Source organism: Pseudomonas sp. TE3911 (assembly GCF_054062775.1).
Genome location: NZ_JBSSFP010000001.1, coordinates 4348758 through 4406428 on the forward strand (window position 1 = coordinate 4348758; position 57671 = coordinate 4406428).

Genomic DNA, 57671 nt, shown 5'->3' on the forward strand with positions numbered 1-57671 from the left:
CGGTGGTAGCGGCTCACGTCTTTGGCCGCTTTCCCGCAAACAGTTCCCAAAACAATTCCTGGCCCTGACCGGTGAGCACACGCTGTTCCAGCAAACCCTGGAACGCCTGGTGTTCGAAGGCATGGACTCCCCGATCGTGGTCTGCAACAAGGACCATCGCTTCATCGTCAACGAGCAACTGGCCAACCGTAAACTGGAATGCCAACGCATCCTGATGGAACCGTTCGGTCGCAACACCGCGCCGGCCGTGGCCCTGACCGCGATGATGCTGGTCAACGAAGGCCGTGACGAGCTGATGCTGGTGCTGCCCGCCGACCACGTGATCGACGACCAGAAAGCCCTGCAACGCGCCCTGGCCCTGGCCACCGTGGCTGCCGAACGTGGCGAGATGGTGCTCTTCGGTGTACCGGCGACTCGTCCGGAAACCGGCTACGGCTACATCAAGTCCACCAACGATTCGCTGCTGCCCGAAGGCGTTAGCCGCGTGCAGCAGTTCGTGGAAAAACCCGATGAAAAACGCGCCGTCGAGTTCGTCAAAAGCGGCGGTTATTTCTGGAACAGCGGCATGTTCCTGTTCCGCGCCAGCCGCTTCCTGGAAGAGCTGAAAAAGCACGATCCGGACATCTACGACACCTGCGTGCTGACCCTTGAACGCAGCCAGCAAGACGCCGACACCGTGTCCTTCGACGAAGCCACCTTCGCCTGCTGCCCGGACAACTCCATCGACTACGCCGTGATGGAAAAAACCCAACGCGCCTGCGTCGTACCGCTGAGCGCCGGTTGGAGCGACGTGGGTTGCTGGGCTTCGCTGTGGGCGGTCAACGATAAAGACGCCAACGGCAACGTCACCAAGGGCGACGTGGTGATCCAGGACAGCAAGAACTGCATGATCCACGGCAACGGCAAACTGGTGTCGGTGATCGGCCTGGAAAACATCGTCGTGGTGGAAACCAAGGACGCGATGATGATTGCCCACAAGGACAAGGTCCAGGGCGTCAAGCAGATGGTCAACACCCTCAACGAACAGGGCCGCAGCGAAACCCAGAACCACTGCGAAGTCTATCGTCCGTGGGGCTCCTACGACTCGGTGGACATGGGCGGACGCTTCCAGGTCAAGCACATCTCGGTCAAGCCGGGCGCCTGCCTGTCGCTGCAGATGCACCACCACCGCGCCGAACACTGGATCGTGGTGAGCGGCACTGCCGAAGTCACCTGTGACGAGAACGTGTTCCTGCTCTGCGAGAACCAGTCCACCTACATCCCGATCGCCTCGGTGCACCGCCTGCGCAACCCGGGCAAGATCCCGTTGGAGATCATCGAAGTGCAATCGGGCAGCTACCTGGGCGAAGACGATATCGAGCGTTTTGAAGATATCTACGGTCGCTCGACGCCGGTTGAACGTGGCGTGTCGGTGAAAACTATCGCGCAGTAAAACAGTCGTACAAGAAGCCCTCACCCAGCCCATTGCGTCCCCTATCCGCAGTGGGTTGGGTGGGGGCTTTTTGTTTGGGATTTGCGCTGGCTGTGAGGGCCTCATCGGGGGCAAGCCCCCTCCCACCTTCGACCGTATTTCAAAGGCTGTACGCGGATAAATGTGGCCGGGGGCTTGCCCCTCCCACCTTCGACCGCACTCCAAAGGCTGTACGCGGATAAATGTGGCCGGGGGCTTGCCCCTCCCACCTTCGACCGCACTCCAAAGGCTATACGCGGATAAATGTGGCCGGGGGCTTGCCCCTCCTACATTCGACCGCACTCCAAAGGCTGTACGTGGATAAATGTGGGAGGGGGCTTGCCCCCGATGAGGCCGGCACGCCCACCACAGCACTCAAGGTAGCCAATCCCACCTACGCTTAAGTTAGGATGCTCGTTCCCTATTCGAGGTGGTCTCCATGTTCTTCGGCGTTCTCCTGATCATCACCTGGCTGATCCTCCTGCTACGCTACCCGGCCAAGGCCCTTCCGGTTTCCCTTGCTGCCTTAGCAGGCCTGGGTTGCGTGGCCGTCTGGGTGGTCTGGCTGGACAGCCGCGAAGCCTCGCAACTGGCCCGCCTTGAACTGCGCATCACCTACGCCCCGCAGGACTGCCCCGCCGACCGCCCGCTGAAACTGACGCTGAACAACGGCAACGACGTGCCGCTGACCGAACTGCGCTGGCGCGTCGCCGCCTATGCGCCGGGCGACACGGTCAACCTGGCCGATAACGTCTATGCTGCCCCGCGCTATCGAGGCCCCGGCGAATTGCAGGCCGGCGCGACGTGGGACGATTGTCTTCCCACCCCACCGCTGCGCCCCGGTTACCGCCCGCAAACCCTGGAATTTCGTGCCGAGCACCTGCAAGGCAGCTTCTCGGACTGACAAAGGACTGATCCATGCCCAACGTACTCATCACCGGATGTTCCAGCGGCATCGGTCGCGCCCTGGCCGATACCTTCAAGGCTGCTGGCTTCGACGTATGGGCCAGCGCCCGCCGCCAGGACGACGTCGACGCCCTTAGCGCCGCCGGTTTCAACGCCCTGCAACTGGACGTTAACGACAGCGCCGCCCTGCAACACCTGGCCGAGCAATGGGGGGAGTTGGACGTGTTGATCAACAATGCCGGCTACGGCGCCATGGGCCCGCTGCTCGATGGCGGCACAGAAGCGATGCAGCGGCAATTCGAGACCAATGTGTTTTCCATCGTCGGCGTGACCCAGGCGTTCTTTCCCGCACTGCGTCGCAGCAAAGGCCTGGTGGTAAATATCGGCAGCGTTTCCGGCGTATTGGTCACCCCGTTTGCCGGCGCCTACTGCGCCTCCAAGGCAGCAGTGCATGCTTTGAGCGATGCTTTGCGCATGGAGCTGGCACCCTTTGGCATCCGAGTGATGGAAGTGCAACCCGGTGCCATCGATACAAGCTTTGCAAAAAACGCCGGCGCCCAGGCCGAGCTGTTGATCAACGAAAAATCGCCGTGGTGGCCGTTGCGCGAAGGTATCCGTGCACGCAGCCAGGCCTCTCAGGACAAGCCCACCCCGGCCAGGGTGTTTGCGGCGGATGTGGTCAAGGCGGTGCAACAACCACAGCCGCCGCGCCTGTTGCGCTCGGGCAACGGCAGCCGGGCGTTGCCGTTGATGGCGGCGTTGTTGCCCAAGGGGTTGCTTGAGACCGTATTGAAAAAGCGCTTCGGCTTGGCCGGAAAGCTTTAACCCTTCATAAAATCAATAAACGCCCGCACTTTCAGGGGCAGGTGCCGCGTGTCCGGATACACCCCATAAACCCCCTGTGGGGCGAAACGATGGTCTGCCAGCAAGCGGATCAATCGCCCAGCCTCCAGGTCATCCTGTACCAGCCATTGCGGCAGGACTGCCACTCCATGGCCGCGCACGGCAAACGCCTGGAGCACTGCTGCGCTGTCGGCCACCAGTGCAGCGGGCCCGGTGCGGAACTGATGCTCGCCACCCGAAGGGTCGGTCACGCTCAGTTCCGTCAAACGGCCATGGCCCAGCTTGGGCATGTGTTCCAGCTCATCCAGCGTTTGCGCCCCGGCAAGCGCTGGCGCCGCTACCGCAAACACCTCGAACGTCGACAACTGCACCGCGCGATGATTGGAATCCAGCAGCCGCCCCAATCTTATTGCCACATCAAAGCGCTCGGAGATCAAATCCGCGTGAGTGGAGGATGTGGATAAGTGAATGTTCAAGTCCGGGTGCTGGCTGCGGAAAGCTTCCACCGCCGGGGCAACCACGGCCAGCGCATATTCCACTGTGGTGGTGATGCGCAGGGTGCCCTTGAGCTGGGCATGCTCCGAGCGGGCTTCTTCCACGGCCAATTGCGCTTCTTCGAGCACGCGTGTGCAACGCAGGTAGAAGCGTTCGCCGGCATCGGTCAGCGCCAGCTGACGGGTGTTGCGGGTCAGCAAGGTGACGCCGAGTTCAGCTTCCAGGCGCTTGAGGTTGAAACTGACCACGGCGCGGGTCTGGCCCAGTAGATCGGCCGCTGCCGTGAGCGAGCCGGCCTCGACCACGGCCTTGAACGTATCGAATCGGTCCAGGCTTACCATCAGCCGGGCCCTCCTTTGTCAAAATATTTTTGACAAAGTAGCAGCCAAAGCGGCGTATCCCAAACCCGCCGTGACGCCTACCCTGCCGGCCTCTCTTGCAGGATCGCGCCCATGACCTACCCCTCGAAAGTCACCTGGATCTTTTTACTGGGCTTTGCCCTCGACCTGGTGAACATGTTCGTCGCCACGGTCGCCTACCCGGATATCGCCCGCGAATTGCACGCCTCGGTCACACAATTGGCGTGGGTGGGCAACGCCTACATGCTCGGCCTCACCGTGATTATCCCGTTCAGCGTATGGCTGGCAGCCATGATGGGTGAGCGCGGCTTGATGGTCGTCAGCTTGCTGCTGTTTGCCGGGGCGTCGGTAATGGTGGGGCAGGCGAGTTCGATTGAAGCGCTGATCGGTTGGCGTTTATTGCAAGGGTTGGGCGGCGGCCTGTTGATTCCCGTGGGACAGGCGATGGCTTATCGGCATTTTCCTCCCGCAGAGCGCAGCCAACTCACGGCCAGGGTGATGTCGGTGGCGCTGTTGGTTCCCGCACTGTCACCGGCGTTGGGCGGCTTGATTGTCGACAGCCTCTCCTGGCGCTGGATCTTCTATGCCAACCTGCCGCTGGCATTGATCACCTTGCTGCTCGCACAGCTGTGGATAAAACCCGACACCCCCACGCGTGTACGTCCCAAGCTGGAGGTGAGCCGTATTTTCAAACAGGTCAGCAGCCCTATGCTGCGAATCGCCATGCTGGTCTATTTGTTCATTCCCGGCGTATTCATCGGCACCAGCCTGATCGCCATCCTCTACCTTCACGACCTTGGATACGACGCCACCCAAACCGGCGCGCTGATGCTGCCTTGGGCAATGGCCTCGGCACTGGCGATTTTCCTCGGCAAAAAACTGTTCAATCGCTGCGGGCCAAAACCGTTGCTGATGGCGGGCATGGCGCTGCAATGCAGTGGCATTCTGGTGTTGAACGAACCGGCCCTGATTATTCCGGCCTACGCCTTGATGGGCCTGGGCGGCAGCTTGTGCAGCAGCACGGCACAGACGCTGGCGTTTCTCGACATCCCCGCCGAACGCATGGGCAACGCCAGCGCTTTGTGGAATATCAATCGGCAAATCAGCTTTTGCCTGGGCGCAGCCGCACTCAGTGCGCTGTTGTCGGCCTTGGATTCTTACGCCTTAACCTTCACGATTGCAGCAGCCTTGACCCTGCTGCCTCTTTTTGCAGTGCTGCGCCTGGATGCGTCCAGGGTCCGCACATTGCTCCACCCTGCCAGTGAGTCTCCCTGATGATCGATTACAGCGATTTTTTTGAAGAAGTGATCCAGACCCACGTCGAGATCGAGCAATGGTTTGCCGGGGTTGCGCCAGAAGGCACCCTGCAAAACCTGCTTGCGCGCTTCTCGCCCGAGTTCAGCATGATCGCCCCCGCCACCGGCACACGCGTCAATGCCGCCGGGGTCAACGCTCTGTTCACTCGCCTGGGCGGAATGCGCCCGGGATTGAAAATCACCTTGAGTGAAATGACCGGGATTGACCGACATGCGCGCGGGGCCACGGTGACTTATCGGGAGCTTCAGGTGGATGACAGCGGTACTAGGACCGATCGCCGCGCGACCGTGGTGTTTGAGAAGCAGGCGAGTGGCGCGCTGTTGTGGCGGCATTTGCATGAAACATTTATCAAGGCCTGACTCGGTCAAATGTGGGAGGGGGCTTGCTCCCGATTGCGGAGTATCAGTCACTTGATACGTTGACTGATTCACCGCAATCGGAAGCAAGCCCCCTCCCACATTTCAGTTCGGCGTTTGGTTAACGATCACGGTGCAGGTGATGCCCGCCGCCAACAAAACGCCTTCCGGCACTTCATCAATGTGAATTCGCACCGGCACGCGCTGGGCCAGACGCACCCAGTTGAAGGTCGGGTTCACATCGGCGATCAGCTCGCGGCTCTCGGGGTTGTCACGGTCGTAGATGCCTCGGGAGATGCTTTCTACGTGACCCTTCAACGTCTCGCCGCTCATCAACTGCATATCGGCTTTGTCACCGACGTTCACATGGGGCAGCTTGGTTTCTTCGAAGAAGCCATAGACCCAGAACGAGTTCATATCCACCACGGCCAGCTTGGCTTCACCGATGCGCGCGTAGTCGCCACGATGCACGTTGAGGTTAGTGACGTAGCCATCCACCGCCGCCACGACGACCTGGGTGCGTTTCAAGTTGAGTTCGGCCGCTTCGAGTTGTGCCAGCGCGTGCCGGTAATCCGCCAGGGCCGAGTCGGCGATGTTGCTGGCGTCGTCGCGGTTTTCCTTGGAGATCACCAAGGCGTCGAGGTCGGCACGGCGGTAGGCGTTGACCTTGCGCATCTCCCAGGTGGCTTTGCGCGAGGCCACCAACGATTGCGCTTGCTTGACCGCAATGCGGTAGTGCTCGGGGTCGATCTGCATCAGCAGGTCGCCCTTTTTGACCAATTGGTTATCGCGCACGGGCACGTCGACCACTTCGCCGGTAACGTCCGCCGCGACGTTGATGATGTCGGCGCGTACCCGGCCGTCGCGGGTCCATGGCGTTTCCATGTAGTGCACCCACAACGTGCGGCCAATCCAGATCGCCAAAGCCAATACCAGCAGGGTCGCAAGCAGGCTGAAAAACTTTTTCATCGGGGCATTCTCAACGGTAGACGGTCAGCGCCAGGGCGCCGAACAGGCAAACGAACAGGCTCAGGCGCAGCAACGCCGGGTGCCAGAAAAAACGGTACAGGTCGAAGCCGGCCAAGAAGCGGTCCAGCGCCCACGCCAGGCCTGCAGCGATCAGGAACATCAAGGTCATCGTCGGCATGTAGAGGCCGTGGAACGCGATTTCACGGGGCATGGGGGGATCCTTTAAGGGCCGCCAGCGGCGATTGCGGGTCGAGCAACGAGGTGCGGATAAAGTGCAGGTAGCTCTTCACCCGGCGCAGCGCCGAGGTGTCGAAGTGTGGGGCGAAGGGTTCGTCGGTGGCCTGCACGCGGCTGATCGCGTGGTCGACGGCGATCAGGCCGCGCTCCAGATTGCTCGCGCTGGGTTGCAGGAACAGCCGCACCAGCGAGCGGCCCATCACGCGGATCGCCTGGCGCCACGGCTGGGACTCGGCATACGCCGGGTGCACTGGCAGGATCGCTTGTTCCTTGCGCAACTCGATGATCGCGTGACCGACTTCCAGCACAACAAACATCCAACGCAGCAAATCACGTTGTACCTGCGGCTGACCGACGGCGAGGCCATAGGCTTGGTGCAACAGGTCACGGGTGCGGCTTTCAAAACTCGACGCCAAACCCTTGAGCTTGCCGCTGATCGCGTACACCACCTGCTCGCGCAAATCCTGCTCCAGGCGGCGCCACAGCCAGCGGCTGTTGGGCGGCAGGATGATCGCGCCGGCGGCCGCACACACCAGCATGCCGATGATCATGGCGATGTAGTCGTTGATGAAGGTATAGGGGTTGTAAACCGTGAGGTTGTCCGGCACCGAGCCCGTGCTGAAGAAAATCAGCAGGCCCACGCCAACGCCTGCGTACTGCGGGCGTGAGGCGAGGAAAGCACCGAGGATGATCACCGGCGCGAGCATCACGCACAGCAGCGGGAAGCCGTCGATCCACGGGAACACGAAGAACATTTCGACAAAGCCCACCAACGCGCCGATCAAGGTGCCGCAGGCCATCTGGAACGCCATGCGTTTCGGGTTGGGCGTGGCGGCTGACAGGCCGACGGTGGCGGCGGCAATCAGGGTCATGGTGGCGCCGCTGGGCCAGGCGGTCGCCACCCAATAACTGCCGAGCACGATCAGGATAAACGACGCACGAATCCCCGAAGCGGCGCAGGCCAGCCAGTTGGTTTTCGGTGTGTACGCTTCGTCCCAGTCTTCCCGCGCATGGCTGTGGTCGGCCAGTGAGGCATGGGTTTGCGCGTAGTTGTGCAGGTCGTCGACGAAGCGGTAAAGCAACTCGTAGGCGGTATGGAAATCCAGTTGCTCGGCCTCAGTGGGCTCACCTTCCTGGAAGGCCGTGCGCAGGCTGCGTACCTTGGCCGGCAGGCCGTCTTTGTAGGCCGACAGTTGGTTGACGAGGCGTGCCGCATCGGGGCTGGTTAATGCGCGCCCGGAGAACCCATCGAGCACTTCGGCAAGGTCCTGCAGGCCGGGCTTGATCGCCGCCGCCACGTGATCCGCAGCATCCGTGCGCAGCCGTTCGAGCAACTGGTGCAAGGCATTGAAGCGCGTGGTGATGCTCATGAATTCGCTGTTGAGGCGACTGAGCCGGCCATTGCGCCGGCGCATATGCGGGTCTTCGAACACGGTAACGCTGCGCAGCCCTTCCAGGCCCACGGCTTCGGCGATGAAGCGCACGTTGCTGGCCTCGAAGCCTTCACGCTGGCTGCGCCCGCGCAAGCCATCGGTGACGAACTGCGCGAACACCCCGAAGCGCTGATACAAGGCATTGCGCATGGCGGCGCTGGAGGTCTGCGGCAGAATCGCAGCGCTCACCAGGGTGGAGCAGATAATTCCCAGGGAGATTTCCAGTACTCGCCAAACGGCCGCCATAAAGGCGCCATCCGGATGGGCCAGCGCCGGTAGGCCAACCATCGCCGCCGTATAACCGGCCAGCACAAACCCATAGGCGCGGAAGTTACGGTTGCGCGTCGCACCGGCGGTGCAGATGCCGACCCAGATCGCCAAGGCGCCCAGAAACAGTTCGGTGTTTTGCGCAAACAAGGCGATCAACAACACCATCACCGCCGAGCCCGTCAGGGTGCCGAGGAAGCGGTAAAAGCTCTTGGCGAACACCTGGCCGCTCTGCGGCTGCATCACGATAAACACGGTGATCATCGCGGTGCGCGGTTGCGGCAACTCCAGGCGCATGGCCAGCCACAGAGTGAGGAACGCGGCGATCAACACCTTGAAGATGTACACCCAGGTCACGCCGTCGCTGCGTGCCCAGTCGAAAAAACCACGGCGCCACTCAAGGGAATGCAGCCAGCGCAGCGGTGCAGGCAAGGGAGTCATTACAACCTACTCAGTGATCGAATACGGCGAGGGCCGCCGGGGTTTTGCTCGGGAGGGTCTTGGCGTCCTGCGGTGCGTCCTTGCCTGCTTCGAGGCCACCGCCCAGTGCGGTCACCAGCTCGGCGTGTGCGCTCAAACGCGCGGCCTGGACCTGCTGCTCGATCTGTTGCTGGCGAAACAACAGGGTCTGGGCGTTGAGCACATTGAGGTAATCGGTGAGGCCACGCTGGTAGGCGATCATCGCGATGTCATAGGTTTTCTGCGCCGAGGCCACCGATTGCGCGGCGAAGCCTTGTTGCTTGTCCATGGATTCTCGGCGGATCAACTGGTCGCTGATGCCCTTGAGCGCATTGATCAGGGTCTGGTTGTAACGAGCAACGGCGATGTCGTAACCGGCGCTGGCTTCACCCAACTCGGCACGCAAGCGGCCGCCGTCGAAGATCGGCAAGGTGATCGCCGGACCGACGTTGTAGTTGAATTTCTTGCCCGCCAGAAACTCCAGCATGCCGCCACCGGTGGCCATGTAGCCGAGGCTGCCGACCAGATCCACGTTGGGATAAAAACCCGCGTGAGCCACATCGATGCCACGGGCCTGGGCCGCCACTTGCCAACGGCTGGCGACCACATCCGGGCGCTGGCCGAGCAACTGCGCAGGCAGGGTGGACGGCAGTTTCAGTGGCGCGGCAAGGGACAGGCTCGGCCGTTGCAACTGCGCGCCCTCCCCCGGGCCTTTACCCGCCAAGGCCGCCAGTTGGTTACGGCTCAGGGCGATTTCTTCGTCGAGGGCGTCCAGTTGGCGGTGGGTTTCCGGCAGCGGGGTTTCGGCCTGGCTTACATCGAAGTGGGTGCCGATCCCGGCATCAAGGCGTTTGTTGGCCAGGTCGAGGATCTGCTGTTGCTGGGCCAACGTAGCGGCGACGATATCGCGGTTGGCGTAGTGCAACGACAGCTGGATATAGGCGCGCACCACGTTGTTCTGCAATTCCAACTGGGCCTGGCGCGCCTCGGCAGCGCTCATGTGCGCCAGGTCGACGGCACGCTCGGTGGCGTTGCTTTCGCGGCCCCACAAATCGAGGGCGTAGCTCAGGCCCAAGGATGAGTTGTTATCCCAGGTGTTGGCGCCGCTCAGTTCGCCGGGGCCGTAGAACTGATCCTTGGGCCAGTTGTGGCGCTTGAGGGTGGTGTCGCTGTTGATCTGCAACGACTCGGCCGACTCGGCAACCCCGGCCATCGCCCGCGCTTCTCGCACCCGCGCGGCGGCGATGGCCATGCTCGGGCTGCTGTGCGTGGCGAGTTCGACCCAACGGTTAAGTTGCGGGTCGCCGTAGGCTTGCCACCATTGTGCGGTGGGCCAATGGGCGTCCTGGGCGGCGCTCTGGATCGCTTCGTCGGTGGCCAGGGTATTGGCGTTCAACGCGTGGCCTTGGGGGGCGATTCCTCCGGTTCCGATGCAGCCGCTGATTGCTAACGATAAGGCCCAAACACTGAGAGTCTTCAGCTCTCTGCTGATGCGACGCGGCACGGCAAGCGAATTCCTGAGGTGGTGATGCGGGGAAGGTGGCGCAATTCTAGGGGGCGGGAGGAATGGCGATAAGCTGGCATTCCTGTGAATCTTTGTTACCGTTCAAGCGATAATCCGTTGGTAGGGATCACTGGACGGCGTAACTTTCTGTCACAATTTGTTATCTCCCCTGAGAACACTCCATGGACACTTTGCAAAACATGCGCGCCTTCAGTTGCGTGGCCGAAGCCGGCAGCTTCACCGCCGCTGCCGCCCAACTGGACACCACCACGGCCAACGTCTCGCGCGCGGTCTCCAATCTGGAGGCCCATCTGCAAACCCGCTTGCTCAACCGCACCACCCGGCGCATTGCCCTTACCGAAGCAGGTAAACGCTACCTGCTGCGCTGCGAACAGATCCTGGCCTACGTCGAAGAAGCCGAGGCCGAAGCCAGCGACGCCCATGCGCGCCCCGCTGGACAGTTGAAAGTGCACACCATGACCGGTATCGGCCAGCACTTCGTAATCGACGCCATTGCCCGCTACCGCCGCACCCACCCGGACGTGACCTTCGACCTGACCCTGGCCAACCGCGTGCCGGACCTGTTGGACGAGGGCTATGACGTGTCCATCGTGCTGGCCAGCGAACTGCCGGATTCAGGCTTCGTCTCCCAACGCCTGGGCATCACCTACAGCATCGCCTGCGCCTCGCCCGACTACGTCAAGGCCAAGGGCTGTGCACAGCGCCCCCAGGACTTGCTCAACCATGCCTGCCTGCGCCTGGTCAGCCCAGTGATTCAGTTGGACAAGTGGACCTTCAACGGCCCCGAAGGCCAGGAAAGCGTGGCGATCAACACCTCGCCGTTTCTGGTGAACTCGGCGGACGCGATGAAAACCGCGATCACCAGCGGCATGGGCGTCGGCCTGTTGCCGGTGTATGCGGCCATTGAAGGCCTGCGTAATGGCACCTTGGTGCGGGTCATGCCCACCTACCGTTCCCAGGAGCTGAACCTGTACGCCATCTACCCCTCGCGCCAGTACCTGGATGCGAAGATCAAGACCTGGGTGGAATACCTGCGCGGTTCGTTGCCGGAGATCCTGGCGGCGCATCAGGCAGAGCTGGTGGCGTACGAGTTGAGTGGCAGCCTGAGCGGTGCGCGCCTGGCGAACTGATTGCTACCAGGCGATACAGGTCAAATGTGGGAGGGGGCTTGCCCCCGATGGCAGTGGATCGGTCAATACATCTGGCGACTGACGCACCGCTATCGGGAGCAAGCCCCCTCCTACATGTTTCCCTGCCCACTTTAGGTCTGCCGTGTCCTGACAACAGTGGCAAGGAATGTTAGCTTGCTTGGCATTCTTCCGTAGTCGATGAGCCCGCCTGCCATGAAAAAGACTGTCCTCGCCTTCAGCCGCGTCACCCCAGCCATGATCGAACGCCTGCAACAGGATTTCGAGGTGATCGCGCCTAATCCCAAGCTGGGCGACATCAATGCGCAGTTCAATGAAGCCCTGCCCCACGCCCACGGTTTGATAGGCGTGGGTCGCAAGTTGGGCCGTGCGCAGCTCGAAGGCGCGAGCAAACTGGAGGTGGTGTCCAGCGTCTCAGTGGGCTACGACAACTACGACGTGCCGTACTTCAACGAGCGCGGGATCATGCTCACCAACACCCCTGACGTACTCACCGAAAGCACCGCCGACCTGGCGTTCGCCCTGCTGATGAGCAGCGCGCGCCGAGTGGCAGAGCTGGACGCCTGGACCAAGGCCGGTCAGTGGAAAGCCAGCGTCGGCGCGCCGTTGTTTGGCTGTGATGTACACGGCAAGACCCTGGGCATCGTCGGCATGGGCAATATCGGCGCGGCCGTGGCCCGTCGCGGGCGCCTGGGCTTCAACATGCCGATTCTGTACAGCGGTAACAGCCGCAAGCTGGAGCTGGAACAGGAGTTGGGCGCGCAATTCCGTAGCCTGGACCAGTTGCTGGCCGAGGCGGATTTTGTCTGCCTGGTGGTGCCGTTGAGCGACAAGACCCGTCACCTGATCAGCACGCGCGAGCTGGGGCTGATGAAATCCAGCGCGATTCTGATCAACATCTCCCGTGGCCCGGTGGTAGACGAACCGGCGCTGATCCAGGCCCTGCAGGACCAGACCATTCGCGGCGCCGGGCTGGATGTATATGAGCAGGAGCCACTGGCGCAGTCGCCGTTGTTCCAATTGAGCAACGCGGTGACCCTGCCGCATATCGGCTCGGCAACCAATGAAACCCGTGAGGCCATGGCCAACCGCGCGTTGGACAACCTGCGCAGTGCTCTGCTGGGCGAGCGTCCGCAGGATTTGGTGAACCCGCAGGTCTGGAAGGGCTGATGTTAAGGGCCCTGATCGCGCCTACAGTTTCCAGCGGCTGGGTCGATAACCTTTCATAGATCGTCATCCCTGATCCACAGAAGGTTTTTATGTCCACCACCAAAGCCCGCGCAGACTCACTCTCACTTCTGCTCTTTACCTTGCGCAGCGGCAAGCTGATGGCCATCAACCTGCTGAAAGTCAGCGAAATCATTCCCTGCCCGCCGCTGACCAAACTGCCGGAGTCTCATCCGAACGTTAAAGGCATCGCCACCCTGCGCGGTGCCTCGCTGTCGGTGATCGACCTGAGCCGCGCCCTGGGCGAACGGCCCTTGGAAGACCCGAACGGCGGCTGCCTGATTGTCACTGACGTGAGCCGTTCCAAACAGGGTCTGCATGTGCAGGCGGTGAGCAAGATCGTGCACTGCCTGACGACCGACATCCGCCCGCCACCCTACGGCTCCGGCGGCAACCGTGCGTTTATCACTGGGGTGACTCAGGTGGAAGGCGGCCTGGTGCAGGTGCTGGACATTGAAAAAGTCATCCACGGCATCGCGCCGGCACCGATTGAAGCGGCGCCCACCGACTTGACCATGGAAGAAGCCGAAGTGCTCGGCAATGCGCGGATTCTGGTGGTGGATGACAGCCAGGTAGCCCTGCAGCAGTCGGTTCATACCCTGCGCAACCTCGGCCTGACCTGCCACACCGCGCGCAGCGCCAAGGAAGCCATTGATGTGCTGCTGGAACTGCAAGGTACCGCCGCGCAGATCAATGTCGTGGTGTCGGACATTGAGATGTCCGAGATGGACGGTTACGCCCTGACCCGCACCCTGCGTGAAACGCCAGACTTCCAGCATCTGTACGTTTTGCTGCACACCTCCCTGGACAGCGCGATGAACAGCGAAAAAGCGCGCCTGGCCGGCGCCAACGCGGTACTGACCAAGTTCTCATCCCCCGAACTGACCAAATGCCTGGTGGTGGCTGCGCAAACCGTGGCGCAACAGGGTCTGTAATCGGTGACGGCGTATTACCAACTGCTGCGCCGCGACCTCACTGCCGGCCTGCCCGCGCCACAATGGCCGGCCGGGACCGTACTGGACCATTACCGTGACGCGTTGGCGCCAGCGATTCACGCCGTACTGCGCATGACCCAGGATCAGGGCGGTGGTCGTGTCGCCAACCTCGATGAATGGCGGCAACAGTTCGTCACCGATGCCGAATTCGACCCCACGCTGTGCCTGGTCGCCAGCAACGCCGACGGTATTCTCGGCGTAGCCCAGTGCTGGACCAGCGCCTTCATCAAGAACCTCTCCATTCATCCTTGCGCTCAAGGCCAGGGGCTGGGCCGCGCGTTATTGCTGCACACCTTCCAGGTGTTCAAGCAACGTGGTGAACCCTATGTGGACCTCAAGGTACTGGAAAGCAACCTACGCGCCCGGCAGCTGTACGAGAGCGCGGGTATGGTGTTTGTACTGCGCGATGTGGTCGAAGAGGACTGACAGGCGCTGGCGCATAACTTGCTTCCAGAGAATCGTACCGGTGGAAAGAGGTAAAAACCCGTCACCGTAACTGCGTGCCCTCTGACCTAGCCTGGTGACAGATCCGCCATGAACACCCATTTTTCCTGCGTCGGTTGCGGTAAATGCTGCACCGACCACCACGTCCCCCTGACCCTCGCCGAAGCCCGTATGTGGGCGGCGGACGGCGGTAACGTCATTGTTCTGGTGGAGGGATTCCTCGGTAGCGGACTGGGCCTGCCCCAACAGCAACGCGAGCACGCCGAACGCCGTTCGGTGGTGGTGCCCAGCGGCAACACCGAAGCATTTGTGGCAATCACGTTTGCCGCCTACAACGCCGGGCGCTGCCGGAATCTTGACGAAGACAACCTGTGTCGCATCTATGAGCGTCGACCGTTGGTCTGCCGCATCTACCCGATGGAGATCAACCCGCATATCCCGCTCAACCCTGCCGCCAAGGATTGCCCGCCAGAATCCTGGGAACAGGGCCCGGCGTTGATCATCGGCGGCGAACTGATGGACCAGGAACTCGCAGCGCTGATCCAGCGTTCGCGCCAGGCAGACCGCGATGACGTGCAGACCAAGGAAGCGGTGTGCGCCTTGCTGGGCATTCGCACCACAGCGCTCAAGGGGGATGGGTTTACCGCGTACTTGCCGGACATGGGCGCATTTTCCCAGGCGATTGAGTTGGCAATTGATCTGCCGTCCGTGGCCAATGAGTGGGTGTTTCATGTGTCCGGGCTGGACATCGCCGAACAGGTGCTGGACGCCGGGGCGCAGATTGCTACCGAGGTACCGGCCAACTACGCGTTTATTTCGTTGCGGGCTGCATAGTCTCTTTATCGACCTAACCCAAAAGCGCTCATGGCGCAGCGTCTAACCGGTAATGCCGGATTATCCGCTGATACTCACCATTCTGTTTCAGCTGTTCGAGGGCACAGTTGAGTTCCTTGCGCAGTGCGGTGTCGGGCTTACGCACCGCAATCGCCACGCCATCCCCCAGCAATGCGGCCGAAATGGGCGGGCCCAGGAAGTCGAAATCCCGACCTTCGTCGGTGTCGAGCAAGGCTTCGCGAATTTCTACGGTGCCTTGCAGGGTCGCGTCGATTTCGCCGGCTATCAGACTGCGGACCAAATCATTATTGAGCCAGAAGCTCTTGACGATGACGCCCCTGTGCGCCCACTTCGTACGGGCAAACGCTTCACGATTGCTCCCCAGCAATACGCCAACCCGCTTGCCCTTGAGCGACTTAACATGGGGCAGCAGGCCTGATGTGCTGCGGCCCACCAGCCGGGTGGTAAAGGGATAGAGGTTATCGGTGAAGCTTACCCAACGCCGCCGTTCCGACGTAGGCGCCATCCCCATGATCGCGTCGAATTTTCTGGCTTCAAGGGAGAGGAAGTCTTCGACAACCACTTGGTCGACCCAAACGCAGCGCGCATTCAACTGCACGCACAGGGCATTGCCCAACTCGATATTGAGGCCAACCAACTGCCCTTGCGGGTCGCGGCTCTGGAAGGGGGGGAATTGCGCAGCAACGGCGAAGCGGATTTCGCGACGCGTTTGATCATCGGCCGCAAGGGCATCAGCCGAAAACAACAGGGCAAGCACTACACAGATGTGTATCAGGGCCAAGGGAAACGTCCTTTTCCGGAAAGACCAGCGTCGCCTCGCTCCCCCCATGAACCTCGGGGGCAGAGCAAAGGCTGTGCAAGCTTTCAAGAAACGGCAGTGGACCTACAATCAGAAAGATCAGCAGAAGCTGTAGGCAACAATCGACACAATGTGCCGCTTGTTAACCTCAGCGTTTACCCATCGAACGACGGGTGCCCGGCGGCGCCATGCCCGGTGACTTGGTGTGGCCGTTTTTGGCACCGTTCTTGTACCAAGGCTGGGCGGCATTCTTGGCCCCAGCCAGCTCACCCGGCTTGAACGGAAACTTAAACGCCGGGATCTCGGCTTTTTCAACGCCTTCAGCGCTGGCCGGATCGACGATGTCGGTCGCGTCAACAGGGGGTTGTGTCGGGGAAGTCATGGAAGCTCCGGAGCGTGCAGAAAATGATGCGGGGCCGGCTTGCGGGCCACACTGGCGCGCAGTATACCTGCGCGCCTGAGATCTTTAACCACCGCCTGTACGAATGGTCGGAGTTTGCTGACAGCGCTGTCAGTTAGCAGTCACCCTGCTGACCGGGTTGAAGGGCTATAAAGATCACTCACTCTCCCCATCCTTTGCCCCGGCGCCTCACCCATGCAGATTCAACGAAAAACCGCCCTGATTGTGGGTGTCCTCGTGGTCGTAGCGATTGCAGCCTGGGCGCTGACCCGGCCGGCCAAGACCAAGCTGGCAGTACCGACCGCGATCCCGGTCCGGGTGGTGAGCGTGGTGCAACAGGATATCCCGCGTTTTGTCAGCGGCATTGGCACGGTGTTATCGCTGCACAGCGTGGTGATTCGCCCGCAAGTCGACGGCATCCTGACCCAATTGCTGGTCAAGGAAGGCCAACGGGTCAAGGTCGGCGACCTGCTGGCGACCATTGATGACCGCTCGATTCGCGCCAGTCTCGACCAGGCCAAGGCGCAGTTGGGCGAGAGCCAGGCGCAACTGCAGGTAGCGCTGGTCAACCTCAAGCGCTACAAGGAGTTGAGCATCGACGACGGCGTGTCCAAGCAGACCTATGACCAGCAACAAGCTCTGGTCAACCAGCTCAAGGCCACCGCCCAAGGCAACCAGGCCGCAATCGATTCGGCCCAGGTCCAGCTTTCCTACACCCAGATCCGCTCCCCCGTCAGTGGCCGCGTCGGTATTCGTAACGTGGACGCGGGCAATTTCCTGCGCACCAGTGATACCCAGGGCTTGTTCTCAGTGACCCAGATCGACCCGATTGCCGTTGAGTTCTCGCTGCCGCAGCAGATGCTGCCGACCCTGCAAGGCCTGATCGCCGCGCCTGCCCCGGCGAGCGTCGACGCTTACCTGGGTGCTGACACCGACGGCCAGACCGGCGACTTACTCGGTGAAGGCCATTTGAGCCTGATCGACAACCAGATCAGCTCCACCACCGGCACACTGCGCGCCAAGGCTGAGTTCAGCAACGCCTCCCAGCGCCTGTGGCCGGGGCAACTGGTGACCATCAAAATCCAGACCGCCCTCGACAAAAATGCCCTGGTGGTGCCGCCGACCGTGGTGCAACGCGGCCTGGATTCGCACTTCGTGTACCGGGTCAAGGGGGACAAGGTTGAGGTGGTGCCGGTGCAGGTCACCTATCAAAACAGCGACGTGAACATCATCACGGGTGTGCAAGCCGGTGACGTGCTGGTCAGTGATGGCCAGTCGCGACTCAAGGCCGGTGCTCAGGTGGAGGTGCTCAAAGAACCACCGCAAGTGATCCAGACCGTCGATGCCAAGGTGCAGCCATGAGCCGCTCGCCTTCAGCCTGGTGCGTCGACCACCCGGTCGCCACCCTGCTGCTGACCTTCGCCCTGGTACTGCTCGGGATGATTGCCTTCCCTCGCCTGGCCATCGCCCCACTGCCGGAGGCGGAATTTCCGACGATCCAGGTCACCGCACAATTGCCCGGCGCCAGCCCGGACACCATGGCCTCATCGGTGGCCACACCGTTGGAAGTGCAATTCAGTGCCATCCCCGGCATGACCCAGATGACCTCCAGCAGTGCCCTGGGCTCAAGCCTGCTGACCCTGCAATTCACACTCGACAAGAGCATCGACACCGCCGCCCAGGAAGTACAGGCGGCGATCAACACCGCGTCGGGCAAGCTGCCCAGCGACATGCCGAGCCTGCCGACCTGGAAAAAGGTCAACCCGGCGGACAGCCCGGTACTGATCCTCAGCGTCAGCTCCGACAGCATGCCGAGCACCGAGCTGAGTGACTACGTGGAAACCCTGCTGGCGCGGCAGATCAGCCAGATTGACGGTGTGGGCCAGATCAACATCACCGGCCAGCAACGCCCGGCGATACGCGTCCAGGCCTCGCCTGACAAACTCGCCGCCATCGGCCTCACCCTGGCCGATGTGCGCCTGGCAATCCAGCAATCGAGCCTCAATCTGGCCAAGGGCGCGATCTATGGGGAAAACAGCGTGTCGACCTTGTCGACCAACGACCAGCTGTTTCACCCGGAGGACTACGCCCAACTGATCGTTTCCTACAAGGACGGTGCACCGGTTCAACTGCGCGATATCGCCAAAGTCATCAACGGTTCGGAAAACGCCTACGTGCAAGCCTGGTCCGGTGATACACCCGGCGTAAACCTGGTGATCTCGCGCCAGCCCGGCGCAAACATCGTCGAAACCGTGGACCGCATCCAGGCTGAACTGCCGCGCCTGCAAGGCATGTTGCCGGCGTCGGTGCAGGTCAGCGTACTGACCGACCGCACCAAGACCATCCGCGCCTCGCTGCATGAGGTGGAAGTGACGCTGCTGATCGCCATCCTGCTGGTGGTGGCGGTGATGGCGTTGTTCCTGCGCCAGTTGTCGGCGACGCTGATTGTGTCCAGCGTGCTCGGCGTGTCGCTGGTCGCCAGTTTCGCGGTGATGTACCTGATGGGGTTCAGCCTGAACAACCTGACCCTGGTGGCGATTGTCATCAGCGTTGGCTTCGTGGTGGATGACGCCATCGTGGTGGTGGAAAACATCCACCGCCATCTGGAAGCGGGCCTCGACAAACGCGAAGCGGCCATCAAGGGCGCTGGGGAGATCGGCTTTACGGTGGTGTCCATCAGCTTCTCGCTGGTGGCGGCGTTTATTCCGCTGCTGTTCATGGGTGGCGTGGTCGGGCGCTTGTTCAAGGAGTTCGCGCTGACGGCGACGGCGACCATCCTGATTTCGGTGGTGGTCTCGTTGACCCTGGCGCCAACCTTGGCCGCGCTGTTCATGCGCGCCCCGACCCACCCCGCCCACGACAAACCCGGCTTCAGCGAACGCCTGCTGGCCGGATACTCGCGCAACCTGCGCCGCGCACTGGCCCATCAACGCACCATGGCCGCCATTTTTGTGGTGACCCTGGCCCTGGCCGTGGTCGGCTACGTGTTTATCCCCAAGGGCTTCTTTCCGGTACAGGACACCGGCTTTGTGCTCGGCACCAGCGAAGCGGCGGCCGATGTGTCGTACCCGGACATGGTCGCCAAGCACAAAGCCTTGGCCGAGATCGTCAAGGATGACCCGGCAGTGCAGGCGTTTTCCCATTCGGTGGGCGTGACGGGCAGCAACCAGACTATCGCCAACGGGCGCTTCTGGATCGCCCTGAAAGACCGGGGTGATCGAGATGTTTCGGCCAGCCAGTTCATCGACCGCATCCGCCCGAAACTGGCCAAAGTGCCGGGCATCGTGCTGTACCTCCGTGCCGGCCAGGACATCAACCTCAGCTCCGGCCCCAGCCGTGCCCAGTACCAATACGTGCTCAAGAGCAACGACGGCCCGACGCTCAACACCTGGACCCAGCGCCTCACCGAAAAACTGCGTGCCAACCCGGCGTTTCGCGACCTGTCCAACGACCTGCAACTGGGCGGCAGCATCACCCACATCAGCATCGATCGTCAGGCGGCCGCACGCTTTGGCCTGAACGCGACCGATGTCGACCAGGCGCTGTATGACGCCTTCGGCCAGCGCCAGATCAACGAGTTCCAGACCGAGATCAACCAGTACCAGGTGGTGCTGGAACTGGACACCCAACAACGGGGCAAGGCCGAGAGTCTGAACTACTTCTACCTGCGCTCGCCGCTGACCAATGAAATGGTGCCGCTGTCGGCACTGGCCAAGGTCGACCCGCCCACCGTGGGGCCGTTGTCCATCAGCCATGACGGCATGTTCCCGGCTGCCAACCTGTCGTTCAACCTGGCGCCCGGCGTGGCGTTGGGTGATGCGGTCGTCATGCTCAACCAGGCCAAGAATGAAATCGGCATGCCGACGACCATCATCGGCAACTTCCAGGGCGCGGCACAGGCGTTCCAAAGCTCGCTGGCCAGCCAGCCGTGGCTGATCCTTGCGGCGCTGGTGGCGGTCTACATCATCCTTGGGGTGCTGTATGAGAGCTTCGTGCACCCGCTGACGATTATTTCCACCTTGCCCTCGGCCGGTTTGGGCGCGTTGATCATGTTGTGGTTAATGGGGCAGGACTTTTCGATCATGGCGTTGATCGGCCTGGTGCTGTTGATCGGCATCGTGAAGAAGAACGGCATCCTGATGATCGACTTCGCCCTGGAGGCCCAGCGCGTGCGCGGGCTACCGCCGGAAGAAGCGATCTACGAAGCCTGCGTGACGCGGTTCCGCCCGATCATCATGACGACACTCGCCGCACTGCTCGGCGCGGTGCCGCTGATGGTCGGCAGCGGACCGGGTGCAGAAATGCGCCAGCCGCTGGGGATAGCCGTGGTCGGCGGCCTGCTGGTGAGCCAGGCGCTGACGCTGTTCACCACGCCGGTCATATACTTGTACCTTGAGCGTTTTTTCCACCGGCCCAAACCAGCTGCCGAGCTGGCGACCACACACTGAGGCGGGTCATGCGCGTACTGATTGTTGAAGATGAAGAAAAAACCGCCGACTACCTGCACCGCGGCCTGACGGAACAGGGCTACACCGTCGACGTGGCCCGCGAAGGCGTCGAAGGTCTCCACTTGGCGCTGGAGAACGATTACGCGGTGATCGTGCTCGACGTGATGCTGCCCGGCCTCGACGGCTTTGGCGTACTGCGTGCCTTGCGTGCGCGCAAGCAGACGCCAGTCATCATGCTCACCGCCCGCGAGCGCGTGGAAGACCGCATACGCGGGCTGCGCGAAGGCGCCGACGATTATCTGGGCAAGCCGTTCTCGTTTCTCGAACTGGTGGCGCGCCTGCAAGCCCTGACCCGGCGCAGCGGTGGTCATGAGCCGGTGCAAGTCACCGTCGCCGACCTGTGGATTGACCTGATCAGCCGCAAAGCCAGCCGCAACGGTGTGCGCCTGGACCTGACGGCCAAGGAGTTCTCGCTGCTCAGCGTGTTGGCGCGGCGCCAGGGTGAAATTCTGTCCAAGACAGCGATTGCAGAGATGGTCTGGGACATCAATTTCGACAGCGACGCCAATGTGGTCGAAGTCGCGATCAAGCGCCTGCGCGCCAAGCTGGATGGGCCGTTCGAACACAAATTGCTGCACACCATTCGTGGCATGGGTTATGTGCTGGAGAACCGCAGTGCCGTCTAATTCCATCGCCTTGCGCCTGAGTGGCATGTTCACGTTGGTGGCGCTGCTGATTTTTGTGTTGATCGGTGGCGCGCTGTACCAGCAGGTCGACCGCAGCCTCGGATTGTTGCCGGGCGCGGAACTGGATGCGCGCTACAGCGTGCTGGAGTCCTCGGTGAACCGCTTCGGCACGCCGGACCATTGGGTGAAGATCAAGGCCAAGCTCAAACTATTGAGCGAGGAAGACAAGCGCATCCGCTTCTGGGTAGTCAGCACTGATCCGAACTTCGAGTATGGCGAACCGGATGCGCAGATCCGCGCCTTCGCCGAGGGCCCGAGCGGCAAGCGCGATTTGCATCTGCCGGGCTACACCCATCCGTTCAAAGTGCTGGTGAGCCAGTTTCCAGCCAAGGACCAGCGCCCGCCGTTGCGCTTCATGATTGCCATCGACACCGAGAACTTCCGCGCCACTCAGCATCACTTGCTGGTGGCATTGGTCAGCCTTGCGCTGGTTGGCGTGGTGCTGGCTGCGCTGTTGGGGTTCTGGGTGTCGCGCATTGGCCTCAAGCCCCTGGGTAGACTCTCGGATGAAGCGCGCAAACTCGCGCCGCCAAAACTCTCCGGACGCCTGCAACTGTCGCCACTCCCCCCGGAGCTCAAGCAGTTCGTCAACTCGTTCAACTCCACCCTCGACCGCGTTGAGCAGGCCTACTCGCGCCTGGAATCCTTTAACGCCGATGTGGCCCATGAACTGCGTTCACCGCTGACCAATCTGATCGGCCAGACCCAAGTGGCGCTGACCCGTGGGCGTTCGGCCGAGCATTATCTGGAAGTGCTGGAGTCGAACCTGGAAGAGCTGGAACGCCTGCGTTCGATCATCAACGACATGCTGTTCCTCGCCAGCGCCGACCAGGGCAGCAAGGCCACCAAGCTGATCGAAAGCTCCCTGGCCGATGAGGTGGCGACCACGCTCGACTACCTGGACTTCATTCTCGAAGACGCTCAGGTGCGGGTGCAGGTCCACGGCGACGCCCAGGTACAGATCGAAAAAGCCCACCTGCGCCGTGCGCTGATCAACCTGTTGAGCAATGCGGTTCAGCACACGGCGCCGGGGCAGGTGATCGATGTGAGCATTGACGTGCTGGACCATCAGGTGGCCATCGCCGTGACCAACCCCGGCGAGGCAATTGCTGGCGAGCACCTGCCACGGTTGTTCGAGCGGTTTTATCGGGTGGACGCCTCGCGTAGCAACAGCGGGGCGAATCATGGATTGGGGCTGGCGATCGTCAAGGCGATTGCGTTGATGCACGGTGGCGACGTGTTTGTGCGCAGCGAACAGGGGGGCAATACCTTCGGCATTACTCTGCCGATGTAGGCCGCCCACATGGAATCAGACCCAATCACTGTTGCGATTTGGGCAACAGTCATTCTCTTGTTACACTCTATATCGTACCGCTCACCTGCGTTAATTTGACGCATCGATGAGCGCGGCGGCAAAGGCAGCTACCCGCTTACCCGAATTTCCCTCGACTTATTTCCAGGGCTCTACACTGGGAATCTGTCTTAAAGCCGCTGATATCAGCGGCTTTTTTTTGCCGTAAAAAAGGCCAGGCACACCCCCACGACATTGGCCGTTTTCGATAGACCAAAGGAGCCTTACCGGTGAAGAACTCGCTGACGTTCACCCCGTTATTCCTCGCGATTGCAGCAACGATCGTCCCCCTTGCCCACGCGGCAGACACTACCCCTACTGAAGGTTTCATCGAGGGCTCGCACCTCAACATCAACACCCGCAACTACTACATGAACCGCGACCGTCGTGACATTCATACCGATGACAGCAAGGAGTGGGGCCAAGGCTTTCTCGGCACTTTCGAATCCGGCTACACCCAAGGCACCGTCGGCTTCGGCCTGGATGCCCACGCCATGCTCGGCCTCAAACTCGACGGCGGTGGCGGCACTGACGGCTCCAGCATTCTTCCCTACGGCAGTACTGACGGCAGCGGCAAAGCCCCCGGATCGTTCTCCACCGCTGGCGCTACTTTGAAGATGCGTGCCTTTGATACCGAGTTGAAGGCCGGTGATCTGTTCCTCAACAACCCGGTCATCGCGGGCGGCCAGACGCGCATGCTGCCGCAGACTTTCCGCGGCGTGAGCCTAAGCAATCACAGCTTCGACGGTTGGATGTTCGAAGGCGGCCAGGCCAGCTTCACCAAGCTCTACAACCAGAGCGGCCACCGTCGCATTGGCACCAGCTACGGCGCGCTGCCGACTAACACCGACAGCCAGCACATGAACTGGGCCGGCGTTTCGTTCAGCGGCATTCCCGGCCTGACCAGCAACCTGTACGCCTCCGAACTCAAGGACGTGTGGCACCAGTACTACTACGACCTGGACTACACCTACGCACTCAATGACCTGGTCAGCCTCAACCCGGGTCTGCACTACTACCACACCCAAGACACCGGCCAGTCGTTGCTCGGCGGCATCGACAACAACACCTACAGCCTGCATTTCACCGTGGGCGTGGGTAATCACAGCGTCACCGCCGCTTACCAGCGGGTCAACGGAAACACGCCGTTCGACTACATCGCTCAGGGCGACAGCGTGTACCTGGATAACTCCCAACAATACTCGGACTTCAACGGCCCCAACGAGCGCTCGTGGAAGCTCAAGTACGCCTATGACTTCGCCGGCCTCGGTATGCCCGGGCTGACCTCGGCGGTGTCCTACATCAGTGGCAAGACCGACCTGACCAAGGTCGACCCGCAAAGCCGAGGCTACAGCGCCTGGTACAGCGCCGATGGCAAAGACGCCAAGCACTGGGAACGGGATATCGACGTGAAATACGTGGTGCAAGGCGGCAAGGCCAAGGATTTGGCAATGCGTTTTCAATGGGCAACCAACCGCGGCAGCAATGGTTATTCGGCGGTTGACCGGGACGTGGATGAATATCGGGTGATTATCGACTACCCGATCAACGTGTTCTGACCCCTGGAATCTTTCTTTTTAGCCAATGATTTAATTTTCATCGGGTAGAACTAAACTGCCAGCATTCACACCGCTGAAGTCTGCCCGATGAGTCAACGCCCTGTTCGTACCTCGCCTGCACATCCTGAGCTTTTTCTGATTCTGGGCAGCGGCCTCACGGTCGCCCTGATTGTGATTATCGTTGCGGCGTTGTTGGTCCGCGAACACGCCAGCACCCTTCAGGAAGCCAAACGTTCAACCACCAACATTGCCCAACTGATCAATGCCGACGTGCTGCGCAACGTTGAATTGTATGACCTGGCACTCAAAGGGCTGATTGCGGCCAAACAACGCGAAGACCTGTCCCAGGTGGCCGCGAGTATCCAGCATCTGGTGCAGTTCGACCTCGCCACCGCAGCGCCTTTCAAGGGCGAAGTGCTGTTATTGGACCCCACCGGCGCCGTTATCGCAGACTCATCAACGCTGCAGCCGACGCCGCGTAATTTTTCTAACCGCGATTATTTCCAGGTGCACGTAAAGGACAGCCAGGCCGGTTTGTTCATCAGCCGACCGTTCAAAATCCATTGCGACTGTGACCAGGTCTGGCGCATGGCATTCAGCCGGCGAGTATCAGGACCCAACGGTGAGTTTGCCGGCGTTGCGGTCGCGACCATGCGTCTGGCGTATTTCGACCAACTGTTCAACACCCTGACCATCGGCAACGGCAGCAGCGTCAACCTGCTCAACAACAAAGGCATTTTGTTGGCCCAACAGCCGCTGCTCGAACGCGACATGATCGATAAGGACTTGAGCGAGCGACCGAACTTCAAGCGCATGCTGAGTGAAGGCAGTGGCAGCTTCCAAGCCATCTCGGCTCTCAGCGGCAAGGAGCGCCTGTACACGTTCACCAACGTCGGGGAATTACCGCTGATCGTGGTAGTGGCACTGTCCAGTGAAGATGTATTCGCCCCTTGGAAACGCGCCGCGCTGCTGACCAGTGGCGCCACCGGCATCCTGTGTATAGGTCTGTTGTGGCTGACCTGGATGCTGCGTCGTGAACTGCGACGACGCTACCGCGCAGAACGGGTGCTGTCAGAACTGGCAGCCACCGACGCCCTCACCGGCCTGCCCAACCGCCGCATTCTGGATGAACGCCTGCGCCTGGAATGGGACCGCGCCCAACGCTCAACGGAGCCGATGACGCTTCTGATGATTGACGTGGACCACTTCAAGGCATTTAACGATCGCCATGGCCATAAGGGGGGCGATGAAGCCTTGCGCTCCGTGGCCCAAGTGATCGGCGGCAACATTCGTCGCCCTGCTGATCTGGCGGCGCGCTATGGCGGTGAGGAATTTGCAGTGGTGCTTCCGATTACCGATGCCAAGGGCGCACAGGTAATCGCCGAGCACATCCGCAGCAGCGTCGAACACTTACCGCGGATAGCCGGGGATGAGCGGCCGATTACTGTGAGTATTGGTATGAGCACCTGGGATAAGCACAGTCGTATGTCGTTGGAAGCATTGCTGCTGAGTGCGGACCAGGCGTTGTATGAGGCCAAGCATACGGGGCGTAATCGGATCGTGGATGCAGCAACGCTGTCATGAGGCATCAGACTAATGTCCACAGAAGACTTGCTGTCACAGCCTAACTCACCACAACAGGCCCGCTTGCCACAGCAAGTCTGTTCACCAGAAAAACAGCCATAAAAAAAGGCCACCCGAAGGCAGCCTTTAAAAACTAAAGAAAGAGAGTTGTTACTTACACCGCCGCAACGGGACGCATGTAAGAGATCGGTGCGGTGCTGGCATCTTCGAAGGTCACGACTTCCCAAGCGTCTGTCTGCTCAATCAACTTGCGCAGCAGCTGGTTGTTAAGGGCGTGGCCCGACTTGAAGCCTTTGAACTCGCCTATCAGGCTATTGCCCAGCAGGTAGAGGTCACCGATTGCATCGAGGATCTTGTGCTTCACGAATTCGTCTTCGTAGCGAAGGCCGTCTTCGTTCAGTACACCATCCGCGTCGACCACAATGGCGTTTTCAACGCTGCCGCCGAGTGCGAGGTTGTGCTTGCGCAGGTACTCGATGTCACTCATGAAACCAAAGGTACGGGCGCGGCTGACTTCTTTTACGAACGAAGTGCTGGAAAAATCCACGCTTGCACTTTGGGTGCGGTCACGGAATACCGGGTGATCGAAATCGATCTCAAAGCTCACTTTAAAGCCTTCGAACGGGACGAAGGTGGCGCGCTTGTCGCCGTCTTCTACTGTCACTTCCCGCAGAATGCGTATGAACTTCTTGGCTGCGTCCTGTTCTTCCAGGCCGGCAGATTGAATCAAGAATACGAAGGGTCCAGCGCTGCCATCCATGATAGGGACTTCGGACGCGGAGAGCTCGACGTAGGCGTTATCGATGCCCAGGCCAGCCATGGCCGAGAGCAAGTGCTCCACCGTGTCCACTTTGACGTCACCGTTGACCAATGTGGTCGACATAGTGGTTTCGCCAACGTTTTCCGCGCGAGCAGGAATCTGCACCACAGGGTCCAGGTCGGCACGAACAAACACGATGCCGGTGTCGACAGGTGCAGGTTTGAGGGTCAGGTATACCTTCTCCCCGGAGTGCAGACCTACACCTGTGGCACGAATAATATTCTTCAGGGTGCGTTGTTTAATCATGGCTTGGACCGCTTGAGCGCAAATTGCGAACTGGTATCAACAAAGGCTGGCGATAATAGCAGACCAGACCTTTGCTGAACACCAATCACCTTCATAGCCCTGATACATTCCATCAATCGGCCTGACGACGCAGGAATGCCGGGATGTCCAGGTAGTCCAGGTCATCTTGCGGATTCGGGCTACGGGACGCCGCAGCACCGGCCTGAGCCTGGTTGCGCATCACGGTCGGACGATCCAGGTCACGGTAGTTCACCGACGGCATTTCCGGGCGCACAGGCGCTGGAGCTGCAGCCGATTGGCTGGCGTGGCTGGCATGGTTTGTATGAACGGTGTTGTCGATAACCTTTACAGGCTTCTCGATTTTCGCGCCCAGGCCGGTAGCAACCACAGTCACGTGCAGTTCGTCGCGCATGTCTGGATCGATAACGGTACCGACTTTGACCATCGCGTGCTCGGAAGCGAAGGCTTCGATGATGCTACCCACGTCGGAGTACTCACCCAGGGACAGGTCAGGACCGGCAGTGATGTTCACCAGGATGCCGCGTGCGCCTTGCAGGTTCACGTCTTCCAGCAGCGGGTTGCGGATGGCCGCTTCGGTGGCTTCACGTGCACGGTTAGGACCGCTGGCGCAGCCAGTGCCCATCATCGCCATGCCCATTTCGCTCATGACAGTACGTACGTCGGCAAAGTCGACGTTGATCATGCCTGGGCGTTTGATGATGTCGGAAATACCGCGAACGGCACCGGCCAGTACATCGTCAGCCTTGGCGAACGCAGACAGCAGGCTTGCGTCCTTGCCCAGGATGGTCAGCAATTTCTCGTTAGGAATGGTGATCAACGAGTCGACGCTTTCAGACAGCAGACGGATACCTTCGTCGGCGATCTGCATGCGCTTGCGACCTTCGAACGGGAACGGACGGGTTACGACTGCAACCGTCAGAATGCCCATTTCCTTGGCCACTTCGGCAATGATCGGGGCCGCACCGGTACCGGTACCGCCGCCCATGCCAGTGGTGATGAACACCATATTGGTGCCTTGCAGCACTTCGGCAATACGCTCACGGTCTTCCAAAGCGGCTTGACGGCCGACTTCCGGATTGGCGCCAGCGCCGAGGCCCTTGGTCACAGCAGTGCCCAATTGCAGGATGGTCCGCGCGCCGATGCTTTTCAGCGCCTGGGCATCAGTGTTGGCGCAGATGAATTCAACGCCTTCAATGTTGCTCTTGACCATATGGTTGACAGCGTTGCCGCCGCCACCGCCGACACCGATCACTTTGATGACCGGGCTGGCGGGGATGTTGTCTACGAGTTCGAACATGTTCCCTCTCCTTTCGTTATCTCTAGTTTTTTCGCCTACTGCTTACGTCGGTGTTGCGGTAAAGCTTTAGAAATTGCCTTTTACCCAAGCCTGCAACCGTTCGAACAACGGCGCTTTGGCCTCGTCGTCGCTGCGGTAGCTGTCACGGATGCTCGGGCCCGACAGGGAAATGCCGTCGGTCTGCTTTTGCAGTCCGTACAACAGCAAGCCCACACCGGTGGAATAAATCGGGTTGCGCACCACGTCTCCCAGGCCTTTGACGCCATGGGGCACGCCCAGGCGGACCGGCATGTGGAAGATTTCCTCGGCCAGTTCGACCGCGCCTTCCATCTTCGAGGTGCCACCCGTCAGCACGATGCCGGCCGGGATCAAATCTTCGTAGCCACTGCGACGCAGTTCAGCCTGGATCAGGGTGAACAGCTCGTCGTAACGCGGCTCGACCACTTCGGCCAAAGCCTGGCGCGACAGTTCGCGCGGTGGACGGTCGCCCACGCTCGGAACCTTGATGGTTTCGCCGGCACCGGCCAGCTTGGCCAGGGCGCAGGCGTAGCGGATCTTGATTTCTTCGGCGTACTGGGTCGGTGTACGCAACGCCATGGCGATGTCGTTGGTAACCTGGTCGCCTGCAATCGGGATTACGGCGGTGTGACGGATCGCACCCTCGGTGAAGATCGCGATGTCAGTGGTGCCGCCGCCGATGTCCACCAGGCACACGCCCAGCTCTTTCTCGTCGTCGGTCAGTACCGAGTACGCAGACGCCAGTTGCTCAAGAATGATGTCGTCGATTTCCAGGCCGCAGCGGCGCACGCATTTTTCAATGTTCTGTGCAGCGTTGACAGCGCAGGTCACCACGTGGACCTTGGCTTCCAGACGTACGCCCGACATGCCCAGAGGCTCGCGAACGCCTTCCTGGTTATCGATCACGTAATCCTGCGGCAGGGTGTGCAGCACGCGCTGATCGGCCGGGATCGCCACGGCCTGGGCGGCGTCGAGGACGCGCTCAAGGTCGGCGGCGCTGACTTCACGGTCACGGATCGCCACGATGCCGTGGGAGTTCAGGCTACGGATATGGTTGCCCGCGACGCCGACAAACGCCGAGTGAATCCGGCAACCGGCCATCAGCTGCGCTTCTTCGATAGCGCGCTGGATCGATTGCACAGTGGACTCGATGTTCACCACCACGCCCTTCTTCAGGCCCCGGGACGGATGCGTGCCAATACCGACGATTTCGATCGCGCCGTCTTCCCCGACCTCGCCCACCAGCGCCACCACTTTGGAGGTGCCGATATCGAGACCGACGATCATTTTGCCGCTTTGCACGTTTGCCATGGGTCCTGCCTCTTCTTAATTCTTCGCGACAGCGGGTTGCGCTGCCGTGGGCGCAGCCGGTTCACGCCAGCCGACGGCAAGGCCGTTGGCGTAACGCAGGTCGACGCTCGCAATGTTCGTAATCTGTTCTTTCAAGGTCTTGTCGTAGATGGCAATGAAACGGCGCATCTTTTCCACCAAGCGGTCGCGTCCCAGCAACAACTGGATGCCCGGGCCGGAACTGCCTGCCCCGGTCGTCAAAAACCAGCTACCCCGTTCACGCAGTTCCAGGCGTGCAATGGAGAAGCCCATTGGCCGCAGCATCTGGCTCAAGGCCTGGTACTGCTGCATTACTTGCTGCTGCGCCCGCTGCGGCCCGAACAGCTGCGGCAGGTGCTCATAGTTGGCCAGCTCACGCGGGGTGAACGCCTGGCCCTGGTTGTTCAACAGCGCTTCATCACCCCAACGGGCCACGGGCAGTTGTTCCTCCAGGCGGATCGTCACCTGGTCCGGCCACACACGTCGGACTTCGGCGTGGGCGATCCACGGCATCTGTTCCAGCTCACCGCGCATACCGGCCAGGTCGATGGTGAAGAAGCTCGCGGCCAGGTACGGGCCAATGCGCTGCTGCACCGCTTGCTGGCTGATGTAGCTCAAGTCGCCCTGCACGCTGATCTTGGTGATCGGACGGTCGGCGTACGGCAATAGACGCTGCGCACCTTCGTAAGTGCCGAAACCCAATGCCACCAGCAGCACCGGCCAGAACAGCGCCTTGAGGAAACCAAAGTTGGCTTTCGGCAGGCGCGCCGACATCGGCTCTTTAGCCACCATTCGGCTGGCACCCCGTGGCACCGGCTTGCGGCTCGGTGCTTGTGGGGGCTGATGACGAAGCGATGCGCCTTTCATGTCCTTAGCCTCTTGGCTCAATGCTGGCGGCAAGAATTGCCAGCACCAACTGCTGGAAATCCAAGCCGGCTGCGCGAGCGGCCATAGGTACCAGGCTGTGGTCGGTCATGCCTGGCGCAGTGTTGACTTCCAGGAACCAGAATTCCCCCTGGTCATCCTGCATCACGTCTGCCCGCGCCCAGCCGGCGATACCCAGCGCCTCACAGGCCTTCGCCGTGAGGTCCATCAATTCCTGTTCCTTGGCTGCGTCAAGGCCGCATGGGACCCGATACTGGGTATCGGATGCCAGGTACTTGGCGTCGTAGTCGTAAAAGGTGTGGGGCGTGCCCAATGCGATAGGCGGCAATACTTGGCCACGCAGGGTGGCGATGGTGTACTCGGGACCCTGGATCCACTGTTCCACCAACACTTGCGAATCGTAGGTACTTGCCGCTTTCCATGCGTCGATCAATTCGGCGGCCGAGTTCACTTTGGCCATGCCGATACTGGAGCCTTCATGGGCTGGTTTGACGATCAAAGGCAGGCCCAGTTCCTTGGCTGCAGAAATACAATCGTCTTCGCTGCACAGAACAGCGTGACGCGGGGTTGGAATACCCAGGCTGTGCCATACCTGCTTGGTGCGCAACTTGTCCATGGCCAGTGCCGAGGCGAGGATGCCACTGCCGGTGTAAGGAATACCGGCGCATTCCAGCAGACCCTGCATGCTGCCGTCTTCACCGCCACGGCCGTGAAGAATAATGAAGGCGCGGTCGATCTTTTCGGCCTGCAGGCGGGCGAGGAAGTCATCGCCTACGTCGATACCAAACGCATTCACGCCGGCGCTTTGCAGGGCTTCGAGCACGGCGTTGCCGGACTTGAGCGACACTTCGCGCTCGGCGCTCTTGCCGCCGAACAGCACCGCCACACGGCCGAAGTCGGCTGGCGCGATTGTCGAAAACAGGGAGCCGTAGTCAGTGGTCATTTCGACTTCCCCTTCTCGGCGGCAAACAGCGGGCTCGCCAATAGTTTAGGGGCAAGGCCGCCGATATCACCTGCGCCTTGGCACAGCAGAATGTCACCAGCGCGCAGCAGCGGTTTGACGATCGGTGCCAGGTCCACACCGCGCTCGATGTAGATCGGGTCAAGCTGACCACGCTGACGAATGCTGTTGCACAGCTTGCGGCTATCGGCGCCCGGGATCGGTTCTTCACCGGCCGGGTAAACCTCCATCAACAGCAGCACGTTGGCATCGGCCAATACATTGACGAAGTCGTCATACAGATCGCGGGTCCGGCTGTAGCGGTGCGGTTGGTAGACCATCACCAGGCGGCGCTCCGGCCAACCACCGCGCACGGCCTTGATCACTGCGGCAACTTCAGTCGGGTGGTGACCGTAGTCGTCCACCAGCATCACGTCGCCACCCTCTACCGGCAGTTGGCCGTAGACTTGGAAACGACGGCCGACACCCGCAAAACGCGACAGGCCTTCCACGATGGCTTCATCGCTGACGCCTTCATCGGAAGCGATGCAGATGGTCGCCAGGGAGTTCAATACGTTGTGGTTGCCCGGCATGTTCACCGACACATCCAGCGGCTCACGGTCAGGACGCAGTACGGTGAAGAAGGTTTGCATGCCTTCCTGGCGCACATTGATCGCACGCACGTCGGCGTCTTCGCTGAAGCCGTAGGTCACGGTCGGACGCTTGACCAGCGGCAGGATTTCACGCACTACCGGATCGTCCAGGCATACCACCGCCAAACCGTAGAACGGCAGGTTATGCAGGAACTCAACGAAGGTTTTCTTCAACTTGTTGAAGTCACCGTCGTAGGTCGCCATGTGGTCTTCGTCAATGTTGGTCACGACGGCCACAAGCGGTTGCAGGTGCAGGAAGCTCGCGTCGCTTTCATCGGCTTCGGCGATCAGGTAGCGGCTGGTGCCGAGCTGGGCATTGGTGCCGGCTGCATTCAGGCGGCCACCGATAACGAAGGTCGGGTCCAGGCCACCAGCGGCGAACACCGAAGCGATCAGGCTGGTCGTGGTGGTCTTGCCGTGGGTACCGGCGACGGCGATGCCGTGGCGATAACGCATCAACTCGGCCAGCATCTCGGCACGTGGCACCACGGGAATGCGGCGCTCAAGGGCGGTGGCCACTTCCGGGTTGGAGGTGTTCACAGCGCTGGACACCACCAGCACGTCGGCCTCAGCGGCGTTCTCAGCGCGGTGGCCGATGAAAATCTGTGCACCAAACGACTTCAGGCGCTCGGTGACCGGCGACTCTTTCAAGTCCGAGCCGGACACTTGGTAGCCCAAGTTTAGTAACACTTCGGCAATGCCGCACATGCCCACGCCGCCGATACCGACGAAGTGGATGCGACGGATGCGGCGCATCTCGGGTTGTGGCATGGCTTTCTGATTCTCAACCATGGGCCACCTCCAGGCAGATATCCACCACGGTGCGGGTTGCGTCAGGTTTGGCCAGGCGGCTTGCGGTGCTCGCCATGTTGTTGAGTCGTTCCGGTTGCATCAAAACCTCGGTCAGGCGTGCGGCCAAATCGGCGGCGCCAGTCGTTCTTTGCGGCAGCAGGAAGGCAGCGCCCTCCCCGGCCAAATATTCGGCGTTGCGGGTCTGGTGATCGTCGATGGCGTGGGGCAAAGGCACCAGCAAGGACGGCAGACCGGCGGCGGCCAGTTCACTGACGGTCAGCGCACCAGCGCGACAGACCACCAGGTCGGCCCAGCCATAGGCATGGGCCATGTCTTTGATGAAAGGCTGTACGTTCGCCTCAACACCGGCTTCGCGATAACGCGTGGCGGTGATTTCATCGTGGTTCTTGCCGGCCTGATGGAAGATCTCCGGGCGCAATTCCACAGGGAGTTGCGCCACCGCTTCCGGTAGCAATTTGTTCAATGGCTCAGCGCCCAGGCTTCCGCCCAGGATCAGCAGGTGCGCCTTGCGACCCGCGAGCGCTTCGCGGGCGATGGCCATAAACAGCTCGGTGCGCACCGGGTTGCCGGTGGTACGGCGCTTATCCGACACACTGAAAGTGTTGGGAAACGCTTCACACACCCGCGCAGCCAACGGCACCAGCAAGCGGTTGGCGGTGCCGGCCACAGCGTTCTGCTCGTGCACGATCACCGGCACACCGGCGAGCTTGGCCGCGACGCCGCCAGGGCCGGTTACATAACCACCAAAACCGAGCACACACACTGGCTGCAATTCACGGATGACCTTGCGCGCCTGCCACACCGCCTTGAGCAAGACGAAAGGTGCCTTGAGCAAGGACAACTTGCCTTTGCCGCGCAGGCCTGTGACGTTGATCAGATGCAACGGCAAGCCGGCACTCGGTACCAATTCGTTTTCGATACCGCGCGGCGTGCCCAACCAATGCACGGTGTAGCCACGGTTCTGGAACTCGCGCGCACACGCCAGGGCTGGGAATACGTGGCCCCCAGTGCCGCCAGCCATGATCAGCACATTAGCGCCCATGGGTCGGCTCCTCGGCGAAGTCGCTTTCGCTGAACTCCATCTCTTCGCTGCCCAAGTGGGTTCGACTCTCCCACTCGATGCGCAGCAACAAGCCCAGACAGGCGCAGCAAATCACCAGCGAACTGCCGCCGTAACTGAGGAACGGCAAGGTCAGCCCCTTGGTCGGCAGCAGGCCGACGTTCACACCGATATTGATCAAGAACTGGCCGATCCACAGGAACGACAAGCCGTACGCCACATAGGCGGCGAAATACTGTTTGGCCTTCTCGGCCCACAAGCCGATGTACATGCCGCGTACACACACGAACACAAACAGCGCGACGGTGCACAGCGAACCAACCACGCCCAACTCTTCGGCGAGTACCGAGAACACGAAGTCGGTGTGGGCTTCCGGAAGGTAGAACTGCTTCTGCACGCTATTGCCCAGGCCAACGCCCAGCCACTCACCACGACCAAAGGCGATCAACGCCTGGGTCAATTGATAGCCGGAGCCAAACTGGTCGGACCACGGGTCGGTAAAGGTAATCAGACGCGCCATCCGGTAGGGTTGCGCCTGCACCAGGATGGTCACGGCCGCCACTGCCAGCACCACCATCAAACTGAAGCGGAACAGGCCCACGCCGCCGAGGAACAGCATCGCCGCGGCCGCGCCCATCATCACGACGGTGGCGCCGAAGTCGGGCTCCATCAGCAACAGGCCGGCCATGGGCAAAAGCACGATGAATGGTTTGAAGAAGCCCATCCAGCTTTCGCGCACTTCCTTCTGACGACGCACCAGGTAACCGGCGAGATAGATCACCACGAACACCTTGGCGATTTCAGACGGTTGCACGTTGAACGCGCCGAAACCAATCCAGCGCATCGAGCCGTTCACCTCGCGGCCGATACCCGGCACGATCACCATGACCAGCAAGCCAAACGCGCCGATCAGCATCAGCCAACCGAGACGCTGCCAGGTGGCGATGGGGATCATCATGGTGACGATGCACGCACCCAGACCGATGATCAGGTACACCAGGTGACGGATCATCATGTACAGGGTGTTGCCCGACTGCACGGCAGCCACTTCGGAAGAGGCCGAGGTGATCATCACCAGGCCCAGGCCCAGCAGCGCGAGGCAACCGGCGAGCATTGGGAAATCGAGGTCGATGCCGCGCCCGGTAATGATCGGCGACGGGTACGGCTTAATGATGTTTCTGAAATCAATGCTCATGCCAAGCCCCCCACGGCGCAGGCGAACAACTGGCCGCGCTCTTCGTAGTTCTTGAACATGTCGAAACTGGCGCACGCCGGCGACAGCAGTACCGCATCGCCTGGTTGAGCCAGGGCTTTGCATTGGGCAATGGCGTCGTCCAAGGAGGTGGCACGCACCTGTGGCACGGCGTCACCAAGCGCGGCGGCGATCAAGTCGGAGTCGCGGCCCATCAAGACCACGGCGCGGCAATGCGCAGCCACCGGTGCCTTGAGATCTTTGAAATCGGCGCCCTTGCCATCGCCACCAGCGATCAGCACCAGCTTGCCGTCGATATCGGCGCCAAGCCCTTCGATCGCAGCCAGTGCGGCGCCGACGTTGGTGGCTTTGGAGTCGTTGTAATAGCTGACGCCATCGAGATCACGCACCCACTGGCAGCGGTGTTCAAGACCGGCGAAGGTGCGCAGGCTGGAGAGCATCGCGTCGAATGGCAGGCCAACGGCATGGCCAAGCGCCAATGCCGCCAGGGCGTTGGACTGATTATGGGCACCACGAATTTTCAGCTCGCGCACTGGCATCAGGTTCTGAAATTCGAAGGCCAGGTATTTCTCGCCGTTCTCTTCGCGGATACCGAAGGCCTTGAAGTCGGGCTTGCCCAAACCGAAGGTCCAGCAGGGCATGCCCTCGCCCATCAGCGGACGGCTCAGGGCATCCTGGCGGTTGACCACAAATTGCTTGGCGCCGCGGAAGATCCGGTGCTTGGCCAGATGATATGCCGGCAGGCCGCTGTAGCGGTCCATGTGGTCTTCGCTGACGTTCAGAACAGTGGCGACTTCGGCGCCGAGGTCATGGGTGGTTTCCAGCTGGAAACTAGACAGTTCCATCACGTACAGCTCGATGTCGTCGCTGAGCAGGTCCAGCGCCGGGGTGCCGAGGTTACCGCCCACGGCCACGCGCTTGCCGGCCGCCATCGCCATCTCACCGACCAGGGTGGTCACGGTGCTTTTCGCGTTGGAGCCGCTGATGGCTACGATCGGCGCTTTCGCGTTACGCGCGAACAGGTCGATATCGCCGGACAGCTTAACGCCACGGGCCGCTGCGGCTTGCAGGGCCGGTGTCGCCAGTGCCAGGCCGGGGCTCACGTAGAGCTCATCGGCGCGGCATAGAAACTCGACATCCAGCTCGCCACAACGCACTTCCACGTGCGGGTAGTCACGGCGCAGCGTGACCAGCTCCGGTGGATTTTCCCGCGTATCGGCCACGGCAAACGACGTGCCCCGGTTCGCCAGGAAGCGAACCAGGGACATGCCGCTCTTGCCGAGGCCGACAACGATGCGGAAGTGGTCTGAAGCGATCAAGGACACTCGTTTCTACCTCAGTTTCAGGGTGGCAAGGCCAACCAGTACGAGAATCACAGTGATGATCCAAAAACGGACGATCACGCGTGGCTCGGGCCAGCCCTTGAGTTCAAAGTGGTGGTGAATCGGCGCCATGCGGAACACGCGGCGCCCGGTCAACTTGAAGGACGCCACCTGGATGACCACCGACAGGGTTTCCATCACGAACACACCGCCCATGATGAACAGCACGATTTCCTGGCGAACAATCACCGCGATCGTGCCCAGGGCTGCGCCCAGCGCCAGGGCGCCGACGTCGCCCATGAAGACTTGTGCCGGATAGGTGTTGAACCACAAGAAGCCCAGACCGGCACCGATCAGTGCGCCGCAGAACACAATCAGTTCACCCGCGCCCGGTACATAAGGGATCAGCAGGTACTCAGCGAATTTCACGTTACCTGACAGGTAGCAGAAGATGCCAAGCGCGCCGCCCACCATCACCGTCGGCATGATCGCCAGGCCGTCGAGGCCGTCGGTCAGGTTCACCGCGTTGCTGGAGCCGACGATCACGAAGTAGGTCAGCACCACGAAGCCGATACCCAATGGAATGCTGGCGTCCTTGAGCATCGGGATGATCAGGGTGGTTTCCACTGCGCTTGGCGCCGTGGTGTACAGGAAGATCGCTGCGCCCAGGCCGAACACAGACTGCCAGAAATACTTCCAGCGGCTTGGCAGCCCCTTGGAGTTTTTCTCGATCACTTTGCGGTAGTCATCGACCCAGCCGATGGCGCCGAACAGCAGGGTCACCAGCAGCACCACCCAGACGTAGCGGTTGTGCAGGTCGGCCCACAGCAAGGTGCTGATGCCGATGGACGACAGGATCAACGCGCCGCCCATTGTCGGGGTGCCGGACTTGGACAGGTGCGACTGCGGGCCGTCATTACGAACCGATTGACCAATTTGCAGGTTCTGCAGGGTGCGGATCATCCACGGCCCCAAAAACAGCGACAAAGACAGCGCGGTCAGCACACCCAGGATCCCGCGCAGGGTCAGGTACTGAAAGACCGCGAAGCCTTTGTGGAACTGTTGCAGATACTCAGCCAGCAGCAGCAGCATTAATGTTTCTCCGTACTTGAGCCACACAAGGCCGCGACGACGTTTTCCATCACCGCGCTGCGCGATCCCTTGATCAAAATGGTTGTGTGTTTGTCTTGTTCTGCTGTGCCCAGCGCCTGAATCAACTCGGCCTGGGTTGCGAAATGTCGCGCACCTTGGCCAAAGGCAGCCACGGCATGGGCCATGTTCGTACCAACGGCGTAGAGGGCGTCGACTTTGCCTGCGGCATACGCGCCGACTTCGCGGTGGCCTTGTTCAGCCCAGTCGCCCAATTCGCCGATGTCACCCAGTACCAGCACCTTGCGACCGTCAAAACCGTTTAGCAGGTCTACAGCGGCATTAATGGACGATGGGTTGGCGTTGTAGGTGTCATCAATCACACGCATGCCGTTGGTTGCCAACTGCGCCACGGTACGACCCTTGACCGGTTGCACCGCGCCCAGGCCCGTGGCAATACCGAACAGCGAAACGCCCAAGGCATGGGCCGCAGCGGCGGCGGCCAGGGCATTGGCGACGTTATGGTTGCCCAACAAATTCAGTTGCACGTGTTCGTCACCTTGCGGGGTGTGCAAGGTGAAGGACGGGCAGCCACGGGCATCGACGGTGATGTTGGATGCATGGAAATCAGCCGCTGCGTTAAGCACGGCAAATGTCAGGACCTTGCGACCGGCGGCGCGTACACGCCAGGTCTCGAAGGCCTTGTCGTCTAAATTCAAAACCGCGGTGCCAGATGCATCCAGGCCCTCAAGAATCTCGCCCTTGGCTTCGACGATTTTTTCCGGTCCACCGAACTCGCCAACGTGGGCAGTACCGGCGTTGTTGATAATTGCTACGTGGGGCTTGGTCAGCGCCACGGTGTAGGCGATTTCGCCGATACGCGAAGCCCCCAGTTCGATCACTGCCGCCGTGTGTTCCGGGGCGAGTTCAAGCAGGGTCAGCGGAGCGCCAAAGTCATTATTAAGGTTGCCACGGGTCGCAAGCACCGGGCCGCGCGTACGCAGTACACCAGCAAGCAGTTCCTTGACCGTTGTCTTGCCGCTGGAGCCGGTAACGGCGGCGACAGGCTTATCAAAAGCGGCACGGTTCAGCGCACCCAATTGACCGAGAGCCAAGCGGGTATCCGCGACCAGCAGTTGCGGCAAGGTGGAGTCGGCGACTTCGCGCTGAACCAAGGCACCCACGGCACCTTTTGCGGCAACTTCGTTCAGGTAATCGTGGCCGTCAAAACGCGGGCCGGCCAAGGCGACAAACAGTTGCCCTGGCTTGATCGCGCGACTGTCGATACTCACGCCATCGAAGCAGCAATCGCTCGACAGCATACGAGCGGACAGAGCCTGGCTCAGCTCGCTGAATTTCATCGCTTTAAGCATGGGCAATCTCCCAGGCGGTCAAGGCGTGATCGGCCTCGACCAGATCGGAGAAGGCATGACGCTCGCCATTGATTTCCTGGTAGTCCTCGTGTCCCTTGCCGGCCAGTACTATCACGTCATCAGCGCTGGCACTGGCGATCAACTGGGCGATGGCGGCACCACGACCGGCAACGAAAGTAGCCTTGGACGCGTCTTTAAAGCCTGCGCGGATATCGTCGAAGATCTGGCTCGGGTTTTCGCTGCGCGGGTTGTCATCGGTGACGAGTACGCCGTCGGCCAGGCGCTCGACAATCTCGGCCATCAGCGGACGCTTGCCGCGATCGCGATCACCGCCGCAACCGAACAGGCACAGCAACTTCCCTTTGGCGTGAGGACGCAAGGCTTCGAGGACTTTTTCAAGGGCATCCGGGGTGTGGGCGTAATCAACCACCACCAGCGGCTGGGTGCCGCCACCCAGGCGTTGCATGCGACCAGCCGGACCTTCCAGCTTCGGCAGCACTTTGAGGATTTCGTCCAGGGCGTAATCCAGGCCAAGCAGCGCGCCGATAGCGGCGAGGACGTTGCTGAGGTTGAACCGCCCGAGCAAGGTGCTGCGCAGGTGATGTTCGCCTTGGGGCGTTACCAACGTGGCGCGAACGCCTTCGTCATTAAATTGGGCTTCGCGGCAATACAGGTACGCGCTGGAGTCCAGCAGGCTGTAGCTGATCAAACGCGATTCGCTGTCCTGCGCAGCCAACTGGCGACCGAACTCGTCGTCCAGGTTCACAACCCGGCACTTCAGGTCATTCCAGGCGAACAGCTTGGCCTTGGCGGACGCATACGCCTCCATCGTGCCGTGGTAGTCCAGGTGGTCGCGGGAAAGGTTGGTCATCACCGCCACATCAAAGGCCAGGGCGGTTACGCGGCCCTGGTCCAGACCATGGGACGAGACTTCCATGGCAACCGCCTTGGCACCGGCCTTTTTCAGGTCGGCCAGGGTCGCTTGCACAGCAATAGGATTGGGCGTGGTGTGCAGGCCGCTTTGAAGCGCGCCATAAAAACCGGTGCCAAGGGTGCCAACGATGCCGCAGTGCTGGCCCAGCAGGTCAAGCGCTTGGGCAACCAGTTGGGTCACACTGGTCTTGCCGTTGGTACCGGTCACACCCACCAGATTGAGATGGCGGCTCGGGTCGCCATAGAAGCGCCCGGCGATGTCCGACAATTGCTTGGCCAAGCCTTTGACAGGGATCAGCGGCACGTCGGTGATCGGCAGCACGGTGGCGCCTTCCACTTCATAAGCCACGGCTGCGGCGCCGCGCTGCAAGGCGTCGGCGATATGCGCACGACCATCGACCTTGCCGCCTGGCACCGCCAGGAACAGATCACCGGCGCGCACGTTACGGCTGTCGAGGGTCAACTCGCGAATCAGCAGATCGCGACCAGCGTGGGCGAAAATCTTATTCAGGCTAAGAGACATCAGCCGCGCCCTCCATTGGCTTTGACTGCAGCAACCGGTGGTCCGGCATTCGCTTGTTGAGTCGGCGGCAAGTTGTCCGGCGTGATGTTCATCAAGCGCAGGGTGCCGGACATCACTTTGCTGAACACTGGCGCCGAGACCAGACCACCGAAGTAACCGGCTTTGCTCGGCTCGTCGATCACTACAACAATGGCGTAACGTGGATCGCTCATCGGGCCAAAGCCGGCGAACAGCGAACGGTAGGAGTTTTCGGCATAGCCCTTGGTACCCACTGACGTTTTACGCGCGGTACCGGACTTGCCTGCCACGTGATACGCCGGCACCTGGGCACGGAATACACCGCGCGGCGCTTCGATCACTTGTTGCAGCATGCCTTGCATAGTCTTGGCGACGTTTTCCGGGATCACCTGGGTGGCTTTCGGCGCTTCGTCGACGTGAATCAGGCTCAGCGGCACCATGCGACCGTTGTTGGCCAGCACGGAGAACGCGTGCGCCAGTTGGATTGCGGTTACCGACAGGCCGTAACCGTAGGAAAGCGTGGCGGTCTCGGCCTTTTTCCAGTCGCGGTAGTTCGGCAGGTTGCCGACACGCTCACCGGGAAAATCCAAACCGGTGGGTTGGCCCAAGCCGATTTTCTGCGCCAGGTGGTAGATGGTTTCACCGCCGATATCGAAGGCGACCTTACTCATGCCGACGTTACTGGAGTTGATCAGGATGCCTGTCAAATCCAATACCGGACCTTCGGTGCGCGATACGTCACGAATAGTGTATTTGCCCAGCTGCAAAGTGCCTGGGTACACCTCGACCTTGTCGCTGGGTTTCCAGCGCCCGGTTTCCAGGGCGGCACTCATGGAGATGGCTTTCATGGTCGAACCCGGCTCGAACACGTCGATCATGGCGCGGTTGCGCATCATCGCCGGCTGCAGGTTGCGACGGTTATTCGGGTTGTAGGTCGGCTGGTTGACCATAGCCAGGATCTCGCCGGTCTTCACGTCCATGATCACGAGGCTGCCGGCCTTGGCGCCGTTCTCGATGATCGCGTTACGCAGCTCGCGGTTGGCCAGGTATTGCAGACGCAGGTCAATCGACAACGCCAAGGGCTTACCGGCCTTGGCGTTTTTGGTGACTTGGACATCCTTGATCAGTCTGCCGCGCCGATCCTTGATGACTTGTCGTTTACCAGGAACACCAGCCAGCCATTCGTCGTAGGCCAACTCCACGCCCTCGCGGCCGTGGTCATCGATGTCGGTAAAGCCGACCATGTGGGCGGTGGTTTCACCGGCCGGATAGAAACGACGGAATTCCTCGATGCCGTAGACACCGGGGACTTTAAGGTCGAGCACTTGCTGGCCCTGCTCGGGGGTGAGGCCACGAACAAGGTAGATGAATTCTTTATTGGCTTGAGCCTCAAGGCGCTCGGCCAAGGCTTTTGGATCCTGGCCCAGTGCGGCAGCCAGTTGTGGCCACCTGTCCTTGGCAACCTGCAACTCCTTGGCGTTGGCCCACAGGGTAGTTACCGGCGTACTGACGGCCAGAGGCTCGCCGTTACGGTCGGTAATCAGGCCGCGGTGCGCAGGAATCGGGATATGACGAAGGCTACGGGCGTCGCCCTGGCCGATCAGGAAGTCACGGTCGACGACCTGCAAGTCAATGATCCGCCAGGCAATCGCCCCCACCATCAATGCCAGCAACCCGAGCATCAGTCGGAAGCGCCATGGATAAAGTGCGCCCTCGAGCTTCATCATGGCGCCACCATGCGGACTTCGGCCGCGCCCGGAATGTGCATTTTCAGTTGTTCGGTGGCCAGAACTTCGATACGGCTATGGGCCGTCCAGGTGCTTTGCTCCAGGATCAACCGACCCCATTCCGCCTGCGCTTTGTCGCGCACACTCAATTCCCCGTACAGGGTGTTAAGCAGTTGACGGTTGTAGTGGGCGCTGTAGGACACCGCAATCGCGGACACCAGCACGCCGACAAACAACAGCAACATAAAGAAGCTGCCGCCCGGCAGGGGCTTGGCGAAAAGCTTGCTCACCGCAGCTTCTCCGCGACGCGCATGACGGCGCTACGGGAGCGTGGGTTGGCCTTGAGTTCGGCTTCGGAAGCAAACTGCGCTTTGCCATGGATTTTGATTTTCGGCACAAAGGCTTCGAAACGCACCGGCAGGTTGCGCGGCAGGTTGTCGGACTCACCCTTGACCAACCGACGCATGAACAATTTGACGATGCGGTCTTCAAGGGAGTGGAAACTGATCACCACCAGGCGACCGCCCACTTCCAAAGCATCCAGCGCGGCTTCAAGACCAGCTTCCAGATCGCCCAGTTCGTTGTTGACGTGAATGCGCAGGCCTTGGAACGCACGGGTCGCAGGATTCTTGCCCTTTTCCCATGCAGGGTTGGCGACTTTGAGTACTTCGGCCAGGTCGGCGGTGCGTTCGAACGGCTGAATTTCACGGCGCTCCACCACGGCACGTGCCATGCGACCAGCGAAACGCTCTTCACCGTATTCCTTGAATACGCGGGTAATTTCTTCATGGGGAGCGGTGGCGATGAACTGTGCCGCACTGATGCCACGGGTAGGATCCATGCGCATATCGAGAGGGCCATCGTTCATGAAGCTGAAGCCGCGCTCCGGATCATCGAGCTGTGGCGAAGACACGCCTAAGTCGAGCAAAACCCCGGCCACCTTGCCCGCCATACCACGCTCGGCGACTTCAGCACCCAGCTCGGCAAAGCTGCGCTGCACAACGACAAAGCGGCCGTCTTCGGCCGCTAGCGCTTGCCCGGTGGCAATCGCTTGGGGGTCTTTGTCGAACCCGAGGAGCTTACCGTCGGGACCGAGCTGGCTGAGTATCAACCGGCTGTGTCCGCCCCTGCCAAAGGTGCCATCCAAATAGCAGCCATCCGCGCGTACGGCGAGAGCCTCAACGGCTTCGTCAAGCAGTACGGTGATGTGGTTAAAGCCGCTATCAATAGTCACAGGATCAAATCACGCAGTTCATCAGGCATAGCGCCCGGTTGTTGAATAGCAGCCAGGTCAGCTGCAGAAACAGCATCCCAGGCATCTTCGTCCCACAATTGGAACTTGTTCAGTTGGCCAACCAGCATTGCGCGCTTGTCCAGCTTGGCGTACTCGCGAAGACGCGGGGGCACCAGAAAACGACCACTGCCATCGAGCTCAAGGTCGACGGCATTACCGATCAGCAAACGCTGCAGGCGGCGGTTTTCTTCACGCAATGAAGGCAGGGCGCGCAATTTGGTTTCAATCAACTCCCACTCATCGAGCGGGTAAACACATAAACAAGGATCAACAGCATCGATAGTGATGATTAATTGCCCGGAACTTCGCGAAATCAGCTCGTCACGATACCGGCTCGGCATGGCGAGACGGCCTTTTGCATCGAGACTGATAGCGTTAGCTCCGCGAAACACAGATGCGTTTCTCCAAATTTTAGCGTTTTACGTTCAAAAAACCCACTTTGTGCCACTTTCCGCCACTTGCGCACACTATAGGAATGCGCCCACCACACCGTCAAGGCGCGGATTCAAGGAAAAGCCTTACAGAACGGAGATTTAGGAGCGTAAAAGCAGGAGAAACCAGAGTTCGGCGGTATTTTTGACCCAATAAGGGCAAATAGCTCAAAGAGCTACGACTTAAAGTTAAAGTAATTTATTAAGAGTAAGATTTTTTTGGTATTACGAAGATGCATCTGCCAATGATTTGGCAGGGAAGGATTCTTGCGTTATTACCGGTTTTCTGCCCGAGACTCGGGCAGAAGGAAAAAGGTGGAGAGTCGATCTGTAAGCCGGGTTCTGTCTTGAACAGTCATTCGTCTACGATGGCCATCACTGGACATCTTTAGCAACCTACCCGGTCCCAGCGCGGGCCACGCCTTGGGACCCTATTTGGTCTTGCTCCAAGTGGGGTTTACCTAGCCACGAACTGTTGCCAGTCGTGCGGTGCGCTCTTACCGCACCTTTTCACCCTTACCGGTACCGAAGTACTTAGGCGGTTATTTTCTGTGGCACTTTCCGTAGGCTCACGCCTCCCAGGCATTACCTGGCACTTCGCCCTATGGAGCCCGGACTTTCCTCCCCCCCCTAATTTTCATAGAAGGCAGCGACTGTCCAATCGACTCTCCGCCGCGCAGGTTAACGGCACGGCGGCCTCAGGACAAGTAATAATAGTCACCAAGGCCATCACGTTCAGACGGAATACCGGTTTAACCCCGGAACTATTCAGCTTTCTGTTTATCCAGCGCAACTTGATACAACACATTCTTGCGCAGACCGGTAATTTCTGCAGCCAGGGCCGCGGCGCGCTTGAGAGGCATCTCCTTGAGGAGCAGGTCAAGAATACGCATGGCCTCGCTGCCGACCGCATCTTCGGCCTCCGGCGCCGTCCAGCCCGCCACCAGCACCACACACTCGCCACGCTGTTGATTGCTGTCGCCCTCGACAAATGCACGCAACTCCTCCAGCGGCAGCCCCTTGAGGGTTTCGAATGTTTTAGTCAGTTCTCGCGCCAACAATGCCAGGCGCTCGCCGCCAAACACCAATTCCATATCTTGCAGACATTCAAGGATGCGGTGCGGCGCTTCGTAGAAGATCAAAGTACGCGGCTCTTCCTTTACCGCTTCAAGACGCGCACGACGCCCCACTGCTTTGGCCGGCAAAAAACCTTCGAAAATAAACCGATCTGAAGGCAGCCCCGCAGCCGACAATGCAGCAATCAGCGCGCACGCACCCGGAACAGGCACTACATTGATACCAGCGGCCCGCGCTTGGCGAACCAAGTGGTAACCCGGATCAGAAATCAGCGGCGTTCCCGCGTCGGAGATCAGCGCCACATCGTCACCGGCCAGCAGGCGCACGATAAAGCGGCTGCCTTCTTCGCGCTCGTTGTGCTCGTGACAGGCGGCTAATGGCGTGCTGATACCAAAATGCTGCATCAACCGCTGGGAGTGCCGCGTGTCTTCCGCCGCGATCAATTTAACCTCGCGCAACACTTTCAGCGCCCGGGCACTGATGTCGTCCAGGTTGCCAATGGGCGTCGCCACGACAAAAAGCGAGCCTGCAGTGGAATTCAAAGGACCTGGAGCAGTCAAAACGCACACCTCGATGGTTGGCAAAAGCCGCATTGTAGCGCGTAGATGCTTTGAAAATATGCCATCACGGTCGATGCCGTTTCCGCCGCCGATTGCCTACAACAGCCCAATACCAACATTTGCACGACCTAAATCGACGGTTTCACACCAGTAACATCGCGCCTGGGCCAGTGCTTGGGTACAATTCCACGCTAATTTGATCGGTATCAGGAACACTTACATGATCGCTTGCCTGCGGCTGCTCTCTGCCCTCTGCCTCGCTGCCTTACTGGCGGCTTGCGCCAGCTCGCCCTCGTCCAGCCTTGGCGAACTTCCACGGACCCCGGATGCCAGTATCGAGCAACTGCTCGAACAGGCAACCACCGCCAAGACGCCAGAAAAGGCCGCATTGCTGCGCCTGAGTGCGGCAGACATGGCTTATAAACAAAACAACCCTGGCCGCTCGTCGCAAATTCTTGCCCAAGTGCCCCTGGACGCCCTCAAGCCGGCAGCACAAGTGTTCGCCAGCACCCTGGCCGCCGAGCTGGCCATGGCACGCAACCAGCCGAAGGCTGCGCTGACTGCCTTAAACCACGCGAGCCTGCAAAGTCTGAAGGACCTGCCGACTGAACAGCAGATCCGCACAGGTACCGTGCATGCTCGTGCTTATGAGGCTGATGGCCAAACCCTCAACGCTGCCCGCGAGCGTGTCGCCATGGCGCCACTGCTCACTGGCGATGCAGCCCAAAGCAATCACGAAGCCATCTGGACTTTGATTGCCGCACTACCTGCCGAACAGCTGCAAGCCAGTGGCAACCCGACCCTGGACGGCTGGATCACCTTGGCCCAGGCGGTCAAGGGTGCCGGCACGCTGGAGCAACAACAAGCCGCTATCGACACCTGGCGCGCGCAGAACCCCGGCCACCCGGCTGCCGTGCAGTTGCCAACACCGCTGACCAAGCTCAAGGAACTCGCAAGCCAGCCCTTGAGCAAGATTGCCCTGCTACTGCCCCAAGAGGGCCCCCTGGCTTCCGTGGGCAAGGCACTGCGCGAAGGCTTCATGGCCGCTCACTACCAGGCTGAACAAGCCGGGCAGAAGCCTCCGGTGATCGAGTTCTATGACAGCTCGCGCCTGACTTCCATCGACGACTTCTACGCCAAGGCCCAGGCTGCCGGCGTGCAATTAGTCGTCGGCCCACTGGAGAAGCCGCTGGTCAAGCAGCTCAGTGCGCGCCCGCAACTGCCGATCACCACCCTGGCACTGAACTACAGCGAAACCGATCAAGGTCCAGCGCAATTGTTCCAGTTCGGCCTGGCCGCTGAAGACGAAGCTCGCGAAGTCTCGCGCCGTGCCCGTGCCGACGGCCTGCATCGCGCTGCCGCGATGGTGCCCCGTGGAGAATGGGGTGAGCGCGTCTACAAAGCGTTCCGCCAGGATTGGGAAGCCAACGGCGGCACCGTCATGGGGGTCGAGTATGTCGACCAGCCGGTCGCCCTGGCCCAGCAGATTGCCGATCTGTTCCAACTGCGTAAAAGCGAAGGCCGCGCCAAGAGCCTGCAAAGCACCGTTGGTACTGACGTAGCGGCACAACCGTCGCGTCGCCAGGACATCGAATTCATCTTCCTGGCCGTCACTCCGCAACTGGCCCAGCAGATCAAGCCGACCCTGAACTTCCAGTACGCCGGTGATGTACCGGTCTACGCAACGTCCCACGTTTTCAGCGCCAGCGGTGACCGCAACCAGTACCTGGACATGACCAATGTGATGTTCTGCGAAACGCCTTGGCTGCTCAACACCACTGACCCGCTGCGCAACCAGGTTGCGGCGCAATGGCCACAAGCCAACGGCAGCCTGGGCCGCCTGTATGCAATGGGTGTCGACGCCTACCGCCTCGCGCCACGCCTTGGCCAGCTCAAGGCCCTGCCGGACACACGGGTTGACGGCCTTTCGGGCAACCTGGGTATCAGCGCCAACCAGCGCGTTGATCGCCAGATGCCATGGGCGAAGTTCGTCGGTGGCGAGATCCAACGCCTGCCGGACACCCCGCGCTGATGCCCGAGAGGTCCAGTGCGCAAAGCGGCAAGGATGCCGAACTTCAAGCTCTGCAACACTTGCAAAAACAAGGCCTGCGCCTGCTGGCGCAGAACTGGTTGTGTAAACGCGGCGAGCTTGATCTGGTCATGCTTGACGGCGATACAGTAGTATTCGTCGAAGTCCGCTACAGAAAACACGCACAATGGGGTGGCGCGCTCGCCAGTATCGACGGGCGCAAGCGTCAGAAGCTGATACTCGCCGCGCAGTTTTTCCTGCAAAAAGAGCATCGCTGGGCCAACTCCCCCTGCCGTTTCGACGTGGTTGCCATAGAAAGCACACCGTCAGGCAAGGCTGATCTGAACTGGCTCAAAGATGCCTTCGACAGCTGATTCGCCGGACATCTTCACCCACACACTTTTGCTCTTTGCTTTGCGGGCTGCACATTCCTGTGCCAAATAGCCGCGCTAATTAAGGTCACACAGATGGACATGCAATCCCGAATTCGCCAGCTTTTCCAGGCCAGCATCGACACCAAGCAAAAGGCGATGGACGTACTTGCACCGCACATCGAGCAAGCCAGTCAGGTCATGGTTAATGCCTTGCTCACCGAACGCAAAATGCTTTCGTGCGGCAACGGCGGTTCGGCCGGCGATGCCCAGCATTTCTCGTCCGAATTGCTCAACCGCTTCGAGCGGGAGCGTCCGAGCCTGCCGGCTATCGCCTTGACCACCGATTCGTCGACGATCACCTCGATAGCCAATGACTACAGCTACAACGAAATCTTCTCCAAGCAGATCCGCGCCTTGGGCCAACCAGGCGATGTACTGCTGGCGATTTCCACCAGCGGCAACTCGGCGAATATTATTCAAGCGATCCAGGCCGCACATGATCGCGAAATGATTGTCGTAGCATTGACCGGACGCGATGGCGGCGGCATGGCCTCGCTGTTGCTGCCCGAAGATGTTGAAATTCGCGTCCCGGCCAACGTCACCGCACGTATTCAGGAAGTCCACCTGCTGGCGATCCACTGCCTGTGCGATCTGATCGACAGCCAACTGTTTGGGAGTGAAGAATGACCGTTAACCGCCTCGGCCTCTTGGCCATTACGCTGTGCCTCGGCATCAGCGGCTGCAGCACGGCGATCACTGCGACACGTGACACCCCTATTCAGGATGACAAGGGCACCCGCACCTTCGGCAGCAAGATTGACGACTCGTTGATCGAAACAAAGGTCGAAGTAAACGTCGCCAAAGCCGCAACGGACTTGGGCAACGGTGCGTCGCGTATCGTCGTAACCAGCTTCAACGGCGTGGTGCTGCTCGCAGGCCAAACGCCGCGCGCCGACCTCAAGGCCCAGGCCGAACAGGCCGCTGCGTCGGTTCAGCGGGTCAAGAAGGTCCACAACGAATTGCAGGTCATGGATCCGATCACCCTGCTTGCCATCAGTAATGACGCGCTGCTGACCACCAAGATCAAAGCGCAGATGCTCACCGACAATGCGATCCCCGGCTCGCGTATCAAGGTCGTGACGGACAACGGCATCGTTTACCTGATGGGCCTGCTGACCCAGGCAGAAGCCACCCGTGCGTCCAACCTGGTACAGGGCGTATCCGGCGTGCAGAAAATCGTGAAGGTGTTCGAATACATCGACTGATGTAATCGACAGCCACAAAAAAGGGCGCCGTGCATTGACTGCACGGCGCCCTTTTTATTAGCCGTTGTTTACTGGTACTGCGAGTACGGGTTGCCTTGGAACTGGTTGTTCTGTTGTGGCGCCTGTTGCTGGGTGCCCGGCTGGCCGTACTGCTGGCCAGGGATTGGGCCCAGGTTAACTTCCACGCGACGGTTCTGAGCGCGACCGTTGACGTCGGCGTTGCTGGCAATCGGGTTATCCGGACCGGCACCACGGGCACTCAGGTTTGCACCGTTGACGCCTTGGGAGGTCAAGTAGTTGGCCACGCTCTGCGCACGACGCTGGGACAGGTCCATGTTCAGTTGGCGGCTACCGGTACTGTCGGTGTAGCCAACAATCTGGATGGTGTTTTGGTTGAACTGTTTGAGGGAGTTGGCCAGGTTGTTCAGCGGCTGATAGAAGCTGCTGGAGATCGCATCCGAGTTGGTCGCGAAGGTGATGTTGCCCGGCATGATCAGCTTGATCTGATCACCCTGGCGCTGAACTTCAACTCCAGTGTTGGCCATGCTCTCGCGCAGTTTCTTTTCCTGTTGGTCGGCGTAGTAGCCATAACCCGCGGCACCAGCACCCGCCACCACCGCACCGATCAGCGCACCCTTGCCACGGTTGTTATGGTCAATGGCAGCACCGGCCAACGCACCGGCAAGAGCACCGAGACCACCGTACTTGGCGGTTTTGCTCATACCGCTGGATTCATTACTCGCCTGTCCCTGGCTGCTGCCGTCATAAGGATTAGGTGAAGCGCAGCCGGACAAAAGGGCTACGGCGGTGGCGACTACAAGCAGACGACGCGGAGTGAACATGAAGAGAGCTCCTACTTTTTGCATTCTGTGGTGCAGAGGACATTGGCAATGGACCTTTGCCGAGTTTGGAACACGACAAATGGCAAAAATTCCGTGAACACTCGCGCAGCTGTAACGAAACGTTAGCCCGCATTACCGCTGTAGAAAACGTAGCAGACCCAGCCTGAACGCGACCTGCGTTTTTACTACAACAGATTACCCCTCATGAAACATGCATCAGCCCGCTTTCACCTCCTCAAGCCCGCACAAATGGATTCTCGCGCATCTCATCGCCCAGTCGCGTGTCCGGTCCGTGGCCGGTGACCACCGTGGCACTCTCGTCCAGCGTATAAAGCCGCTGCTTGATCGAGCGCACAATCGTGGCCTGGTCCCCACCCCACAAATCTGTACGCCCCACGCCACGACGGAAAAGCGTATCGCCGGCGATCAGCAGCTTGGCGTCGGCAAACCAGAAACTCATCGAGCCCGGCGTGTGACCCGGAGTATGCAAGGCAACGCCACAGCCGCAGGCTAACTCTTCATCATCTTCCAGCCAACGGTCTGGCGACGGCACGGGGGTATAAGGCACGCGAAACATCTGGCACTGCATTTCCAGGTTGTCCCACAGAAACTGGTCTTCCTTATGCAGGTGCAAGGTGGCGCCAGTTTTCTCTTTCAACTGACCCGATGCCAGGAAGTGATCGAGGTGGGCGTGGGTATGGATGATGGTCACCACCTTGAGGCCCAGCGCGTCCAGGCGGGCCAGGATCAATTCATGGTTGCCGCCCGGGTCGACCACAATGGCTTTTTTAGTAATGGGATCGCCGATGATGGTGCAGTTGCACTGCAGGGGCCCGACAGGGAAGGTTTCGCGTATGAGGGAAGGCTGTGCGGTTTCCATGAACGGGCCTCTGGTGCAAATTAACTGGGGGGTTGGGCAGTATCGCCACGATAATTGCACTATTAAAACAGACTGGGACCGCTTCGCGGCCCAACGCAAGCAAGCTCGCTCGCCACAAGAAGCTTACTCACACAAAAACTCTCACCGCAAATGGTCAAGCGCTAACCAATCAACCTCAACTCCTGCGCCCTCGCCACCGCCTGGGTGCGTCGCTCCACGCCGAGCTTGCTGTTGATATGGCTGGCGTGAGTCTTGACAGTGTGCAGGGAGATAAACAGTCGGTTGCTGATCTCCTGGTTGGAGCAACCTTGGGCGATGAGTTGCAGCACTGCCAGTTCCCGGGCGCTCAGACTTTCATGACTAGGTGACGCGTGCACTTCAGCAACGGTAGGCAGAAGTGCCAGAAGGCTCTGATTCAGCAAGCCATGGGGATCCTTGCCGAGTTGCTCGCGCATCCAGTCCGGGTGGTTTTCCAGCAGCCTCTGGAAAGGTTGCAACGCCCCTCCGGCGCCAGCCTCAAGCGCTCGGGACAGTACCGGCCGCGCCTTGGCTTCCTGACCGCATTCCAGCAGCAACTGCGCCTGCTGGGCGAATGCCATCAGTGCAATCATCTGCCGCCCACAGCTATTAGCGTGTTGTGCCAGTTCGCCGAGCCGTTGCAAAGCAGCGTCGGGTTGATGACGAATGGCATCAAGGGCGGCTTGTTGCAGCCCGATATGTTGCGGCAAATGCGGGTGGAATTCCGGCGCAGCGGCAGCATGCTCGCCGTTGTAAGTCTGCCCCAGCCGCGTCAACCAGGCATCGGCCAGGTCGGTGCGGCCTTGGGCCAGCCACAGCTCGCATTTGATCAGGGTGATCATCGCCAGATAGTAGATCGGCGGCACGTCCCAGATATGCATCAAGCGTTCGGCTTCGGCGAGTTCGGCGAAGGCTTTGGAAAAGTCATTGCGCCGCCCTTCGAAGCTGGCGATCACGCAATGGCCGATCAGTACGCTGATGTCGCGACAGGCGCGCGCCTCGGCCAGACCCGCCCGCAGGTGAGCGATACCGGCGTCAGGCTGATTACGCATTAACAGCAAATAGCCTTCGTACAACGACAGTCGCGCACGTACCGCATACAGCCTCTGCGGCGCCAGACCGTGCAAACGTTGCAGGCCCTGACGCACTTCATCAAGGGCACGCAGGATTTCACCGCGGGCCTGCAATACCCGCGCGCGGTCGTAATGGGCCAGGGCTTCGAACAAAGGGTTGCCGACGCGCTGCGCCAGTTCCAGGGATTCACGGTTCAGGCCACGGGCGCGCCACAAATCGCCATCGGCGATGGCCAAGTTGGACAGCGTCGACAGGCACACCAGGCGCTGGCCGTAACGCCGTTGCGGCAGGCTTTCCAACGCCTCACTGCAATAGCGCTGAGTCAATTCACGATCACCCCGGCCCCGAGCGATAATCCCGCTCAGCGCCAGCCATTGGGCCAGCATTGAGCGCTGTGCAGTGGCCGAGGGCGCCGGCAGGAAGCGACTGAGGTACGCGGACAATTCCTCCGCCGCATCCAACTGGCAGGCCAGCCCCAATGCCCAGCTGTACAACACGATCAAGCGCGGTGTGCTGATCAGCAGGCTGTCGGGCAAGTCCATTTTCCAGCGCAGCAACATGCCGACATTCTGCTCGGCCAGCAGTTGCTCTTCGGACAGGTTCTGCACCAGGTTGGCCGCTACGTCGAGGTGCCCGGCGCGTAAAGCCTGCTCCACCGCCTCATCGATCAAACCCTGGGCGTTGAACCAACGACACGCGCGCAGGTGCAGGCTGGCGGCTGGCAATACATTGCTGCTCGCACGGCGGGTGCGCAGCAGGTCGGAGAATAAATGATGATAGCGGTACCAGTGGCCCTGCTCGTCCAAGGGCACCAGGAACACTTGGTGCGCTTGCAGATAACGCAGGATTTCGGCGCTGTCATGAGCTTCGCGCACGGCGTCACACAGTTCGCTGCAGAAACGGTCCTGGGGCGCAGTATCGAACAGGAACGCCTGCACTTCGGGTGGCAAGCAATCGATCACCTCCTCCAGCAGGTAGTCGCGGATCAACCCTTCTCCACCGTGCAGGCTTTGCGGCAATGCGTCTTCGTTGCCGGCTTCGGAAGCCGCCAGCAGCCAGAAACGCAAACCGGCTACCCAGCCTTCGCTGCGGCGGATCAGGTTGTCGAGGGCCTCTCCACTCAGGGAACTGCTGTGGCGATCCAATAGCGCCTGGGATTCGGCATGGGTCAGGCGCAGGTCTTGCTCGTGCAACTCCAGCAAGTGCCGTGACAAGCGCAAGCGTGCCAGATGCCAGTCAGGGCGCTGGCGACTGGTGACCAATACCAGCAGGCCATCCGGCAAATGGTTGAGGAAAAACTGAAGACAACGGTCCAGCACCGGACCCTGGGCCAGATGATAGTCATCCAGCACCAGTAACAATGGCGCGCGCGTGGACAGGTGAACCGCGAGCTCATCAAGCAGGCCATCGAGCCATTCTTCAAAGGCAAAGGGCTGGTGACGCTGACGCATTTTCAGCAAGCCCAGGGATTGAGCGCCGAGTGCGGGGAAATAGTGTTGCAACCCCTCGAGCAGACGCTCAAGGAAGCGCCCCGGGTCGTTGTCCCGAGGGCTCAGCCCAAGCCACAGACTTTGCCAGTGGGCCGGCAGGCTCTGGCAGAACTCCACCGCCAACGAACTCTTACCGAACCCCGCCGGGGCGCTGACCAGCAGCAACCGTCCTTCGAGGCCAGCGCTCAGCCGTTCACACAGGCGGGGGCGCAGCACATAGCCGTCAGGCAGCGGAGGCCTGTAGAAGCGACCTTCCAGAGTCGGGATTACCGCACTGGCAGGCCCTTGGATTCGGGACAGATCAGTCATCGCCGGGCTCTTGTAGAAGGCTGTTGTCGGCATTGCAGATGTCCGCAGACTAGCGGTAAAAGCAGCAGCTTTGTAGATCTTTGCAACATTTGCCTGAAAAAGAACTGAGACAAAAAATATCGCCACAAACAAAAAGTGGGAGGGGGCTTGCTCCCGATAGTGGCGGATCAGTCAATACACGTGCTGACTGTCACACCGCTATCGGGGGCAGGCCCCCTCCCACATTGAGTTACTCGTGCCGCTTAGCGAACACCGTCCTGGCGCAGGGCCGCTGGGGTGAAGTCGCTGGTCGTGGCGGTGAAGCCGAAATCATAGGCCTGCTTCTCTTCGTTCTTCATGCCCAAAGCCAGGTAGCGGCCGGACTGCAGGTCGTAGAGGGTTTCCAGGGCATACCACGGCACCTGTTTGTCGTAGTAGTTCTCGGCATGGGCCTCGGCGACGCGCCACAGTTGGCCGCGACCGTCGTAGTGATCGATCACTGCCGCTTGCCAGGTGTCTTCGTCGATGAAGAAGTCACGCTTGGCATAGATGTGGCGCTGGCCTTCTTTCAAAGTGGCGACCACATGCCAGACACGGCGCAGCTCGTAGCGCGTCAGGTCCTGGTTGATGTGGCCGGCCTTGATGATATCGGCGTACTTGAGTTTCGGATCGTCGATCTTGTAGCTGTTGGAGGCGATGTAGATTTCCTTCTTGCCTTCCAGTTTCCAGTCGTAGCGATCCGGCGCACCGTTGTACATGTCGAGGTTATCGGAGGTACGCAGGCCGTCGGCGGCGGTACCCGGCCCGTCATAGGACACTTGCGGCGCCCGGCGCACACGGCGCTGGCCTGCGTTGTAGACCCACGCCGAACGCGGCTCCTTCACTTGGTCCAGGGTTTCGTGCACCAGCAGCACACCACCGGCCAGACGTGCCGGCGCGGTCACTTGCTGCTTGAAGTAGAACAGCACGTTGCCCGGGTTTTTCGGATCGAAGTCCTTCATCTTGTCGCGGAACACGAACTGGTCGCGGAAGTACACAAGGCTGTAGGAACCGTTGGTTTGCGGCGTGGCCTGGGTCACCAGGCGGGTCACGCTGCCACCGCGATAACGGGTGATGTGGTTCCAGATAACTTCCACGCCGCTTTTCGGGATCGGGAACGGTACGGCGGTTTCAAAGTTTTCCAGGCCGTTGCCGCCCGACACCAGGTTGGTGGTGGTGGCGTTCTTCTTGATGGCGGCGAACACATCCGCCGGCACGGTAGCGCCGCGATGGGTCGGGTAGACCGGCATCTTGAAGGTTTCCGGGTAACGCTTGAACATCGCGTACTGCCCCGGCGCAAGCTTGTCTTTGTACTGCTCGACGTTCTGCGCGGTGATGGTGAATTGCGGTTGTTCACTGGCGTATGGGTTGGCCAGGAAGCCTTTGGCATCCACAGCACCCGCGTTGGTAGGCAGTGGCGACCACTTAGGGATAGTGCCCGCCGCGTTACCGGCCATTTCAGCGCCCATCGGGGTCAGGCTCGTACCCAGCTTGGCGGCTTCATCCGCCGACACTGCCGCCATGACGTTGCTCGCCAGGATCGACAGTCCAAGCACACCGACGTGCAACAGACTTTTGGTTATTTTCATGTTCTGGTTCTTCCTGAAAATACAGTGTGCTTAGAAGTTCGCGCCGAAGCTGAGGGCGACGAAGTCGCGGTCACTTGAGGTGTTGAAGTCGCCACCAAAGAAGTTGGTGTAGGCAAGGCTCGCGGTATAGGTGTTCTGATACTCAGCATCCAACCCCAGGCTCACTGCTTTGCGACCCTCTTCAAAGTTGCCACCAGGACCTGGCGAATAACCACTCACGTCATGGGACCACGCCACGTTGGGTTTGAGGTTCACACCTGCAAAGACATCCGGGTATTCCCAGATTGCGCGGCCACGGTAGCCCCAGGACGTTGAGGTAGTGAAGCCATCATTATTGCAATTGGTAGTACGGTTGCTGGCATCAGCACCAGGACCCGCACCGGTGATCGTGCCGGAGTTAAGCGTTGTACAGAGAGCACCTTGTCCAGGGCCATACACAGGGTCACGTCCGTAACGCGCTTTGTCGCGGCTTTCCAAGCCACCCACATGCGTCACACCCACTTCGCCGACCAGCGTAAGGCGGCTGGCCCCCATGACCTGATCGAAAAAGTGCGTGAAGGTTGTCTGGAACTGAGTGATTTCTTTACGACGATAGCCGTTCAGGTCGGTGTCGGCAGCGCCCTTGAGCGGAGAAGCAGCGCCCAGGCCAATCAACGGCGTGACGCCCGCGTAGAGAATGTCCGTGGTGTTGAGTTGCACAGGTGCGTTTGGTCGGTAGCTGAGTTCTCCGCTCCAGGCGGTGCCGGTAGGTAACGTCGTGGAGAAGCTCAAACCATAAAGGCGAATATCCTCTGGGTACTCGACGAAGTAGCTGGAGTTGCCTGCAACGATAAGGGGACGCAGGCCAACCGCCGGGGTAGGCGTCAGGGCATTGGCTGCCGCGTAAGTACCGGCCGACGCGCCACGCGCACTGAAAATCGGTGCCCGGCTGTGATAGTTCATGAAATAGGCGCCGAACTCGGTGTCCAGCGGTTCGTAGTTATAGTGAAACGCCACACCGAACTGACCACTGTCGCGCGCATCACGATCAGGCCCACGCTTGACCAACACGCCCTCTTCGTTGACGTTGACCCCAAAGTTGTTCAGCAGCGGCAACGCGCCGGGCTGAGTAGCGAGGAACGAACGCTTGCTGAGCAGACGGAGGTTGTCGGTACAGCCATCGGAAATAACATCAGGCTGAGAGAAGAACGTCCCGCAGTTATCCGTAACAGTCTGGTCCCATTCCAACTGGTAAAAAGCTTCTGCCGACAAGTTATCCGTCAGGGTTTGCGACACATAGAACATATTGACCGGAATCAAGCCTTCCTTGATCTCGGCCCCTGGACGACGGAATGCGGACACGTCGATCGGGTTCACGGAGTTGATGCCGCCGCCGATGAAGGTGCTTTCACCCCAGCTCACTACCTGCTTACCAAACCGCACGTTGCCGGGCTGATCGGCAATGGAATAGTTATGGTAGATAAACGCATCAAGAATCTGACCACCAGAAGACTTGGCGCCCTCTTTGCGATTGTTATCGCTGATGTCCTTGAACTCACGGCTTTCATCCTTGAGTTCAAAGTCGTACCAGTACTTGCCACGCACAAACACACCGGTATCGCCGTACTTCAGTTCAAGGTCGTGAATACCCTTGAAAATTTTCGAGAAGGTCTCACCGCGCTTGAAGTTCAAGTGACCGTCATCGGAGGTCTGGGACAACCCCTTGCCGCCGTTGTTAACGCCGATGAGGTCTCGATCAGGCTTAGCTGTCGACCAACTCGCCCCCACCGAAAGCGACGAGTCAAAACTCCCTTCGATTTCACCGATATTGAAACTGACGCCGAATGCGGGCCCGGCGAGCGTAGAGGCGAGACTGACGGCCAGGGGCAGTCTTGCCCGGCGCCAGAACTGGTTTACTGAGGTCATCGACGCTACTCCATGTGCATTATTGTTATGGCAGTGAGTTCTTTCTGTGATGCTTGTAACGGCC

49 protein-coding genes and 1 other RNA gene (1 of these 50 only partly in view) are annotated in these 57671 nt (G+C 60.4%); 20 read left to right on the forward strand and 30 right to left on the reverse strand.

The annotated features are described in order from the left end of the window. The 3 genes from ACVWXD_RS19720 to ACVWXD_RS19730 all read left to right on the forward strand — a co-directional run. Positions 1 to 1432, forward strand: partial view of a mannose-1-phosphate guanylyltransferase/mannose-6-phosphate isomerase gene (locus ACVWXD_RS19720; RefSeq protein WP_032886351.1) — the 3' portion only. The gene continues 20 nt to the left of window position 1, outside the view; only the last 1432 of its 1452 coding nucleotides appear in the window; the start codon falls outside the window, past its left edge; the stop codon is at positions 1430 to 1432. A gap of 457 nt (positions 1433 to 1889) precedes the next feature. Then, entirely contained in the window at positions 1890 to 2354 is a 465-nt protein-coding gene (locus ACVWXD_RS19725; protein WP_099601162.1) for a multidrug transporter, read from the forward strand. Between the two features lie 14 nt (positions 2355 to 2368). After that, positions 2369 to 3181 (forward strand): SDR family oxidoreductase, encoded by an 813-nt coding sequence (locus ACVWXD_RS19730; protein WP_457371266.1) that lies wholly within the window; start codon positions 2369 to 2371, stop codon positions 3179 to 3181. On the opposite strand, the gene ACVWXD_RS19735 is transcribed toward ACVWXD_RS19730, so the two are convergent. Further along, positions 3178 to 4035 carry a LysR family transcriptional regulator gene (locus tag ACVWXD_RS19735; protein ID WP_032886347.1) on the reverse strand — a complete coding sequence of 286 codons (858 nt, stop codon included), beginning with the start codon at positions 4033 to 4035 and terminating at the stop codon, positions 3178 to 3180. The two genes, ACVWXD_RS19730 and ACVWXD_RS19735, sit on opposite strands and share 4 nt — an antisense overlap. 111 nt (positions 4036 to 4146) lie before the next feature. On the opposite strand from ACVWXD_RS19735, the gene ACVWXD_RS19740 reads away from it, so the two are divergent. Together ACVWXD_RS19740 and ACVWXD_RS19745 are read left to right on the forward strand one after the other, a co-directional pair. After that, on the forward strand, positions 4147 to 5328 hold the full coding sequence (locus ACVWXD_RS19740) for an MFS transporter (RefSeq protein ID WP_122755612.1): 1182 nt from the start codon (positions 4147 to 4149) through the stop codon (positions 5326 to 5328). Next, positions 5328 to 5729 (forward strand): DUF4440 domain-containing protein, encoded by a 402-nt coding sequence (locus tag ACVWXD_RS19745; RefSeq protein WP_099601160.1) that lies wholly within the window; start codon positions 5328 to 5330, stop codon positions 5727 to 5729. The genes ACVWXD_RS19740 and ACVWXD_RS19745 overlap by 1 nt, the downstream gene beginning before the upstream one ends. 102 nt (positions 5730 to 5831) lie before the next feature. On the opposite strand, the gene ACVWXD_RS19750 is transcribed toward ACVWXD_RS19745, so the two are convergent. From ACVWXD_RS19750 to ACVWXD_RS19765, 4 genes are read right to left on the reverse strand one after another with little or no spacing between them, the layout of a single operon-like run. Next, positions 5832 to 6695, reverse strand: a complete 864-nt coding sequence (locus tag ACVWXD_RS19750; RefSeq protein ID WP_457371267.1) for an efflux RND transporter periplasmic adaptor subunit — start codon at positions 6693 to 6695, stop codon at positions 5832 to 5834. 10 nt (positions 6696 to 6705) lie between these two features. Continuing rightward, positions 6706 to 6906: a DUF1656 domain-containing protein gene (locus ACVWXD_RS19755; protein WP_032886341.1), complete on the reverse strand. Its 201-nt coding sequence runs from the start codon at positions 6904 to 6906 to the stop codon at positions 6706 to 6708. Next, complete coding sequence (locus ACVWXD_RS19760) at positions 6896 to 9073, reverse strand: FUSC family protein (protein WP_032886340.1); 2178 nt, start codon at positions 9071 to 9073, stop codon at positions 6896 to 6898. Before ACVWXD_RS19760 ends, ACVWXD_RS19755 begins: the two co-directional genes overlap by 11 nt. A gap of 10 nt (positions 9074 to 9083) precedes the next feature. Next, entirely contained in the window at positions 9084 to 10595 is a 1512-nt protein-coding gene (locus ACVWXD_RS19765) for an efflux transporter outer membrane subunit (RefSeq protein ID WP_260367771.1), read from the reverse strand. 182 nt (positions 10596 to 10777) lie between these two features. On the opposite strand from ACVWXD_RS19765, the gene ACVWXD_RS19770 reads away from it, so the two are divergent. The 5 genes from ACVWXD_RS19770 to ACVWXD_RS19790 all read left to right on the forward strand — a co-directional run bounded on the left by ACVWXD_RS19770 (position 10778) and on the right by ACVWXD_RS19790 (position 15264). After that, positions 10778 to 11746, forward strand: coding sequence for a LysR family transcriptional regulator (locus ACVWXD_RS19770; RefSeq protein ID WP_027604744.1), 969 nt, complete (start codon positions 10778 to 10780; stop codon positions 11744 to 11746). Between the two features lie 213 nt (positions 11747 to 11959). After that, on the forward strand, positions 11960 to 12934 hold the full coding sequence (locus ACVWXD_RS19775) for a 2-hydroxyacid dehydrogenase (protein ID WP_032886485.1): 975 nt from the start codon (positions 11960 to 11962) through the stop codon (positions 12932 to 12934). A gap of 89 nt (positions 12935 to 13023) precedes the next feature. Then, positions 13024 to 13926 (forward strand): chemotaxis protein CheV, encoded by a 903-nt coding sequence (locus tag ACVWXD_RS19780; RefSeq protein WP_032886338.1) that lies wholly within the window; start codon positions 13024 to 13026, stop codon positions 13924 to 13926. 3 nt (positions 13927 to 13929) lie between these two features. Then, positions 13930 to 14412, forward strand: coding sequence for a GNAT family N-acetyltransferase (locus tag ACVWXD_RS19785; RefSeq protein WP_032886337.1), 483 nt, complete (start codon positions 13930 to 13932; stop codon positions 14410 to 14412). A 108-nt stretch (positions 14413 to 14520) separates the two neighbouring features. Then, a complete protein-coding gene (locus ACVWXD_RS19790) occupies positions 14521 to 15264 on the forward strand; it encodes a YkgJ family cysteine cluster protein (RefSeq protein WP_122764749.1) in 744 nt (247 codons plus the stop codon). A gap of 28 nt (positions 15265 to 15292) precedes the next feature. Here ACVWXD_RS19790 and ACVWXD_RS19795 read toward each other — a convergent pair whose 3' ends face one another. Both ACVWXD_RS19795 and ACVWXD_RS19800 read right to left on the reverse strand, forming a co-directional pair. Then, positions 15293 to 16066: a transporter substrate-binding domain-containing protein gene (locus ACVWXD_RS19795; RefSeq protein WP_095183873.1), complete on the reverse strand. Its 774-nt coding sequence runs from the start codon at positions 16064 to 16066 to the stop codon at positions 15293 to 15295. A 166-nt stretch (positions 16067 to 16232) separates the two neighbouring features. Further along, a complete protein-coding gene (locus tag ACVWXD_RS19800; protein WP_032886334.1) occupies positions 16233 to 16466 on the reverse strand; it encodes a hypothetical protein in 234 nt (77 codons plus the stop codon). 213 nt (positions 16467 to 16679) lie between these two features. Between ACVWXD_RS19800 and ACVWXD_RS19805 the strand changes: the two genes are divergently transcribed. The 6 genes from ACVWXD_RS19805 (at position 16680) to ACVWXD_RS19830 (ending at position 26172) form a co-directional block, all read left to right on the forward strand. Then, positions 16680 to 17846, forward strand: coding sequence for an efflux RND transporter periplasmic adaptor subunit (locus ACVWXD_RS19805; protein ID WP_032886333.1), 1167 nt, complete (start codon positions 16680 to 16682; stop codon positions 17844 to 17846). Next, the gene (locus ACVWXD_RS19810) at positions 17843 to 20932 is read left to right on the forward strand and encodes a multidrug efflux RND transporter permease subunit (protein WP_181642823.1); all 3090 of its coding nucleotides are present in this window, start codon (positions 17843 to 17845) and stop codon (positions 20930 to 20932) included. The genes ACVWXD_RS19805 and ACVWXD_RS19810 overlap by 4 nt, the downstream gene beginning before the upstream one ends. An 8-nt stretch (positions 20933 to 20940) precedes the next feature. Beyond that, complete coding sequence (locus tag ACVWXD_RS19815; RefSeq protein ID WP_032886331.1) at positions 20941 to 21618, forward strand: heavy metal response regulator transcription factor; 678 nt, start codon at positions 20941 to 20943, stop codon at positions 21616 to 21618. Further along, positions 21608 to 22972, forward strand: coding sequence for a heavy metal sensor histidine kinase (locus ACVWXD_RS19820; protein WP_181642824.1), 1365 nt, complete (start codon positions 21608 to 21610; stop codon positions 22970 to 22972). Before ACVWXD_RS19815 ends, ACVWXD_RS19820 begins: the two co-directional genes overlap by 11 nt. A gap of 287 nt (positions 22973 to 23259) precedes the next feature. Then, positions 23260 to 24588: an OprD family porin gene (locus tag ACVWXD_RS19825; protein WP_099601153.1), complete on the forward strand. Its 1329-nt coding sequence runs from the start codon at positions 23260 to 23262 to the stop codon at positions 24586 to 24588. Between the two features lie 87 nt (positions 24589 to 24675). After that, on the forward strand, positions 24676 to 26172 hold the full coding sequence (locus ACVWXD_RS19830) for a sensor domain-containing diguanylate cyclase (protein WP_099601152.1): 1497 nt from the start codon (positions 24676 to 24678) through the stop codon (positions 26170 to 26172). A gap of 154 nt (positions 26173 to 26326) precedes the next feature. On the opposite strand, the gene lpxC is transcribed toward ACVWXD_RS19830, so the two are convergent. The 18 genes from lpxC to rsmI all read right to left on the reverse strand — a co-directional run bounded on the left by lpxC (position 26327) and on the right by rsmI (position 45847). Continuing rightward, complete coding sequence (gene lpxC / locus ACVWXD_RS19835; protein WP_003171886.1) at positions 26327 to 27238, reverse strand: UDP-3-O-acyl-N-acetylglucosamine deacetylase; 912 nt, start codon at positions 27236 to 27238, stop codon at positions 26327 to 26329. A 112-nt stretch (positions 27239 to 27350) separates the two neighbouring features. Further along, positions 27351 to 28556, reverse strand: a complete 1206-nt coding sequence (ftsZ, locus tag ACVWXD_RS19840; protein ID WP_095183868.1) for a cell division protein FtsZ — start codon at positions 28554 to 28556, stop codon at positions 27351 to 27353. 66 nt (positions 28557 to 28622) lie between these two features. Beyond that, a complete protein-coding gene (ftsA, locus tag ACVWXD_RS19845; protein ID WP_032886326.1) occupies positions 28623 to 29885 on the reverse strand; it encodes a cell division protein FtsA in 1263 nt (420 codons plus the stop codon). A 15-nt stretch (positions 29886 to 29900) separates the two neighbouring features. Beyond that, entirely contained in the window at positions 29901 to 30770 is an 870-nt protein-coding gene (locus ACVWXD_RS19850; protein ID WP_032886325.1) for a cell division protein FtsQ/DivIB, read from the reverse strand. 4 nt (positions 30771 to 30774) lie between these two features. Then, complete coding sequence (locus tag ACVWXD_RS19855) at positions 30775 to 31731, reverse strand: D-alanine--D-alanine ligase (protein ID WP_099601151.1); 957 nt, start codon at positions 31729 to 31731, stop codon at positions 30775 to 30777. Beyond that, positions 31728 to 33173, reverse strand: coding sequence for a UDP-N-acetylmuramate--L-alanine ligase (gene murC / locus ACVWXD_RS19860; RefSeq protein WP_032886323.1), 1446 nt, complete (start codon positions 33171 to 33173; stop codon positions 31728 to 31730). Before murC ends, ACVWXD_RS19855 begins: the two co-directional genes overlap by 4 nt. Further along, the gene (murG, locus tag ACVWXD_RS19865; RefSeq protein WP_181642826.1) at positions 33166 to 34236 is read right to left on the reverse strand and encodes an undecaprenyldiphospho-muramoylpentapeptide beta-N-acetylglucosaminyltransferase; all 1071 of its coding nucleotides are present in this window, start codon (positions 34234 to 34236) and stop codon (positions 33166 to 33168) included. Before murG ends, murC begins: the two co-directional genes overlap by 8 nt. Next, positions 34226 to 35449 carry a putative lipid II flippase FtsW gene (gene ftsW, locus ACVWXD_RS19870; RefSeq protein WP_032886321.1) on the reverse strand — a complete coding sequence of 408 codons (1224 nt, stop codon included), beginning with the start codon at positions 35447 to 35449 and terminating at the stop codon, positions 34226 to 34228. The genes murG and ftsW overlap by 11 nt, the downstream gene beginning before the upstream one ends. Beyond that, on the reverse strand, positions 35446 to 36792 hold the full coding sequence (murD, locus tag ACVWXD_RS19875) for a UDP-N-acetylmuramoyl-L-alanine--D-glutamate ligase (protein ID WP_457371268.1): 1347 nt from the start codon (positions 36790 to 36792) through the stop codon (positions 35446 to 35448). The genes ftsW and murD overlap by 4 nt, the downstream gene beginning before the upstream one ends. 6 nt (positions 36793 to 36798) lie before the next feature. Continuing rightward, complete coding sequence (mraY, locus tag ACVWXD_RS19880; protein WP_032886319.1) at positions 36799 to 37881, reverse strand: phospho-N-acetylmuramoyl-pentapeptide-transferase; 1083 nt, start codon at positions 37879 to 37881, stop codon at positions 36799 to 36801. Beyond that, entirely contained in the window at positions 37881 to 39251 is a 1371-nt protein-coding gene (locus tag ACVWXD_RS19885) for a UDP-N-acetylmuramoyl-tripeptide--D-alanyl-D-alanine ligase (protein ID WP_457371269.1), read from the reverse strand. The genes mraY and ACVWXD_RS19885 overlap by 1 nt, the downstream gene beginning before the upstream one ends. Continuing rightward, the gene (gene murE, locus ACVWXD_RS19890) at positions 39244 to 40707 is read right to left on the reverse strand and encodes a UDP-N-acetylmuramoyl-L-alanyl-D-glutamate--2,6-diaminopimelate ligase (protein WP_260367766.1); all 1464 of its coding nucleotides are present in this window, start codon (positions 40705 to 40707) and stop codon (positions 39244 to 39246) included. The genes ACVWXD_RS19885 and murE overlap by 8 nt, the downstream gene beginning before the upstream one ends. After that, the gene (locus ACVWXD_RS19895; protein ID WP_163033163.1) at positions 40707 to 42449 is read right to left on the reverse strand and encodes a peptidoglycan D,D-transpeptidase FtsI family protein; all 1743 of its coding nucleotides are present in this window, start codon (positions 42447 to 42449) and stop codon (positions 40707 to 40709) included. Before ACVWXD_RS19895 ends, murE begins: the two co-directional genes overlap by 1 nt. Further along, positions 42449 to 42742 carry a cell division protein FtsL gene (gene ftsL / locus ACVWXD_RS19900; protein ID WP_003216203.1) on the reverse strand — a complete coding sequence of 98 codons (294 nt, stop codon included), beginning with the start codon at positions 42740 to 42742 and terminating at the stop codon, positions 42449 to 42451. The genes ACVWXD_RS19895 and ftsL overlap by 1 nt, the downstream gene beginning before the upstream one ends. Next, positions 42739 to 43686, reverse strand: coding sequence for a 16S rRNA (cytosine(1402)-N(4))-methyltransferase RsmH (rsmH, locus tag ACVWXD_RS19905; protein ID WP_032886315.1), 948 nt, complete (start codon positions 43684 to 43686; stop codon positions 42739 to 42741). Before rsmH ends, ftsL begins: the two co-directional genes overlap by 4 nt. Then, positions 43683 to 44138 (reverse strand): division/cell wall cluster transcriptional repressor MraZ, encoded by a 456-nt coding sequence (mraZ, locus tag ACVWXD_RS19910; protein ID WP_003171868.1) that lies wholly within the window; start codon positions 44136 to 44138, stop codon positions 43683 to 43685. The genes rsmH and mraZ overlap by 4 nt, the downstream gene beginning before the upstream one ends. 354 nt (positions 44139 to 44492) lie before the next feature. Further along, positions 44493 to 44846, reverse strand: an RNA gene (rnpB, locus tag ACVWXD_RS19915) — RNase P RNA component class A. Between the two features lie 95 nt (positions 44847 to 44941). Further along, complete coding sequence (gene rsmI, locus ACVWXD_RS19920) at positions 44942 to 45847, reverse strand: 16S rRNA (cytidine(1402)-2'-O)-methyltransferase (protein WP_163033157.1); 906 nt, start codon at positions 45845 to 45847, stop codon at positions 44942 to 44944. Positions 45848 to 46034: 187 nt separating this feature from the next. Here rsmI and ACVWXD_RS19925 point away from each other — a divergent pair, with 187 nt between their 5' ends. The 4 genes from ACVWXD_RS19925 (at position 46035) to ACVWXD_RS19940 (ending at position 49482) form a co-directional block, all read left to right on the forward strand. Continuing rightward, on the forward strand, positions 46035 to 47846 hold the full coding sequence (locus ACVWXD_RS19925) for a penicillin-binding protein activator (RefSeq protein ID WP_095183864.1): 1812 nt from the start codon (positions 46035 to 46037) through the stop codon (positions 47844 to 47846). After that, entirely contained in the window at positions 47846 to 48217 is a 372-nt protein-coding gene (locus ACVWXD_RS19930; RefSeq protein WP_032886313.1) for a YraN family protein, read from the forward strand. Before ACVWXD_RS19925 ends, ACVWXD_RS19930 begins: the two co-directional genes overlap by 1 nt. A 93-nt stretch (positions 48218 to 48310) precedes the next feature. Further along, entirely contained in the window at positions 48311 to 48904 is a 594-nt protein-coding gene (locus tag ACVWXD_RS19935; RefSeq protein ID WP_457371270.1) for a phosphoheptose isomerase, read from the forward strand. Further along, positions 48901 to 49482: a BON domain-containing protein gene (locus tag ACVWXD_RS19940; RefSeq protein ID WP_032886311.1), complete on the forward strand. Its 582-nt coding sequence runs from the start codon at positions 48901 to 48903 to the stop codon at positions 49480 to 49482. The genes ACVWXD_RS19935 and ACVWXD_RS19940 overlap by 4 nt, the downstream gene beginning before the upstream one ends. A gap of 68 nt (positions 49483 to 49550) precedes the next feature. Here ACVWXD_RS19940 and ACVWXD_RS19945 read toward each other — a convergent pair whose 3' ends face one another. The 5 genes from ACVWXD_RS19945 to ACVWXD_RS19965 form a co-directional block, all read right to left on the reverse strand. After that, positions 49551 to 50324, reverse strand: coding sequence for an OmpA family protein (locus ACVWXD_RS19945; protein WP_457371271.1), 774 nt, complete (start codon positions 50322 to 50324; stop codon positions 49551 to 49553). Between the two features lie 235 nt (positions 50325 to 50559). Then, the gene (locus ACVWXD_RS19950; protein ID WP_122752422.1) at positions 50560 to 51204 is read right to left on the reverse strand and encodes an MBL fold metallo-hydrolase; all 645 of its coding nucleotides are present in this window, start codon (positions 51202 to 51204) and stop codon (positions 50560 to 50562) included. Positions 51205 to 51365: 161 nt separating this feature from the next. Continuing rightward, entirely contained in the window at positions 51366 to 54095 is a 2730-nt protein-coding gene (locus tag ACVWXD_RS19955) for a LuxR C-terminal-related transcriptional regulator (RefSeq protein ID WP_457371272.1), read from the reverse strand. A 242-nt stretch (positions 54096 to 54337) separates the two neighbouring features. Continuing rightward, the gene (locus tag ACVWXD_RS19960) at positions 54338 to 55702 is read right to left on the reverse strand and encodes a DUF1329 domain-containing protein (protein WP_032886307.1); all 1365 of its coding nucleotides are present in this window, start codon (positions 55700 to 55702) and stop codon (positions 54338 to 54340) included. A gap of 30 nt (positions 55703 to 55732) precedes the next feature. Then, on the reverse strand, positions 55733 to 57607 hold the full coding sequence (locus ACVWXD_RS19965; RefSeq protein WP_181642830.1) for a DUF1302 domain-containing protein: 1875 nt from the start codon (positions 57605 to 57607) through the stop codon (positions 55733 to 55735). Between the last annotated feature and the right edge of the window lie 64 nt (positions 57608 to 57671).

Excerpts from the sequence above, each read along its gene's own strand:
- ACVWXD_RS19725 (WP_099601162.1), top strand. The coding sequence starts at position 1,890 with ATGTTCTTCGGCGTTCTCCTGATCATCACCTGGCTGATCCTCCTGCTA.
- ACVWXD_RS19730 (WP_457371266.1), top strand. The coding sequence starts at position 2,369 with ATGCCCAACGTACTCATCACCGGATGTTCCAGCGGCATCGGTCGCGCC.
- ACVWXD_RS19735 (WP_032886347.1), bottom strand. The coding sequence starts at position 4,035 with ATGGTAAGCCTGGACCGATTCGATACGTTCAAGGCCGTGGTCGAGGCC.
- ACVWXD_RS19740 (WP_122755612.1), top strand. The coding sequence starts at position 4,147 with ATGACCTACCCCTCGAAAGTCACCTGGATCTTTTTACTGGGCTTTGCC.
- ACVWXD_RS19745 (WP_099601160.1), top strand. The coding sequence starts at position 5,328 with ATGATCGATTACAGCGATTTTTTTGAAGAAGTGATCCAGACCCACGTC.
- ACVWXD_RS19750 (WP_457371267.1), bottom strand. The coding sequence starts at position 6,695 with ATGAAAAAGTTTTTCAGCCTGCTTGCGACCCTGCTGGTATTGGCTTTG.
- ACVWXD_RS19755 (WP_032886341.1), bottom strand. The coding sequence starts at position 6,906 with ATGCCCCGTGAAATCGCGTTCCACGGCCTCTACATGCCGACGATGACC.
- ACVWXD_RS19760 (WP_032886340.1), bottom strand. The coding sequence starts at position 9,073 with ATGACTCCCTTGCCTGCACCGCTGCGCTGGCTGCATTCCCTTGAGTGG.
- ACVWXD_RS19770 (WP_027604744.1), top strand. The coding sequence starts at position 10,778 with ATGGACACTTTGCAAAACATGCGCGCCTTCAGTTGCGTGGCCGAAGCC.
- ACVWXD_RS19775 (WP_032886485.1), top strand. The coding sequence starts at position 11,960 with ATGAAAAAGACTGTCCTCGCCTTCAGCCGCGTCACCCCAGCCATGATC.
- ACVWXD_RS19780 (WP_032886338.1), top strand. The coding sequence starts at position 13,024 with ATGTCCACCACCAAAGCCCGCGCAGACTCACTCTCACTTCTGCTCTTT.
- ACVWXD_RS19790 (WP_122764749.1), top strand. The coding sequence starts at position 14,521 with ATGAACACCCATTTTTCCTGCGTCGGTTGCGGTAAATGCTGCACCGAC.
- ACVWXD_RS19800 (WP_032886334.1), bottom strand. The coding sequence starts at position 16,466 with ATGACTTCCCCGACACAACCCCCTGTTGACGCGACCGACATCGTCGAT.
- ACVWXD_RS19805 (WP_032886333.1), top strand. The coding sequence starts at position 16,680 with ATGCAGATTCAACGAAAAACCGCCCTGATTGTGGGTGTCCTCGTGGTC.
- ACVWXD_RS19810 (WP_181642823.1), top strand. The coding sequence starts at position 17,843 with ATGAGCCGCTCGCCTTCAGCCTGGTGCGTCGACCACCCGGTCGCCACC.
- ACVWXD_RS19815 (WP_032886331.1), top strand. The coding sequence starts at position 20,941 with ATGCGCGTACTGATTGTTGAAGATGAAGAAAAAACCGCCGACTACCTG.
- ACVWXD_RS19830 (WP_099601152.1), top strand. The coding sequence starts at position 24,676 with ATGAGTCAACGCCCTGTTCGTACCTCGCCTGCACATCCTGAGCTTTTT.
- lpxC (WP_003171886.1), bottom strand. The coding sequence starts at position 27,238 with ATGATTAAACAACGCACCCTGAAGAATATTATTCGTGCCACAGGTGTA.
- ftsZ (WP_095183868.1), bottom strand. The coding sequence starts at position 28,556 with ATGTTCGAACTCGTAGACAACATCCCCGCCAGCCCGGTCATCAAAGTG.
- ftsA (WP_032886326.1), bottom strand. The coding sequence starts at position 29,885 with ATGGCAAACGTGCAAAGCGGCAAAATGATCGTCGGTCTCGATATCGGC.
- ACVWXD_RS19850 (WP_032886325.1), bottom strand. The coding sequence starts at position 30,770 with ATGAAAGGCGCATCGCTTCGTCATCAGCCCCCACAAGCACCGAGCCGC.
- ACVWXD_RS19855 (WP_099601151.1), bottom strand. The coding sequence starts at position 31,731 with ATGACCACTGACTACGGCTCCCTGTTTTCGACAATCGCGCCAGCCGAC.
- murC (WP_032886323.1), bottom strand. The coding sequence starts at position 33,173 with ATGGTTGAGAATCAGAAAGCCATGCCACAACCCGAGATGCGCCGCATC.
- murG (WP_181642826.1), bottom strand. The coding sequence starts at position 34,236 with ATGGGCGCTAATGTGCTGATCATGGCTGGCGGCACTGGGGGCCACGTA.
- ftsW (WP_032886321.1), bottom strand. The coding sequence starts at position 35,449 with ATGAGCATTGATTTCAGAAACATCATTAAGCCGTACCCGTCGCCGATC.
- mraY (WP_032886319.1), bottom strand. The coding sequence starts at position 37,881 with ATGCTGCTGCTGCTGGCTGAGTATCTGCAACAGTTCCACAAAGGCTTC.
- ACVWXD_RS19885 (WP_457371269.1), bottom strand. The coding sequence starts at position 39,251 with ATGCTTAAAGCGATGAAATTCAGCGAGCTGAGCCAGGCTCTGTCCGCT.
- murE (WP_260367766.1), bottom strand. The coding sequence starts at position 40,707 with ATGTCTCTTAGCCTGAATAAGATTTTCGCCCACGCTGGTCGCGATCTG.
- ACVWXD_RS19895 (WP_163033163.1), bottom strand. The coding sequence starts at position 42,449 with ATGAAGCTCGAGGGCGCACTTTATCCATGGCGCTTCCGACTGATGCTC.
- rsmI (WP_163033157.1), bottom strand. The coding sequence starts at position 45,847 with ATGCGGCTTTTGCCAACCATCGAGGTGTGCGTTTTGACTGCTCCAGGT.
- ACVWXD_RS19925 (WP_095183864.1), top strand. The coding sequence starts at position 46,035 with ATGATCGCTTGCCTGCGGCTGCTCTCTGCCCTCTGCCTCGCTGCCTTA.
- ACVWXD_RS19930 (WP_032886313.1), top strand. The coding sequence starts at position 47,846 with ATGCCCGAGAGGTCCAGTGCGCAAAGCGGCAAGGATGCCGAACTTCAA.
- ACVWXD_RS19935 (WP_457371270.1), top strand. The coding sequence starts at position 48,311 with ATGGACATGCAATCCCGAATTCGCCAGCTTTTCCAGGCCAGCATCGAC.
- ACVWXD_RS19940 (WP_032886311.1), top strand. The coding sequence starts at position 48,901 with ATGACCGTTAACCGCCTCGGCCTCTTGGCCATTACGCTGTGCCTCGGC.
- ACVWXD_RS19945 (WP_457371271.1), bottom strand. The coding sequence starts at position 50,324 with ATGTTCACTCCGCGTCGTCTGCTTGTAGTCGCCACCGCCGTAGCCCTT.
- ACVWXD_RS19950 (WP_122752422.1), bottom strand. The coding sequence starts at position 51,204 with ATGGAAACCGCACAGCCTTCCCTCATACGCGAAACCTTCCCTGTCGGG.
- ACVWXD_RS19955 (WP_457371272.1), bottom strand. The coding sequence starts at position 54,095 with ATGACTGATCTGTCCCGAATCCAAGGGCCTGCCAGTGCGGTAATCCCG.
- ACVWXD_RS19960 (WP_032886307.1), bottom strand. The coding sequence starts at position 55,702 with ATGAAAATAACCAAAAGTCTGTTGCACGTCGGTGTGCTTGGACTGTCG.
- ACVWXD_RS19965 (WP_181642830.1), bottom strand. The coding sequence starts at position 57,607 with ATGACCTCAGTAAACCAGTTCTGGCGCCGGGCAAGACTGCCCCTGGCC.